We start from the raw sequence: 57,671 nt of genomic DNA on the forward strand, positions 1-57,671 counted from the left end.
GCCGTCGATGCGGACGACCTCGATGCGCGTGGCGGGGTCGAGTCGGGTGTCGCCGTCGCTGCGCGCGGTCCACACGTCGCCGTTCGCGAGCTTGACCTGCCCCGCGACGGCGGGAGAGACCCGCGACAGCACGAGACCCTCGAGCCCGAGGAGCGCTTCCACGTTCGACGGGCGGGCGTCGGCGCCGCGGTGCAGTCGTCGAAGGAGCGGGGGGCGCAGGAAGAGGAGGAGGGCGACGGCGGCGAGGGCGGCTGAGACGACCTGCAGCCACAGCGGTGCGCCGAGTACTCCCGTGCCGAGCCCGACCGCGGAGCCGCCGGCGAGCATGAGGAACGTCAGCTCGCCCGTGAGCATCTCGACGACCAGGAAGACCAGGATCAGCACGAGCCACCCGATCCAGGCCCACGTGTCGATGATGGAGAGAACGTCCATGTCGCACCTCCTGAGCCCGAACGTAGCACCGGGGAACGCCACCCGGGCCGCTTCCCGACGACCGCACAGGCTTCCCCGGCGGAGAAGCTTTCCCCGGCCGACCGGCTTCGCCGACCGAGGGCCTCCGCCGCTCGAGGGGCTACCCTTCCCGAGAGGGCGGCGGGGCGGTCGGTAGGCTGGGGAGTCGACCCACGATCCTCAGGAGTTCTCCCGTGTCCCAGACCCTCCCGTCCGGCTCGCTGAGCGGCAAGACCGCCCTCGTCACCGGTTCGTCGCGCGGCATCGGCGCCGACACCGTCCGTTACTTCGCCGAGGCCGGCGCCGATGTCGTCATCAACTTCCGCAACAAGGCGCCGCGGGCCGAGAAGCTCGCCGCCCAGCTGCGCGAGCTGGGTGTCGAGGCGCTCGTGGTGGGCGCCGACCTGACCGACCCCGAGTCGGTCGCGGCGATGTTCGGCGAGGTCGAGCGCACGTTCGGCGGCCTCGACATCCTCGTGCTCAACGCCTCGGGCGGCATGGAGTCGGGCATGGCCGAGGACTACGCCCTGCTGCTGAACCGCGACGCACAGGTCAACGTGCTCGAGACGGCGCTGCCGCTGCTGAACGACGACGCGCGCGTCGTCTTCGTCACCAGCCACCAGGCGCACTTCATCCGCTCGACCCCGACGATGCCGGAGTACGAGCCGGTGGCCCTCTCCAAGCGCGCGGGAGAAGACGCGCTGCGCGAGAGGATCCCCGCCCTCGAGGAGCGCGGGATCGGCTTCACGGTGGTCTCGGGCGACATGATCGAGGGCACGATCACCGCGACGCTGCTCGAGCGTGCGAACCCCGGCGCCATCGCCGCCCGCCGCGACGACGCCGGCAAGCTCTACAACGTCGCCGAGTTCGCCGCCGAGGTCGCGCGTGCGGCCGTCGACCCGGTGCCCGCCGACAACACCCGCCTCGTCGGAGACACGGGTTCGTTCGGAGGCGAGTGAGCATGCGGCCGACCGACATCGAGTCCCTGATCGGGGTCGGTCGGCCCGCGATCTCCTCGGACGGCGCCTTCGCCGTCTTCGCGACCTCACGCCCCGACCTCGCCGCCGACCGTGCGGTGGGACAACTCTGGCGGGCCGATCTCGCCACGGCCTCGTCACGCCGTCTCACCCGTGGGGTGGAGGATCGGTCGCCGCGTCTCTCACCCGATGACGCCGTCGTCGCCTTCCTCCGCGGCGACGCGAAGGGGCGCCTGCAGATCTTCGTCGTCGGTTCCTCCGGCGGTGAGCCCGTGCAGGTCACCGACCGACCCGGGGGAGTGACCGACCTCGCCTTCTCGCCCGACGGCCAACGTCTCGCGTTCACGGCACGGGCGCCGGAGCCGGGGCGTTACGGCACCGTCGAGGGGCGGGATGCCGGTGCCGAACCCCCGCGGCGCATCACCGGCATCCGGTGGCACGCGAACGGCCTCGGGTATCTCGATCGTCCCGCGCAGGTGTTCGTGGTCGACGTGCCGTCCACCGACGCGGAGCCGTTCTACGAGCCCGCGCCCGCGATCGACGAGCCCGAGACGCGCGTCGTGCCCCACCCTGCGACGCAGCTCACCCGCGGCGGCACGAGCTGGGCCGGCGTGGCCTGGACGCTTGACGGCGCCGAGGTGCTCAGCGTGCCCGACATGATCGAGACCTCGCGGCGCGACCTGCGCGACCGCGTCGTCGCGATCGCCGTCGATGGGGGAGTGCAGCGCGAGGTGCTGGGCATCGCGGAGAACCTGTCGGTGTCGGCGGTCCAGACGGCGCCCGACGGAACGGTCTTCCTCCTCGCGCACGATGTCGGCGGCTCGGGCGTGGACTTCGTCGCGCCGGGCGTGGCGCTGTTCGCCCTCGACGGCGACGCACCACGCGTGCTGACCGACCCCGAGACGATCGACCTCGGCGAGGTGGGGAGCCATCTCTCGTTCGACGGCGACGACGTCCTCGTGCAGGATCGCACCCGCGGGCGGGTGCGCCTGCTGCGCGTGACGCGGACGGGCACCGTGACCGAGGTCCTCGGCGGCGACCTCGAGGTGAACGGCCACGCCGCGGCGGCGGGACGGGTCGTGGCATCCGTCGCCTCTCCCGAGTCGTTCGGCGAACTCGTGATGATGCACGGGCGCGAGATGCGGGCGTTGACGAGGTTCGGGGCCGCGGCGTGCGACCGCGGCGTCGTCGTGCCGATCGATCACGAGGTGACCGGGCGCGACGGCTACCCCGTGCACGGTTGGGTCGCCGTCCCCGAGGGGGAGGGCCCGTTCCCGGTGATCCTGCAGATCCACGGCGGACCCTACGCCGCCTACGGCGTGCACCTCTTCGACGAGACCCAGGTGCTGGTGGATGCCGGCTACGCGGTGGTCTACAGCAACCCGCGGGGGAGCGCCGGATACGGTCGCGCCCACGGGCGAGCGATCCGGCAGCGCATGGGGACGCTCGACTTCTTCGACGTCATGGACTTCTTCGACGCCGTCGTGACAGCCGACCCGCGGCTGGACGCGGGACGCGTCGGCGTCATGGGCGGGTCGTATGGCGGGTATCTCACGGCGTGGATCATCGCGCACGACCACCGCTTCGCGGGCGCGATCGTCGAGCGCGGCTTCCTCGACCCCGCCTCCTTCCCCGGTTCGAGCGACATCGGCTCGTTCTTCGGCCAGGAGTACGTCGGCACCGATCCGACGCAGGTCGCGGCGCAGAGTCCGATGGCTGTGGTCGACCGGGTGCGCACGCCGACGCTCGTGCTCCACTCCGAGCTCGACTTCCGCTGCCCGCTCGAACAGGCCACGCGCTACTACGCGGCGTTGAAGCAGCGGGGGACCGAGGCCGAGATGCTCGTCTTCCCCGGCGAGGATCACGAGCTCACCCGCGCCGGGCGGCCGCAGCACCGCGTCCAGCGGTTCGAGGCCGTGCTCGAGTGGTGGGGCCGGCACCTGCCGGTGACCTGACGGACGGCCCGGACGCGAGGGCATCCGGGCCGTCCGGCGGTCGGGGTCAGACGGCCTTGCCGAACTGGATCGCGCGGACGATCTGGAAGACGCCGAGGATGACGAGCGAGACGCCGATCAGCAGGAACAGCGTGACCGCCCCCAGCAGCGGCGAGAACAGCAGGACGACGCCGGCGACGATGCTGACGATCGCGAAGAAGATCGTCCATGCGCGCGCCTTCGATCCGTGGCCCGCGGTGGTGAGCGAGACGACGCCCTCGATGATCCACAGGATGCCGACGAGCGTGCCGATGAAGACGCCGAACCACGCGGCGGTGGCCGGCAGGTTGGTGAAGGAGAAGATGCCGGCGACGATGAACAGCACGCCCAGCACGATGTAGCCGATGCGCGCCCAGCCGGAGCGCCAGAACAGACCGATACCGATGTTCACCAGTCCGGCGATGATGACGTAGACGGCGATGATCCCGACGGCGACCTGGGCTGTGCGACCGGGCCAGAGCAGGATCAGCAGGCCGATGACGAGCGACAGCGCGCCGCTCACGCCGAGGGCGGTCCGGACGGCTCCGACGGCGGGACTGGTCGTGGACGAGGGCGACATGGCGAGCCTTTCTGAGTGAACGCTGAGAACAGTGCTCACCCTAGACCCGGGCGTGAAACCCGCGCGAACGTCCCGTCGCGGACGGTCACGCGGGGGAGTGGTCGAGCAGGAGCGCGACCGCGAACAGTACGGGCAGGCACCCGACCGTCGAGATGAACACGACGTCGCGCGAGAGGATCTCGCCGACGCCGTAGCGCTGTGCGAAATTGAACACGTTCTGCGCGGTGGGAAGTGCCGCGAGCACCACGACGATGAAGATCTGCTGCTCGGGCAGACCGAACAGCGACGCCACCAGCAGCGCGATCGCGGGCATGGCGATCAGCTTGAGCGCCGAGGCGATGACGACGTCCACGCGGCGCCCGGGCTCCGTCAGCACGCGCTGGCCGTACAGCGACATGCCGTACGACATCAGCAGCACGGGGACGCACGCGCCCGCGATGAGATGGAGGGGGTCGAAGACGATGGGCGGCAGGTCGATGCCCAGCAGCGCGACGAGGACGCCGAGCGCGGAGCCGATGAGCATAGGGTTCTTCGCCGTCTGCGCCAGGATGCGTCCGATGTTCCGGGAGCCCGAGGTCGCGGCATCCAGGATGCCCAGGGCGATGGGCATCAGCACGAGCAGCTGGAACAGGATGACGGGCGCCGAGAACGCGGCGTTGCCGAGCATGTAGAGCGAGATCGGGATGCCGATGTTGTTGCTGTTCACCTGCCCCGCCGACAGCGCGCCGATCACGGTCTCACCGACCGGTCGGCGCAGAATCAGCGCCGAGATGAGCACGGAGACGGCGATGATCGCGGCGGCGGTGATCATCGACACCGGCAGCAGGGCCGAGAACAGCGTGGCCACGTCGGCCGTGGCGAGCACCGTGAACAGCAGGAACGGCGACAGCACGAAGAAGGTCAGGCGGCTGAGGACGTGCCGCGCGTGCGGACCCAGCAGATCGATGCGCGCGATGACATAGCCCACGATCACGGCGAGGCCGACGACGGCGAATCCGGTGAGGATGCCGCTCACGCGTGGATCCCGTGACGGGACGGGGCGGGGGAGAGAGGCATCCTCTCGAGCGTAGCGGGGGCGCGGAGGCGGCCGTGACGCGGGTGCGGGGCGGGAGGGAGCTTCGCACGGAGCGGGGGCGTGTCGGGTCACGGGCAGCGGCGCAAGTCCCGGGGGAGGCCCGGGACGCGGCTCTATCCTCGGCTCCTGACATCCCCGTCGGGGGCCATCGACCGTCTGGAGCTCCGAGTGAACACCTACCCCGCCAACCTCACCGAGATCCTCGAGCGTGAACCGCTGCCGGCATCCGGGATCGACTCGGACGACGTCGCGTACGAGATCGACGGCGTCGCGTATCGCGGGTATCGCGCGCGGCCGGCCGGCGAGGGGCGGTATCCGGGCGTCATGGTCGTGCACGACTGGCTCGGTGTGACCGACTACGTGCGCATGCGGTGCGACATGCTCGCCCGGCTCGGTTACGCCGCGTTCGCCGCCGACGTGTACGGCGCAGACGTGCGACCGACCCCACAGGAAGCTCCGGCGGTCGCCGGGCGCTTCTACCAGGATCGTCCGATGTGGCGGAAGCGCCTCGTCGAGGCCTTCGAGCAGCTTCGCGTCGACCCCTCGGTGGATGCCGACCGCACCGCGGCCATCGGCTACTGCTTCGGCGGTTCCTCGGTGCTCGAGCTCGCTCGCACGGGCGCGGACGTCGACGCGGTCGTCAGCTTCCACGGGGGCCTGCTCACCGGGCCCGAGGGTGAAGCGGAGAGCATCACCGCCGGCATCCTGGTGCTGCACGGCGCGGCGGATCCCGTCGCGCCCGACGACGCCATGATCGCCTTCGAGAACGATCTGCGGACGGCGCCGTCGGTCGACTGGCAGCTCGTGTCGTACGCGAACGCGATGCACGCGTTCACGCTGCCGGATGCCGATGCTCCCGAGCAGGGCGCGCAGTTCCAGGCCACCGCCGAGCGACGCAGCTGGGCGGCGATGAAGGCGTTCCTGTCGGAGATCTTCGGCTGAGGCGGGCTGCTGCGTGGCCGCTGGGCCGCCGGTGACGCAAGCCGATAATGCACATTATGTCAGTTTACGTCGATCGACCGGATCCCCCGCGCCGAGGGAAACCCGTGCGCTGTCTCTCCGTCGGAGTCAGGACCCCGTGCGGATCCACTCCGACGTGACGCCGATCACCCGCGACCCGTCGAGATCGCCCAGCGACAGGCCGGCGAAGCGCACCGCGGCCTCCGACGTCTGCCACCGGAATTTCGGCTCCGACGTGGTGGCCGCCTCGACGACGGCTTTTGCGGCGTCCTCCGCCGATTGCGCGGCCGCGAACGACGCGGCCGTGCGGTCGAGGTAAGCCTGCTGCAGTTCGCTGTACGGGCCGGCCGGGGCGCGGTGCACCGAGTCGGTGAACGACGATGCCACCGCCGCGGGCTCGACGATCGAGACGTCGATGCCGAACGGCGCGACGACCGGGGCGAGGGACTGCATGAGCCCCTCCACGGCGAACTTCGCCCCGCAGTACGCGTCGGCGAACGGCTGGCCGACCGCTCCCCCGACGCTCGTCACGGTCACGATGCGGCCGCGGCCGCGCTCGCGCATTCCCGGCAGCACGAGACGGGTGAGACGGGCGACCGAGAGGTAGTTCGTGTCGAGTTGCGCCTGGAGATCGGCATCCGACAGCTGCTCGAGCGTGCCGACGGCGCCGCGCCCGGCGTTGTTGACGAGGATGTCGACGGGCCCGACGGCCTCGATCAAGGCCTCGGCTGCAGCGGCATCCGTCACCTCCAGGGCGCGGATGTCGAGCTCGACCTCCGCCCGGGCGGCGGCCTCGCGCAAGGCGTCGGCGCGGGAGACGTCGCGCACCGTCGCGATGACCGCGACACCCGCCTTCGCGAGTCCGATGGACGTGTGCAGGCCGATGCCGCTGGAGGTGCCGGTGACGAGCGCAGTAGTCATACGCTCATCCTCCTCCCGTCCGCGCGAGAGGGAAATGCGGTTCTCATCCAGCGAACGCTGACAGGCTGACGCGATGACGATCGATCGGGGGCACGGTCTTCGCCGCGCCATGAGGCGCCGTCCGCGGACGACCGTGGCTCTCGCGGCGACCGGGCTGTTCGTGCTGTGCCTCGCGGTGCTGACGATCGTCATTGCCGTCGGAGCGCGCGGCGACGGGAGGACCGAGGTCGTCGTCGGATCGTGGGATGCCGACGCGATCCTCTCCGTGGCGGGACCGGCATCCGGTCTGCTCCTGCTCGTGGTCCTGTGCGCGATCCGGGCTCCGCGGTGGTGGCTGCTGCTGTTCGTGCCGCTGCGCCTGGCGGTGAGCGTGGTGCTTCTCGGTGCGCTGCTCCTCGCGGCGTTCAAGACAGGCGGAACCGTCGTGCCCCTCGTCGTGGACGGGTGCCGGAGCGGCTATGTGGTCAGCGAACGCCGGCCGTGGGACGAGACCGACGTGCGGGTGCTCCGAGTCGACGGGCTGACGGGAACGCTCGTCGCGAGCGGGACGGCTCGCGACGGCGGGCACCCCTTCGCCGAGGGGGACTACCGAATCGTGAGCGACGGCGAGAACCTGCGCGTGCGGTCGTCCCGCCTCACCGGTCCCACGTTCGTTCTGCCGGTGCTCGCCGATCCGGTATCCGGTTCGTGCGGTCTGCCGGATGGGGAGGGGCCCCTTCTCACGCCCACGGCGGAGCCGGCGGCTCGACAGTCCGAGGAGGGGCCTGCGCCCGCCCCGATTCTCGGCGACAGGCGCGCTGAGGTGGCCCGCATGGTGCAGGTGACCCTGGATGCCGCGACCACACCTGTCAGAGACGCGGACGGGGCGTTCGTCGAGGCCCCGGCGGCATCCGATCTGCCGTGCGACGGCACGACCGGGATCGCCCTCGCCTTCGCGACGGGCGACAACAGCGCCTCGTACGCGTCGATCCTCGCGGCGTGGGACGCCGAGGGCTTCTCCGCCGATCGCGCGATGCAAAACGACCTCCGCGACAACGGCGTCGTGCGGCTCTCCGCGCGCGACAGGTCGACGATCGACGGCCTGCTGCACCTCGCGCTGACGGCGCCGTGCCGTGCCTCGTGACACAGGCGCGGGCACAGCGCGTCACGCGTGAGGCAGTGACGGGGCGGGCGTCCGTGCGTCGCGTGTGACGGGTCAGCGGGCACGGGGTGTCGCAGACGCCGGAGCCGCGGTCAGGTCAGGGGTTCGAGAGTCACCCATCGGCCGCCGAACTTCGGCTCGCGGCCGTCGCCCGACGACGTGCGGGTCAACCGCCGCCGCACCCAGGGCGCGACGTGCTCGCGATAGTAGGCGGAGCCCTTCAGCCGCTCGATCTCGGGGATCTCGCGCAGATGCCACCACTCCCCCGGCGGGGTGAGGCCGACGGACTCGATCACGCGGGCGGCGACGCGGTGGTGGCCGCGAGGATTCATGTGCAGGCGGTCCACCGACCAGAACTCCGCGCCCGCCAGCTCCCGGTCGAACCAGTTGTAGGCCGTGAGCACGTCGGGCCGTGTCTCGAGGCGTTTCTCGACCGCGTGAGAGAGGCGGTCACCGCGCGCTTCGATGAGCTTGCCGAGCGGCAGCCCCGCCGAGGGGTTCGCACCGGAGAGCACGATGAGCTGCACGCCCTCCTCGTCGCAGCGGCGAACGACGTGGTCGAAGAGGTCGACGATGCGCTCGATGCCGGTCCGCGGGCGCAGCATGTCGTTGCCGCCGCCGTTGAACGACAGGTGGGTCGGCTTCAGCGCGAGCGCCGGCTCGAGCTGCTGCGCGACGATCGGCTCGATGAGCTTGCCGCGGATAGCGAGGTTCGCGTACTCGATCGGCTCCCCCGCGGCATCCGCCCACCCTTGGGCTGCAAGATCGGCCCAGCCTCGTACGGTGCCGTCGGGTAGTTCGTCGCCGACTCCCTCGGTGAACGAGTCGCCGATCGCGACGTAGCGCACGGATGCCATGCCCCGAGCCTACGCGCGCGACGCACAGGCGACGCGCAGTCGGTCGCCCGCCATATTCGCCGGTTCGGGGCGCATCCCGACGTTCGGGGCGGATGGTTCGCGCCCCGAACGGTGGAATCCGCCCCGAACCAAGGGAACATGGCCTCCGTGAGCGGCTGCGCCGGGAAAAGCGGGGCTACGCCAGTGCCCGACCCCTCTGCTCGCGCAGGAAGAGGGCGGCCACGACGGCGACGGCGAAGAACGCCGCGAAGACGACGAAGAGCAGGGGCGCTCCGCCGAGCCCGAGCAAAGGCGGCACAGCGAGAGGGGCGAGGATGGATGCGATGCGCCCGACCCCCGCGGCCCACCCCGCGCCCGTCGCACGCAGGGCCGTCGGGTAGGTCTCCGGGGTGGCGGCGTAGAGCGCGCCCCACGCGCCGAGGTTGAAGAACGACAGGGCCATGCCCGCTGCGATCACCGCGACCTCGCCCGACGCCGTGCCGAACAACACCGCCGAGACGGCGGATCCCGCGAGGAACGTGGCGAGTGTCGCACGGCGGCCCCACGTCTCAATCAGCCAGGCCGCGACGGCGTAGCCGGGCAGCTGGGCGAGCGTGATCACCAGGGTGAAACCGAACGAGCGCACGAGGTCGTAGCCCTGCGAGACGAGGATCGTGGGGATCCAGATGAACGCCCCGTAGTACGAGAAGTTCACGCAGAACCACAGCACCCACAGGCTCGCGGTGCGCGCCCGGAGGGCGGGTGCCCACAGTGCGCTCACGCGCGGCCGGGGGGCGGGAGAGGATGCCGCGACCCCTTCCGTCGACGCTTCGAGGGCGATGCGACCGGCGGCGGCCTCCAGGTCGCGCACGATGACGACCGCCTCCGCGTTGCGTCCGCGCGAGGCCAGCCACCTCGGGGACTCGGGCAGCCCCCACCGGACGACGAGCGCGTACACCGCGGGGATCGCGCCGAGGGCGAAGGCCCACCGCCAGCCGTCGGCGGACGACGGCACCACGAGGTAGCCGATCACCGCGGCGGCCGTCCATCCGACCGCCCAGAACGCCTCGAGGAAGACGATGAGACGCCCCCGCATGCGCGCCGGCGCGAACTCGCTGACGTAGGTCGAGGCCACGGGCAGCTCCGCCCCAAGGCCCAATCCGACGACGAAGCGCAGCACGAGCAGCGCCGCCAGCCCTCCCACGAGGGCGCTCGCGCCGGTGGCCACGCCGTACACCAGCAGGGTGAGGGCGAAGACGTGACGGCGGCCGAAACGGTCGGCGAGCAGTCCGCCGACGCTCGCCCCGATCGCCATTCCGGCGAACCCCGCCGACGCGATCCACGACGCCTGCGTCGGGGCCAGCTGCCACTGCACGCTGAGCGCGGCGATGACGAACGAGATGAGCCCGACGTCCATGGCATCCAGGGCCCATCCCAGCCCCGATCCGCCGAGGATCCTGCCGTGCCGCCGGGTGAACGGCAGGGCGTCGAGACGCTCGGACACCCGGACGGTGTCGGTGCTCGTGGTCACCGGGCGACGGGAGCGTCGGCGAGCATGTCGTGCACGAGCGGCCGCACCTGCGTGCCGTACAGCTCGATGCTGCTCAGGAGGTGGTCGTGCGAGATCGACCCGCTGGCCATCTTGAGCTGGAAGCGGCTGTTGCCGAGGGCCCGCACAGTCGCGGCGATCTTGCGGGCGACCGTCTCGGGCGAGCCCACGTACATCGAGCCCTCGGGGCCGACATCGTGCTGGAAGCGCAGGCGGTTGTACTCCGGCCAGCCGCGCTCGCGCCCGATGGTGTTGTTCAGCTCGGCGACGCCCTCGTACGCCTCTTCCCACGCCTGTTCGTCTGTGGCGGCGACGTGCCCGGGCGAGTGCACCGAGATGGGCATCTGCGGCTTGCCGAGCTCGGCGAGCGAGCGGCGGTACAGGTCCGCGTACGGACGGAACCGCGCCGCCGAGCCGCCGATGATTGCGAGGACCAGGCCGTACCCGTAGCGCGCCGTGCGCACGACCGACTCGGGTGAGCCCCCGACTCCCACCCACGCCTTCAGACCGTTCTCGGTCTTCGGGTAGACGTCGGCGTCCTGCAGCGCGGGGCGCGTGCGGCCCGACCACGTGACGGGCCTCTCCTGCAGGAGGAGCGAGAACAGCTCGAGCTTCTCCTCGAAGAGCACTTCGTAGTCGGCGAGGTCGTAGCCGAAGAGCGGGAACGACTCGATGAACGATCCACGCCCGAGGATCACCTCGGCACGCCCGTGCGAGACGGCGTCGAGGGTCGCGAACCGCTCGTAGACGCGCACGGGGTCGTCGCTGGAGAGGACCGTGACGGCCGTGCCGAGGTGGATGTCCCGCGTCCGCGCGGCCGCCGCGGCGAGGACGATCTCGGGGCTGGTGACGGCGAAGTCCTTGCGGTGGTGCTCGCCCACCCCGAAGAACGACACGCCCACCTGGTCGGCCAGTACCGCCTGGTCGACGACGTTGCGGATGGTCTGCGCATCGGACAGCAGCGACCCGTCGGGGCCGCGTGAGATGTCTCCGAAGGTGTCGAGGCCGAGCTCGAGAGGGCGAACGTCCATGAGGTCTCCTTGCATTCGGATGAATGAACTTTACGCGTGCTCGGGGTATTCCCCCGCATCGACGAGGGGCACCGCCGCAGCGGCACCCCCAGGGGAATCAGACGGATGCCAGAGCTGTGCGCAGCGTGTCGAGACCGACGCCGCCGATGTCGAGGGCCCGGGTGTGGAACTGCTTCATCGAGAAGTCCGCCCCGCGGCGCTCCCGCTCCTCCTCGCGCACCTGCTCCCAGATACGCTGGCCGACCTTGTACGACGGTGCCTGCCCCGGCCACCCGAGGTATCGGTTCACCTCGAAGCGCACGAACTCCTCGCTCATGTTGACGTTCTTCAGCATGAAGGCGAGGGCGTAGTCGTGATCCCAGGTGCCGTTGCCGTCGAGGCGCGGCTTCTGCAGGTGCACGCCGATGTCGAGCACCACGCGCGCCGCGCGCATGCGCTGCCCGTCGAGCATGCCGAGACGGTCGGCGGGGTCGTCGAGGTAGCCGAGCTGCTCCATCAGACGCTCGGCGTAGAGGGCCCAGCCCTCCGCGTGCCCGCTGGTGCCGGCCAGCAGGCGGCGCCACGAGTTGAGTTCCGCGCGGTTGTACACGGCCTGAGCGATCTGCAGGTGGTGGCCCGGCACGCCCTCGTGGTAAACGGTCGTGAGTTCGCGCCACGTGTCGAACGTGTCGACGCCCTCCGGCACCGACCACCACATGCGACCCGGTCGGGAGAAGTCGTCGGTCGGACCGGTGTAGTAGATGCCGCCCTCGTTCGTGGGCGCGATCATGCACTCCAGGCGACGGATGGGCTCGGCGATGTCGAAGTGCGTGCGACCCAGCTCCTCGACGGCTTTGTCGCTGGTGCGCTGCATCCACTCCTGCAGGGCCTGCGTTCCGCGGAGCTTGCGCGACTCGTCCTTCTCGAGGAAAGCCACGGCTTCCTCGACGCTCGCGCCGGGCAGGATCTCGTTCGCGATGGCCTCCTGCTCGGCGACCATGCGCGCGAGCTCTTCGACGCCCCACTCGTACGTCTCGTCGAGGTCGATCTCGGCCCCGAGGAAGCGGCGCGAGTGCAGCGCGTACATCTCGCGGCCGACGGCGTCGACGTCGCCCGCCACCGGGGCGAGCTCCCCCGCGAGGAATGTCGCGAGCGCGTCGTAGGCCACGCGTGCGGCGTTGGCGTTGGCGGACAGGTCGCGGGCGAGGGATGCCGGCAGCTGGCCCTCCTCGGGAGCGGCATCACCGACGAACTCGGCGAAGAACCCCGTGTCGGACGTGTAGCGGGCGATCTGCGTCACGACCTCGGTCACCTGACGGCGGGCCGGAACGACGCCCTCGGCGATTCCGCGACGGAGCGTCGCGACATACCCGTCGATCGCAGCCGGGAGCGCCTTCATGCGCTCCGAGATGATCGACCAGTCGTCCACTGTGGCGGTGGGCATGAGGTCGAACGTCGAGCGGATGTCCTGCGCCGGCGAGGCGATGACGTTGAGGTCGCGCAGATGCGTCTTCGCCTCGTGCTGCTCGATCGTCAGGTCGAGCTCGCGACCCAGGTCCATCTTCGTGACCGTGTCGATCGCGTCGACGGGCTCGGCGGTCTCGAGCGCGCTCCGCGTCGCGCGCGCATCGGACACGAGGGCCTCGGCACCCTCGGGGCTGTAGTCGCCGAAGCGGCCGTTGTGCTCGAACCGGCCGATGTAGGTCGCCAGCGTCGGCTCGCGCTCGGCCAGGGTGTCCACCCACGCGTCCGCGATCGTGTCGATCGGCGTGGGGCTGCGGTGTGCGTCAGTCATCCTCCGAGCCTAGGGAAGGCTCAGCGATGGCGCACCCCGCCCCCGCCGGTGGAGGCGTCGGGGAGGAGGGGTGGCCGGGATCAGTGGCCCGCTTCGTCCCAGTCGCCGCCGCGACCGATCTGCACGTCGAGGGGCACCGACAGGTCGGCCGCGTCGGCCATGCGCGCGCGCACGATGCCCTCCACGGCATCCCACTCCCCCGCCGCGACCTCGACGACGAGTTCGTCGTGGATCTGCAGCAGCACGCGAGAACGCAGTCCCGCGGATGCCAACTCGTCGCGGATGCGGAACAGCGCGACTTTCATGATGTCGGCGGCACTGCCCTGGATGGGGGCGTTCAGCGCCGCGCGCTCCGCGTTCTCGCGCAGGACCCGGTTCATGCTGGTCAGATCGGGGAACGGCCGGCGTCGACCGAAGATCGTCTCGGTGTAGCCGTCTTGACGGGCCTGCTCGACCGAGCCCCGCAGGTAGTCGCGCACCGCACCGAAGCGGGCGAAGTACTCGAGCATGAGCTTCTTGGCCTCGGACTGTTCGATGCGCAGCTGCTTCGACAGGCCGAAAGCCGACAGTCCGTAGACGAGGCCGTACGACATCGCCTTCACCTTCGTGCGCATCGCGGGCGTGACGTCCTGCGGATCGACACCGAAGACGCGCGCGCCGACGAACCGGTGCAGGTCTTCGCCGGAGTTGAACGCCTCGATCAGACCGGGGTCGCCGGAGAGGTGCGCCATGATCCGCATCTCGATCTGGGAGTAGTCGGCGGTCAGCAGCGTCTCGTAGCCCTCGCCGACCTCGAACGCGGCGCGGATGCGACGGCTCTCCTCGGTGCGGATCGGGATGTTCTGCAGGTTCGGGTCGGTGCTCGACAGGCGGCCGGTCTGGCTGCCGGTCTGCACGTACGTCGTGTGGATGCGTCCGTCGGCGCCGGTCGCGGTGTCGAGGGCGTCGATGATCTGCTTGAGCTTCGTCGCCTCGCGGTGGCGCAGCAGCAGGTCGAGGAACGGGTGCGGGGCGCTCTCCTGCAGGTCGGCGAGGGCAGCGGCATCCGTCGTGTAGCCGCTCTTCGTCTTGCGCGTCTTGGGCAGCTGAAGCTCGTCGAAGAGCACCTCCTGCAGCTGCTTGGGCGAGCCGAGGTTCACCTCGTGCCCGATCGCCGCGTAGGCGTCGCGCGCGAGGGCGTCGGCGCGCGCACCGAGCTCGGCCGAGAACCCGGACAGCTTCTCGTGCGACACGGCCACCCCGGCCAGCTCCATGTCGGCCAACGCCGTGAGGGTGGGCAGCTCGATGTCGTCGAGCACCGAGGCGACCTTCTCGGGTAGCGTCGCGCGCTGCGCCTCGGCGACGCGGCGGGTGAACCACGACAGCTGGCCGGGAGTCGCGCCCTCCGTCTCGGGGACGAGCTGGGTGGGATCGGCGACCGGCAGCTTCTCGTCGAGCTCGCGCTCCACGAGGTCGGCGAGCGACTTGTCGGGGAAGCTCGGGCGAACGAGCCATCCGGCCAGCAGCACGTCGAATGCCACGCCGCCCACCCTGACTCCCTCGCGGGCGAGGGCTTTGATCTGGGGTTTGGCATCGCAGAACACCTTGGGGGCGTCGGATGCCAGCCACGGCGCCAGCGCGTCGCGGACGGCCGGACTCCATTCGGCCTCGACGGCCGCGTCAGCAGACGCGAGACCGATCGCCGTGGGCACGGAACCGGAGAGGCTGAGGGTGACCCCCACCTCGCCGTGCGCGTCGGTCGCCCACGCCGCGAGGGCCGCGGGGTCGAGGCGCTGCGGCGCGGGAGCGGTCGCGGTCGGGCGGACCTCTTCGACGACGCCGCCCTCGGCGCCCAGCGCGTCGAAGACGCGCGGCAGCAGCGTGCGGAACTCCAAGCGGGCGAAGATGTCGCGGACGGCCTGCGCATCGAGCGGCTGGACGGCGAGGTCGTTCGGGCCGACCGGGAGCTCGACATCGCGCAGCAGGCGGTTCAGCGCGCGGTTGCGCTTGACGGCGTCGAGGTGCTCACGCAGGTTGTTGCCGACGACGCCGGTGATCTTGTCGGCGTTGTCGAGGAGGGCCTCGAGCGACCCCCACTGTGTCAGCCACTTGACGGCGGTCTTCTCGCCCACCTTCGGCACGCCGGGCAGGTTGTCGCTCGTCTCGCCGACGAGGGCGGCGATCTCGGGATACTGAGCCGGCGGCAGCCCGTACTTCTCGATCACCGCGTCGGTGTCGTAGCGCTTGAGCTGCGAGACGCCCTGCACGTTGGGGTAGAGAAGCGTGACGTCGTCGGTCACGAGCTGGATGGTGTCGCGATCACCCGAACAGACCAGAACCGTGAAGCCCTGCTCCTCCCCCTGCGTGGCGAGGGTCGCCAGGATGTCGTCGGCTTCGAAGTCTTCTTTCTTCAAGACCGGAACACCCATCGCGGCCAGGCACTCCTGCAGGAGCGGGATCTGCCCCTTGAACTCGGCCGGCGACTCGCTGCGGTTGGCTTTGTACTCCGTGTATTCGCGCGTGCGGAACGATTGCCGCGACGTGTCGAAGGCGACGGCGAGGTGCGTGGGCTTCTCGGCCTTCACGAGGTTCACGAACATCGACAGGAAGCCGTAGATGCCGTTGGTGTGCTGGCCGTCCTTCGTCGAGAAATTGTCGACCGGCAGCGCGTAGAACGCGCGGTAGGCCAGCGAGTGGCCGTCGACGACGAGGAGAGTAGGCTTTTCGGCATCCGTCACTCTCCCAGCGTAACGAGAACCACGGACACTCCCCCGGCTCGGCCCGATTCGCGGCCGTCCCGCCCGGTACGACGAAGGCGACGATGAGCAGCTCCACGACTCCCGACACCCGCAGTGGCCTCGACTGGGCGCGCGAGCGCGGCATGGGGGCCCTCGCCGCGAAGATGGGCATCGAGTGGGTCGAGTTCTCGGTCGAGCGCAGCGTCGCGACGATGCCCGTCGAGGGCAACACCCAGCCGGTGGGTCTCCTGCACGGCGGCGCCTACGTCGTCCTCGGCGAGTCGCTCGGGTCGATGGCGGCCAATATGTACGCCGGATCCGGCAAGCTCGCGGTCGGCATCGACATCAACGCCACGCACACGCGTTCGGCCACCTCGGGCATCGTCACGGGGGTCTGCACCCCGATCCATCTCGGTCGCTCGCTGACGGTCCACGAGATCGCCGTGAGCGACGAACAGGGCCGGCGCTGCTCGACCATCCGCATCACGAACATGATCAAGGACGCCCCGCAGCCCTGACCCGGATTCGCGCGGGAGGACCCGGAGCCTGTCGAAGGGTCCGGGCCCAACGAGAAATGGATGCCACGCACGTGGCATCCATTCTCGAAAGGCGCTGCGGTCAGCCCTTCTTGGGCGCCAGCTGCTCGATGATCGCCTTGGCGACGTCCTGCATGGTGAGGCGGCGGTCCATGGACGCCTTCTGGATCCAGCGGAAGGCCTCGGGCTCGCTCAGGCCCATCTTCTCGTTCAGCAGACCCTTCGCGCGGTCGACGAGCTTGCGGGTCTCGAAACGCTCGACCATGTCGGCGACCTCGGCCTCGAGCGTGATGATCTGCTCGTACCGGGCCAGGGCGATCTCGATCGCCGGCAGCAGGTCGTTCGGCGTGAAGGGCTTGACCACGTAGGCCAGGGCGCCGGCCTCGCTGGCGCGCTCGACGAGCTCCTTCTGGCTGAACGCCGTCAGCAGCACGACGGGGGCGATGTGGTTCTTGCTCAGCTTCTCGGCGGCGCTGATGCCGTCGAGCTGCGGCATCTTGACGTCCATGATCACGAGATCGGGACGCAGCTCGGTGGCCAGCTGCACGGCGGTCTCGCCGTCACCTGCCTCGCCGACGACATCGAAGCCGTTGTCGCGGAGGATCTCGACGATGTCGAGGCGGATCAGCGACTCGTCTTCCGCGACGACGACGCGACGCGGTGCGGTCGGCGCAGTGGCCGGGGCGGCTTCTTGATCAGTCACGAGACCATCCTAGAACGTGGATTCGCGCACCCACGGGAGACCGCGGATGCGATAGGGCGTACCGGTGGTGGGACTCGAACCCACACGTCTTTCGACAGAGCATTTTGAGTGCCCCGCGTCTGCCATTCCGCCACACCGGCAGGTGTTGCGTTCCCAATGTACCGGGCGGGAACGCAACACGACGCGCGCCGGGGTCTCCGGCGCGCGTCGTGAGGGCTCAGACTTCCTGGTACCCGGGGGCCGCGCCGTGCACGGCGTCGCCCACGCGGTGCACGCGCAGGTCGTTCGTCGAACCGGCGATTCCGGGAGGGGAACCGGAGATGACGACGACCTTGTCGCCGACCTTGGCCAGGTCGTGCGTGAGCAGGTAGTCGTCGACCTGCAGGAACATCTTGTCGGTGTGCGACACGTGCTCCACCAGGGTCGAGCGAACGCCCCAGGTCAGCGCGAGACGACGGCGGATGCCGGGCTCCGGCGTGAACGCGATCATCGGGATGGTCGAGCGCAGGCGCGACATCCGGCGGGCGGAATCGCCCGACTCGGTGAAGACGCACAGGTACTTCGCCTCGACGAAGTCCGCGACCTCGACGGCGGCGAGGGTGATGGCGCCACCCTGCGTGCGGGGCTTGTTGGTCAGAGGCGCGATGCGCTCGAGACCGTGCTCCTCGGTCGACTCCACGATCCGGGCCATCGTCTCGACGACCACCACGGGGTAGGCGCCCACGCTGGTCTCGCCGGACAGCATGACCGCGTCGGCACCGTCGAGCACGGCGTTGGCGACGTCGGACGTCTCGGCGCGCGTGGGGACGGGGTTGGTGATCATCGACTCGAGCATCTGCGTCGCGACGATGACGGGCTTGGCCATGCGGCGGGCGAGCTCGACGGCGCGCTTCTGCACGATCGGCACGGCCTCGAGCGGAAGCTCGACGCCCAGGTCGCCGCGGGCGACCATGATGCCGTCGAACGCGTCGATGATCTCTTCGAGGTTGTCGACTGCCTGCGGCTTCTCGATCTTGGCGATGACGGGCACGTAGCGTCCCTCTTCGGCCATGATCTCGTGCACGCGCTCAATGTCCTTGGCATCCCGCACGAACGAGAGGGCGATGAGGTCGGCACCGGCGTTGAGGCCCCAGCGCAGGTCGGACTCGTCCTTCTCGCTCAGCGCGGGGACGTTCACGGCCACGCCGGGCAGGTTGATGCCCTTGTTGTTCGACACGGGACCGCCGACGATGACCTTGGTGGTCACGACGGTGCCGTCGGTCTCGACGACCTCCACGCGCACCTTGCCGTCGTCGATGAGGAGGAAGTCTCCCGGGCGGACGTCCTGGGGCAGGCCCTTGAAGGTCGTGCCGACGATCTCCTTGGTGCCGAGGATGTCTTCGATCGTGATCTTGAAGATGTCGCCGGGCAGCAGGTCGTGCGGACCGTTCTCGAACTTGCCGAGACGGATCTTCGGGCCCTGGAGGTCGACGAGAGCGGCGACCGGGCGACCGGCGTCCTCTGCGGCCTTGCGCACGTTGGCGAAGTTGGCGTCGTGCACGGAGTAGTCTCCGTGGCTCAGGTTGAGTCGGGCGACGTCCACCCCGGCGTCGATGATGGCGCGAACCATCTCATACGACGACGTGGCGGGCCCGAGTGTTGCGACGATCTTGGCGCGTCTCATCCGTTTTCAAGCTCCGTGAGGATTTTCGGGAAGTGGCCGATCGGCCCTTGCCAGCTTAGGCGGGCAGGAGGCCGATGGCGACATCGGTCGGGCGCACCGGCGCGGGGAGCACCGTTTCGCCCATGAGGAAGGTGTCGACCTCGGCGGCGGCCGCGCGGCCCTCCGCGATGGCCCACACGATGAGCGACTGTCCGCGCCCCGCGTCGCCGGCGACGAACACGCCCGGCGTCGTCGTGGCGTAGGTCGCGTCGCGCTCGACGTTGCCGCGGTTCGTGAACTGCGTGCCGAGCTGGCTCTCCAGGTGCTCCCGCTCCGGGCCGGTGAAGCCCATCGCGATCAGCACGAGGTCGGCGGGGATCTCGCGTTCGGTGCCGCTCTTGGGCACGCGACGGCCGTCGACGTACTCGGTCTCGGCCACGCGCAGCGCGCGCACCTCTCCCGCGGCATTGCCGAGGAACTCCACGGTCGAGGCGAGGAACGTGCGCTCCCCGCCCTCCTCGTGAGCGGATGCCATCTCGAACAGGTTCGGCATCATCGGCCAGGGCTGCTCGGACGGACGCTCGGAGGGCGGCTGCTTGCCGATCGCGAGGTTCGTCACGCTCAGCGCGCCCTGGCGGTGGGCCGTACCGATGCAGTCGGCGCCGGTGTCGCCACCGCCGATGACCACCACGTGCTTGCCGGCGGCGCTGATCTGCTGCGGGATCTGGTCACCCGCGACGGCCTTGTTGCCCTCGATGAGGTATTCCATGGCGTAGTGCACGCCGTCGAGGTCGCGACCCGGGATGGCGAGGTCGCGCGGCACGGTCGAACCGGTGGCCACCACGACGGCGTCGTAGCGCGCGCGCAGGTCGCTCCACGAGATGTCCGTGCCGATCTTGACGCCCGCGCGGAAGCGGGTGCCCTCGGCCTGCATCTGGCGCAGGCGCAGCTCGAGGTGGCGCTTCTCCATCTTGAAATCGGGGATGCCGTAGCGCAGCAGACCGCCGATGCGGTCGTCGCGCTCGAAGACGGCGACGGTGTGCCCGGCGCGGGTCAGCTGCTGCGCGGCCGCGAGACCCGCGGGCCCGGAGCCGACGACCGCCACGGTCTTACCCGTCAGACGCTCCGGCGGCTCGGGCTCGACCCAGCCGTTGCCGAACGCCTCGTCGATGATCGAGACCTCGACCTGCTTGATCGTCACGGCCGGCTGGTTGATGCCGAGCACGCACGAGCTCTCGCAGGGCGCGGGGCACAGGCGCCCCGTGAACTCCGGGAAGTTGTTGGTCGCGTGCAGGCGCTCGATCGCCGCGCGGCCCTCGCCGCGCCACGTGAGGTCGTTCCACTCGGGGATCAGATTTCCGAGCGGGCACCCCTTGTGGCAGAACGGGATACCGCAGTCCATGCAGCGGCCGGCCTGGCGCTTGATGACGGCCGAATCACCCGGCTCGTACACCTCTTTCCAGTCCATGATGCGCACGGGCACCGGTCGACGCTTCGGGAGCTCGCGCTCCGTGGTCTTGAGAAAGCCCTTCGGGTCAGCCACCCGTCACCTCCAGAATGCGCGTCCAGACGACGTCGCCGTCGGGGTCCAGCCCCTCGGCCACCGCCTCCTGGCGGGTCTGCAGCACAGCGGCGTAGTCGCGCGGCAGCACCCGGACGAAGTTGTCCACCTCGGCCTCGAAGTCGTCGAGCAGACGACGGGCCAGCGTGGAATCGGTCTCCGCGACGTGCTTCTCGAGCAGGTCGCGGAGGATCTCGGCATCCCCCGATCCGAGGGCGCCGAGGACGAGCTCACCGGATGCCATGGCCTCGCGGTTCACCTTGTCGCGGTCGAGCTCGTAGACGTAGGCCTGTCCGCCCGACATGCCGGCGCCGAGGTTGCGGCCGGTGGCGCCGAGGATGACGGCGAGTCCGCCGGTCATGTACTCGAGCGCGTGGTCGCCCACACCCTCGACGACCGCCGTGGCTCCGGAGTTGCGCACGAGGAAGCGCTCGCCCACCACACCGTTGAGGAACATCTGTCCCTGCGTGGCGCCGTAGCCGATGACGTTTCCGGCGATGACGTTCTCGCTCGCGGCGAAGGACGACCCGCGCGGCGGGCGCACCACGATCGTTCCGCCAGAGAGCCCCTTGCCCACGTAGTCGTTCGAGTCGCCCTCGAGACGCAGCGTGATGCCGGCGGGCATGAACGCGCCGAACGACTGCCCGGCCGAACCGGTCAGGCGCACGTCGATCGAGTTCTCCGGCAGACCGTGCTCGCCCCGCGCCTTGGTGACGTGGTGGCCCAGCATGGTCCCCACCGCACGGGCGGTGTTGCGGATGGGCAGGTCGATCGTGAGCTGGCCTCCGTGCGCGATGACGTCCTGCGCGCGCTCGATGAGCTGCACGTCGAAGTGGTCGTCGAGCTCGTGGTCCTGGTTGCGGGCGTGACGGCGCGGCTCGTCGTCGGCGAAGCGCGGTCCCTCGAGGATCGGCGCGAGGTTGAGACCGCGCGCCTTCCAGTGCTGGATCGCCTCGTTCGCATCGAGCAGCTCGGACCGGCCGACGATCTCGTCGATCGAGCGGTAGCCGAGGGCGGCGAGGTACTCGCGCACCTCCTGCGCGATGAACTCCATGAAGTTCACGATGTACTCGGCCTTGCCGGTGAAGCGCTGGCGCAGGACCGGGTTCTGCGTCGCGACGCCCACGGGGCAGGTGTCGAGGTGGCACACGCGCATCATGATGCAGCCCGAGACGACCAGGGGTGCGGTCGCGAAGCCGAACTCCTCGGCGCCGAGCAGGGCGCCGATGATGACGTCGCGGCCGGTCTTCATCTGTCCGTCGACCTGCACGACGACGCGGTCGCGCATGCCGTTGAGCATGAGCGTCTGCTGCGTCTCGGCCAGGCCCAGCTCCCACGGGGTGCCCGCGTGCTTGAGCGAGTTCATCGGGCTCGCGCCCGTGCCGCCATCCTGACCCGAGACCAGGATGACATCGCTCAGCGCCTTCGCGACGCCCGCCGCGACCGCGCCGATGCCCGACTGGCTGACGAGCTTCGTGTGGATGCGGGCCGAGGGGTTGGCGCGCTTGAGGTCGAAGATGAGCTGCTTGAGGTCTTCGATCGAGTAGATGTCGTGGTGCGGCGGCGGCGAGATGAGACCCACTCCCGCGGTCGCGTGACGCGTGCGCGCCACCCACGGGTACACCTTCGTCGGCGGCAACTGACCGCCCTCGCCGGGCTTGGCGCCCTGGGCGAGCTTGATCTGGATGTCGTCGGCCTCGGTCAGGTACAGGCTCGTCACACCGAAGCGACCGGATGCCACCTGCTTGATGGCGCTGCGGCGCTCGGGGTCGAGAAGACGGTCGACGTCCTCTCCGCCCTCACCGGTGTTCGACTTGCCGCCGATGCGGTTCATCGCGACCGCGAGGACCTCGTGCGCCTCTTTCGAGATGGAGCCGTAGCTCATGGCGCCGGTGGAGAAGCGCTTGACGATCGCGGAGACGGGCTCGACCTCGTCGATCGGCACGGCGGGCCGCTGACCGGTGCGCAGGCCGAAGAGTCCGCGCAGGGTCTTCAGCTCGTGCGCCTGGTCGTCGATGAGCTGCGTGTACTCGCGGAAGATGTCGTACCGGCGCTCGCGGGTCGCGTGCTGCAGGCGGAACACCGTGTCGGGGTTGAACAGGTGCGGGGCGCCGTCGCGACGCCACTGGTACTCGCCACCGGTCCACAGGCGCTCGTGCGCGCGCGCCGCGGCATCCTGGGGGTAGGCGTACTCGTGACGCGCGGCGTTCTCGGCCGCGATGACGTCGAGGCCGACGCCGCCGAGCTTGGTCTCGGTTCCGGTGAAGTACGCGTCGATGAACTCCCGGGAGAGGCCGACGGCTTCGAACACCTGAGCGCCCGCGTACGACGACACGGTCGAGATGCCCATCTTCGACATGATCTTCAGCACGCCCTTGCCGAGCGCGTAGATCAGGTTCTTCACGGGCTTCTCGGGCGTCACACCGGTGATGAAGCCGGCGCGGACGAGGTATTCGACCGTCTCCATCGCCAGATACGGGTTGACCGCCGAAGCGCCGTAGCCGATGAGGGTGGCGACGTGGTGCACCTCGCGCACGTCACCGGCCTCGACCACGAGGCCCACCTTCATGCGCGTCTCCTTGCGGATGAGGTGGTGGTGCACGGCGGCCAGCATGAGCAGCGACGGGATCGGCGCGAGGTCCTTGTTGCTGTCGCGGTCGCTGAGCACGATGAACTCGGCGCCGTCCTCGATGGCCTGGTCGACCTCGGTGCACATCTGCGTGAGGCGCTTCTGGAGCCCCTTGTGCCCCGCTTCGACGCGGTACAGGCCGCGGATCGTCACCGAGGAGCGCCCGGCCAGGGCGGTGTCGATGTGCTGGATCTTGGCGAGCTCGTCGTTGTCGATGACGGGGAAGTCGAGCGTCACCGTGCGGGTGTGGTCCGGGCCCCAGTCGAGGAGGTTGCGCTCGGGGCCGAGACCCAGCGACAGCGAAGTGACGACCTCCTCGCGGATCGAGTCGAGAGGCGGGTTGGTGACCTGCGCGAACTGCTGCGAGAAGTAGTCGAACAGAAGGCGCGGACGATCGCTCAGCACCGCGACGGGCGCGTCGCTGCCCATCGCACCGAGCGGCTCGGTGCCGCCCTGGCCCATGGGGGTCAGCAGGATGCGCACCTCCTCCTCGGTGTAGCCGAAGGTGCGCTGGCGACGGGTGATCGAGGCGATGGGGTGCACGATGTGCTCGCGCTCGGGAAGCTCGCTGAGCTTGACGCGCCCCTTGTCGACCCACTCGCCCCACGGCTGGAGCGCCGCGAGGTCGGCCTTGATCTCCTCGTCCTCGACGATGCGGCGCTGGGCCGTGTCGACGAGGAACATGCGTCCGGGCTGCAGACGACCGCGGCGCTTGATGCGCTCGGGCGCGAAGTCGAGCACACCGGTCTCGGAGCCGATCACGACGAGGCCGTCGGTGGTCTCGGTCCACCGGCCCGGGCGCAGACCGTTGCGGTCGAGCGTGGCGCCGACGAGCGTGCCGTCGGTGAAGATGAGCGCGGCCGGTCCGTCCCACGGCTCCATCTGCATGGAGTGGTAGTCGTAGAAGGCGCGCAGATCGGGGTCGATCGTGGCCTGCTTCTCGTAGGCCTCGGGCACCATCATCATGATCGCGTGCGGCAGGCTGCGACCGGTGAGGGTCAGCAGCTCCAGCACCTCGTCGAAGGATGCCGAGTCACTGGCGCCCTCGGTGCAGATGGGCAGCAGCGGGCGCACGTCGCCGATCAGCTCGGACTCGAGCTGCGACTGGCGGGCGCGCATCCAGTTGCGGTTGCCCTTGACGGTGTTGATCTCGCCGTTGTGCGCGAGCATGCGCAGCGGCTGCGCGAGCGGCCACGACGGGAAGGTGTTGGTCGAGTAGCGCGAGTGCACCACGGCCAGCTCGGACGCGAATCGCTCGTCCTGCAGGTCGGGGTAGAACGGCTCGAGCTGCAGCGTCGTGACCATGCCCTTGTAGCCCAACGTGCGGCTGGAGAGCGAGACGAAGTACGCCTCGAGCTCGTGGCGCGCGCGCTTGCGGAGCCGGTAGACGCGGCGGTCGAGCGCGATACCCGCCAGGGCGGGCTGGTCGCCGACGGCGGGGCGCGACACGAAGAGCTGCTCGAACGCGGGGCGTGCCTCGTACGCGAGCTTGCCGAGGTTCTCGGGCTCGACGGGCACCTCGCGCCAGCCGAGCACCTCGAGGTTCTCGTGGCGGGCGATCTCTTCGATCCCGGCCTTCATCGCGACGCGCTCGTCGTGCCCGAGGGGCAGGAACACCATGCCGGCGGCGTACTCCCCCACCGGCGGCAGGTCGAAGTCGACCACGGCGCGCAGGAATGCGTCGGGCATCTGCGTCAGGATGCCGGCACCGTCACCGGTGCCCGCGTCGGAGCCGATGGCGCCGCGGTGCTCGAGGTTGCGCAGCGCCGTCAGCGCCAGGTCGATGATGTCGTGACCGGCTTCGCCGCGGAGAGTGGCGACCATGGCGAGGCCACAGGCGTCTTTCTCGAACGACGGGTCGTACATTCCCTGTCGGGCGGGGAATGCTCCTCCGACGGTGTCGGAGCGCAGGCTGGAAGCCATATCAACCGTCCTCACGTTGATGCTTCGAATGGGACGACGTCGGCCCAGAGTGTTAGTTCGTGGCGGGGCTGCTTGTGGCGCTGGTGCCGACGGTGTCGTTCGTCGCGGGCGGCTCGCTCACGTCGACGAAGTCAGAGGGGTCGCCTGAGTCTACAGCCCCCGGAGCCTTCGACTCGCGCCCCGGGACGTACGGTGACGGCTCGAGACCGTGGTGACGGCGCGACTGCACGGCGAAGATGACGATGCCGAGGATGACGCCGAAGATCGCGGCCCAGACGTTCGTGCGCAGGCCCAGGATGATGTCGCTGGGGTCGATGCGGATGGACTCCCACACGATGCGGCCGGCGCTGTACCAGACCAGGTAGATCGCGAACTGCTTGCCCCACTGGAGCGTGAAGCGCTTGCCGACGTACAGGATGACCGCGGCGCCGAGCAGGTTCCAGATGACCTCGTAGGCGAAGGTGGGGTGGAACAGCGTGCCCGCGGGCAGGCCGACGGGGATCGCGGAGTTGCCCGCGGCGATCTCGAGCCCCCACGGCAGGTCTGTGGGCTGGCCGAAGAGCTCCTGGTTGAACCAGTTGCCGAAGCGTCCCATGGCCTGGGCGATGATGAGGCCGGGCGCGAGGGCGTCGGCGAAGGTCCAGAACCGGATGCCGGTCCAGCGGCATCCGAGGATCGCGCCGATGGCGCCGCCGATGAGGGCGCCGTAGATGGCGATGCCCCCCTCCCAGATGGCCCACACGGACCCGGGCTGCGTGATGTTCCACGGGTTGGAGCCGGGGCCGAAGTAGAAGCCCGCATGCGTGGCCACGTGGTAGATGCGCGCCACGATGATGGCGAGCGGCACCGCCAGGAGGCAGATGTCGATGACGACCCACTTCTCGGCGCCGCGACGCGTCAGACGGGCGTTCGTGAGGAACACCGCGACGATGATGCCCGCGACGATGCACAGGGCATAGAAGTGGATGCGGAGCGGACCGAGATCGACGTAGGAAATCGTCGGGCTCGGGATGCTGGCGAGCACGCCGGAGGCGGCGCTCGAGAGGGCGAACGTCATGCAGACGAGTCTAGGCGCGCTGAACGGCGCCCGCGGACAGCTCCCTCGCGAGCGAGGAGAGGCCGTCGACACCGCCGTCGCGCAGCGCCTTGACCAGCGCGGTGCCGACGATCGCGCCGTCGGCGTACTCGACGACACCGGCGACCTGCTCGGCGTTGGAGATGCCGATACCCACGCACGCGTGCTGCGCCCCGAACGCCCGCAGCCGCTCCACGAGACCCCGCGCGGCGGCGTCGAGAGAAGCGCGCTCCCCCGTGATGCCCATCGTCGACACGGTGTACACGAAGCCCGTGGAGGCGTCGACGATCATCTTCAAACGCTCGTCCGACGAGGTGGGAGCGGCGAGGAAGACGCGGTCGAGCCCCGTGCGCTCGCTCGCCGCGATCCAGGCCTCGCCCGCGTCGGGGGTGATGTCGGGCGTGATGAGGCCCGCTCCCCCGGCGGCGACCAGTTCGTCGGCGTATCGGTCGACGCCGTACTGCTCGACGAGGTTCCAGTACGTCATGACGAGGATGGGCACGTCGGTGCGCGCCGTGACCTCGCGGATGATCGTGAAGAGGTCGCGCATGCGGAAGCCGCCTGCCAGCGCCGTCTGCGTCGCCTCCTGGATGACCAGGCCGTCCATGACGGGATCGCTGTAGGGCGGTCCGAGCTCGATGACATCGGCGCCGGCCTGGGCGAGGGCGACGGCCGCCTCGATGCTCGTGGCGACGTCGGGGTAGCCGGCGGGCAGGTAGCCGACGAACGCGCCGCGACCGTCCGCGTGGGCGGCCTCGATCGCCGTGGCGACGCGCGAGGTCATAGCTCGACCCCCGCACCGCTGGCCGCGTCGGGCGCCGGCGCGACGTCGACCGGGGATCCGGGAGCGGATGCCACGGTCTCGGCGGCGCGCGTCTGCGCACGGCCCTCGGCCATCTCCGGCGCGTGCTCCGCGTCGTAGAGGTCGAAGTACCGGGCGGCGGTGTCCATGTCCTTATCGCCGCGGCCGGAGAGGTTGATCGCGATGACGGCATCCGGGCCGAGCTCGCGTCCGATGCGCAGGGCGCCCGCGAGGGCGTGCGCGGACTCGATCGCGGGGATGATGCCCTCGGTGCGCGAGAGCAGGCGCAGGGCCTGCATGGCCTCGTCGTCGGTGGCCGGGATGTACTGGGCACGGCCGATGTCGGCGAGCCACGCGTGCTCGGGGCCGACGCCGGGGTAGTCCAAGCCGGCCGAGATCGAGTGCGATTCGGTGGTCTGACCGTCTTCGTCCTGCAGGACGTAGGTACGCGCGCCGTGGAGGACGCCCGGGCGACCCCGACCGATGGACGCCGCGTGCTTGGGGGTGTCGACGCCGTCGCCCGCCGCTTCGACGCCGTAGAGGGCCACGCCTTCGTCGTCGAGGAAGGCGTCGAACATGCCGATGGCGTTGGATCCGCCGCCGACGCAGGCGAGAACGGCATCCGGAAGGCGACCGAGTCGTTCGAGGAACTCGGCGCGCGTCTCTTCGCCGATGATCTTCTGGAAGTCGCGCACCATCGCCGGGAACGGGTGCGGGCCCGCCGCGGTGCCGAAGATGTAGTTCGTGGTCTCGACCGACGCGACCCAGTCGCGGTAGGCCTCGTTGATCGCGTCCTTGAGGGTGCGCGACCCCGTCGTGACCGGTACGACCTCGGCGCCCAGCAGGCGCATGCGCGCGACGTTGAGCGCCTGACGCTCGGTGTCGACCTCGCCCATGTAGATGACGCAGTCGAGACCGAACAGCGCGGCCGCGGTCGCGGTGGCGACGCCGTGCTGACCGGCTCCGGTCTCGGCGATCACGCGCGTCTTGCCGAGGCGCTTGGTGAGCAGCGCCTGGCCGAGCACGTTGTTGATCTTGTGCGAGCCGGTGTGATTGAGGTCTTCGCGCTTGAGGAAGACGCGCGCGCCCCCCGCGTGCTCGGCGAAGCGCGGCACCTCGGTGAGCACCGAGGGGCGACCCGCGTAGTCGTGCAGCAGCGCGCTCAACTCGGCGTGGAACTCCGGGTCGGCCATGGCCGACTCGTAGACCTCGGTGAGCTCGTCGATCGCGGCGATGAGCGACTCGGGCATGTAGCGCCCGCCGAAGTCGCCGAAGAACGGCCCCTTCTGGTCGCGCAGCTTCTGGACGGGAACGGTGGTCATGACGTCTCCTGGAGGAACGCGCGGAGGGTGGCGACGGGGTCGCCGGTCACGAGGGCCTCGCCGACGAGCACCACGTCGGCGCCGGCGGCGCGGTAGTGGGCGACGTCGGCGGGGGCGAGGACAGCCGATTCGGCGATCTTGATCGCATCGGCCGGGAAGCGATCGGCGAGCGAGCCGAACAGGTCGCGGTCGAGCTCGAACGTCGAGAGGTTGCGGGCGTTGACGCCGATGAGCTTCGCCCCGAGCTGCGAGGCCCGTTCCAGCTCGTCGGCCGAGTGCGTCTCGACGAGGGCGGTCATGCCCAGGTCGGTGACGAGACCGTACAGCTCGCCGAGCGTCTTGTCGTCGAGTGCGGCGACGATGAGCAGCACCAGATCGGCGCCCGACGCGCGAGCCTCGAGCACCTGGTAGGGCGTGGCGATGAAGTCCTTGCGCAGCACGGGGACGCTCACCGCGGCACGGACGGACTCGAGGTCGGCGAGGCTCCCCTTGAACTTGCGGCCCTCCGTGAGCACGGAGATCGCCGAAGCGCCGCCCTCCTCGTACAGGCGCGCCTGTCGCGCGGGATCCGGGATCGACGCGAGGTCGCCGCGCGAGGGGCTCGCGCGCTTGACCTCGGCGATGATCTTCACGCGGTCGGCGGGGGCCAGCATGGCCAGCGCGTCACGGGCCGGGGTCTGCGCGAGGGCATCGCGTTCGACATCGGCGAGCGAGCGCGTCTGGGCGCGCTGCTCGGCATCCTCCACCGCTCCGGCCGTCAGATCGGCCAGCACGGTCAGTGCGCCTTCGGGTTGGACTTCGCGCCGTTCGCGCCGTAACCGGCCTTGGTCATGGCCCAGCCGACGATCGCGCCGACGACGAGCAGACCCACCGACGCCCACACCAGCACCGGCATGTCGAGCCAGAAGAACAGCGTGCCGAGCGTGAAGGCGACCAGCATGATGATCACGGCCGTCCAGGCGGCGGGCGAGTGTCCGTGGCCGGGATCGCCGATGGGGTTGCTCATGGGACTCCTAACAGTCGCGCGCGGGCGCGGGGGAAAGCGTTCGACCAGTCTATCGAAGCGCGGTGGGCCTCTCCCGCCGTCGTCTCGATGTCGCGAGGTCGGTCTCAGGCCGTGGGGTCGTCGCCGCGGGAGAGGTCGTCCCACGAGTCGATCGCGTCGTGGGGTCGACCGGTGGCGGTGCCGGCCTCCTCGGCCGTGCGGTACTTGCGGCTCGCGCCCGAGGCCCATCGGCGCGCGGTGACGAGCGTGAAGACGGCCGCCGCGGCGAGGACGACCTGGGCCACCAGCGTCACGGCGGGCCAGGGGGTGAGTGACAGGCCGCTGACGAGCGAGGCGACGGCATCCGTCCCCGAGATCCCCGTCGCCTCGGTGACCGCTGCGGCCGTCGCCGAGACGGGGGTGGCGAACAGCAGCTGCGCGGTTCCGACGCCCACGAGACCCGCGATCAGGATGCCGAGCACTCCGAACAGGTACCGCAGCACGGGGCCGACGATCGACAGGGCCGCGCCCAGGGCCAGGGCAGCGAGGCTGAGGGGGGTCAGCACGGGGAGGGCGTCCGCGCCGGAGACGGCGATGGTCTGCTGCGCACCGTCGTCGAGGGTGACGTCGATCCACGTCTGCGTCGACGCGATGACGCCAATCGCCCCCGCGGCGAGCATCGCGAGCACCGCCAGGGAGCGGGCGCGTCGCATCAGCGCTCCCCCACGACGGGGTGCAGGTCGTCGGCGTCGAAGCACGTGTGGTCGCCGGTGTGGCACGCGGCGCCGATCTGGTCGACCTCGATGAGCAGTGTGTCGCCGTCGCAGTCCAGGCGCGCGCCCTTCACGATCTGGATGTGCCCGGAGGTGTCGCCCTTGCGCCAGTACTCCTGACGCGAGCGGGACCAGAAGGTGACGCGACCGCTGGTGAGGGTGCGGTTCAGGGCCTCGGCATCCATCCACCCCATCATCAGCACCTCGCGCGTGTCGAACTGCTGGATGACGGCGGGAACCAGACCGTCGGCGTTGTAGGTGACACGGTCGACGCTCATCGGCGCACCTCGATCCCTTCGGCGGCCATGGCGTCTTTGACCTCTCCGACCGTCAGCTGACCGGAGTGGAACACGGATGCCGCCAGCACCGCGTCGGCACCGGCCTGCACGGCAGGGGCGAAGTGTTCGAGCGCGCCCGCACCGCCGGAGGCGATGACCGGGACCGCGGCGACCTGGCGCATGAGCCGCACGAGCTCGAGGTCGAATCCCTGCTCGGTGCCGTCGGCGTCGATCGAGTTCACCAGCAGTTCGCCGGCTCCGCGCTCGACGGCCTCGCGCGCCCACTCGAGCGCGTCGAGGGTCGTCTCGGTGCGGCCGCCGTGGGTGGTCACCACGAAGCCGGACGGGGTGGATGCCGCCCGCTTGACGTCGAGCGAGAGCACGACGACCTGGGCGCCGAAGCGGTCGGCGATCTCGTCGATGAGCTGCGGACGGGCGATCGCGGCGGAGTTGACGCCGATCTTGTCGGCGCCGACGGCGAGGAGTCGTGCGACGTCGTCGCTCGAGCGCACTCCCCCGCCCACGGTGAGCGGGATGAAGACCTGCTCGGCCGTGCGGCGCACGACGTCGTAGGTGGTGGAGCGCTCGTCGACGGTGGCGGTGACGTCGAGGAACGTGACCTCGTCGGCGCCCTGGTCGAAGTAGAGCTTCGCGAGCTCGACAGGGTCGCCCATGTCGCGCAGGTCGAGGAAGTTGACGCCCTTCACGACGCGGCCCGCGGCGACGTCGAGGCAGGGGATGACGCGACGCGCGAGGGTCATCAGAGCCTCGCGGCGAGGATCTCGGTGACGAGGATCGCTCGCGCGCCGATCGCGTAGAGCGCGTCCATGACCTGGTTGACGTCGCGGCGCGGGCTCATCACCCGCACGGCGACCCACTCGGGGTCGCGCAGCGGCGAGATCGTGGGCGATTCCAGACCCGGGGCCACCGCGACCGCCTGCTCGACGAGGGCGGCGGGCAGGTCGTAGTCGATGAGCACGTACTTGCGGGCGGCGAGGACACCGCGCAGGCGTCGCAGCAGCGTCTCGGTGCCGTCGGCCTCCTGCGGACCGGCGATCAGCACGGCGTCGCTCTCGAGCAGGACCGGTCCGAAGATCTCGAGCCCGGCCTGGCGCAGCGTCGTGCCGGTCGAGACGACATCGGCCACGGCATCCGCCACTCCGAGCTGCACGGCCGACTCGACCGCGCCGTCGAGCGGCACGATGTCGACGGCGATGCCGCGCTCGTCGAGGAAGGCGTCGACCAGGCCCGGGTAGGCCGTCGCGACGCGGAGACCCTGGAGGTCCTGCACGTCGGTGAAGCGGCCGGGGCGACCCGCGAAGCGGAAGGTGGAGCCGGCGAAGCCGAGGGACTCAACCTCTCGCGCGCCGGGCATGCGGGCGTCGAGCAGCAGGTCGCGACCGGTGATGCCGACGTCCAGCGCGCCGGAGCCGACGTAGGTCGCGATGTCACGGGGACGCAGGTAGAAGAACTCGACCTCGTTGACGGGGTCGACCGTGTACAGGTCTTTCGAGTCGCGTCGTCCGGTGTATCCGGCCTCCGAGAGCATCTCGGCGGCGGTCTCGGCGAGCGACCCCTTGTTCGGCACGGCGATTCGCAGCATGACGGGGGCTTTCGTGTTGTGTGAGCGTGGGGAGGGCGAGTGCGGCTCAGAGATGTCGGTAGACGTCTTCGAGCGACAGCCCCTTCGCGAGCATGAGGGTCTGCAGGTGGTAGAGCAGCTGCGAGATCTCCTCGGCCGCGGCCTCGTCGGACTCGTACTCGGCGGCCATCCACACCTCGGCGGCCTCTTCCACGATCTTCTTGCCGATCGCGTGCACGCCGGCGTCGAGTTGCGCGACGGTGCCGGAGCCTTCGGGTCGCTCGACGGCCTTGGCGCTGAGTTCCGCGAACAGGTCGTCGAAGGTCTTCACCCCTCCAGGGTATCGGGTCGACGGGGGTGGGGTTGTCGCGGGGCGGCTGGGGGGCGGTGACGAACGCGCGGTCAGTGGCGGTGGCGGGCGGCGGAGGCGCGCAGCGACTGGATCGCGCGGTCGGGGTCGTCGGCGCCGAACACCGCGGAACCCGCGACGAAGGTGTCGGCCCCGGCCTCGGCGGCCTGGGCGATCGTCGCTTCGCCGATGCCCCCGTCGACCTGCAGCCAGACGCTCGACCCGCGTCGTTTCGCCTCGTCGGCCAGGGCACGCAGCTTCGGCATCGTCTCGGGCATGAACGATTGGCCGCCGAACCCCGGCTCGACGGTCATGACGAGGATCTGGTCGAACTCGTTGAGCGAATCGAACAGGTTCTCGACCGGCGTGCCGGGCTTGACGGCGACGCCCGCGCGTGCACCGATCGCGCGCAGCTGGCGGGCGAGGGCGACCGGGGATGCCGCCGCCTCGAGATGGAAGGTGACGGAAGCCGCACCGAGCTCGGCGTACGCGGGAGCCCAGCGGTCGGGGTCGTCGATCATGAGGTGCACGTCCAGCGGCACGGGGCTCGTCTCCTGGATGCGACCGACCATCTGCGGACCGAAGGTGAGGTTCGGCACGAAGTGGTTGTCCATCACGTCGACGTGCACGAAGTCGGCTCCCGCGATGCGCGCGAGCTCGGCCTCCATGTTCACGAAGTCGGCGGCCAGGATGCTCGGGTTGATGCGCGGGGCGTCGGTAGGCACCCGACCATTATGGGCGTGTGACCCTGCGCGTGCCGGTTCCGTCGATGCCCGGCTCCATAAACGGCATTCGTGCTCAGAAACGCGCTGCGGGAGCGTTTCCGGGCACGGATGCCGTTTATGCGTGCGTGGAGGCGGGGCGCGGCGCGGCGCGCGGGCGCGTCAGCGCTTGCGGAGGAGGGCGATCGACATGGCATCCGTGCCGTGGCGGTGCGGCCACAGTTGAGCGCGGAGCGAGCCGTCGGCCTGCTCCGGCAGGTCGATGTCGTCGACCGCCACGGCGCGCACGACGGCGCGGGCGTCGAGCTCCTCCGCCGCGTCGCCGAGCGTCCGCGTCACCTCGGCCAGCACTCCGGAGGTCTCGGCCAGGTGCGGGGAGCACGTGACATACGCCAGCACCCCGCCCGGCTTCAGGGCCTCGAACGCCGCGAGCACGAGCTCGCGCTGCAGCTCGGTGAGATCGGGCACGTCGGCCGGCGTCTTGCGCCAGCGCGCCTCGGGCCGTCGGCGCAGGGCTCCGATCCCGGTGCAGGGGGCGTCGACGAGGATGCGGTCGTACTCCCCCGCCGCGCGGGCCGCGCGCTCGCGCCCGTCCTGCTCGCTCACCTCGACCTCGAGGGGGACGGATGCCACGGCCTGCCGCACGAGTCCCGCTCGCGCCGGCGCGATCTCGTTGGCATCCAGTCGGGCCCCGTGGGCGAGGGCCTCCGCGGCCAGCAGGGCGGTCTTGCCTCCGGGGCCGGCGCACAGGTCGAGCCAGCGCTCCCCCTCGCGCACGGGCAGCGCCCGGCTGAGCGCCAGGGCGGCGAGCTGCGAGCCCTCGTCCTGCACGCGGACACGTCCGCCCGTCTCGCGGATCAGGTGCTCGGGGTCGCCTCCGCGCGTGGTGAACGCCGTCGGCGCGAAGCGCGCGGGGGTGGCGTCGTCGGGGACCTCGGCGAGGCCCGGGAGGGCGATCATCGCCACGCGCGGAGCGACGTTGTCGGCCTCGAGCAGTCCGGGGAGCTCATCCGCGCGTCCCTCGGCGGTCAGAGCGCGACGCAGGGCCCGCACGATCCACACCGGGTGCGAGGTCGTCAGGCCGATGCGCTCGTCGTCGCTGCGCGCTCCCTCGGCGACGCGCTCCATCCAGTGCCCCGGGTTGTCGCGCGACACGCGACGCAGCACGGCGTTGGCGAACCCGGCGGCACCGCGCCCGCCCCCGTTCCGGCGGGCGAGCTCGACCGACTCGTTGACCGCCGCGTGCGAGGCGACGCGCGTCGACAGCAGTTGATGGACGCCGAGGCGGAGCGCATCGAGGACGGCGGGATCGATGCGGTCGACCGTGCGATCGGCGGCGATCGCGATGATCGCGTCGTAGGTGCCGCGACGGCGGAGGGTGCCGTACGTCAGCTCGGTCGCGAGGCCGGCGTCCTTGGCATCCAGACCCTGCCGGGCGATCGCGTGCGGCAGCAGCAGGTTGGCGTAGGCCTCGTCTCCCGAGACGGCTCGCAGCACCTCGAAGGCCGCCGCGCGTGCTCCCTGAACGCTCATGCGCCCAGCACCGGCTGGTCGATGCGCAGGCCTCGGAACCAGTCGCCCGCGTTCATCGCGCCCTTGCCGGCCGGCTGCACCGTCTCGAGACGCAGCGGCGAGGTGCCCGTGCCCACGACGACCTCTTTGCCGGATGCCGTGACCCGGCCGGGCGGAAGGGGCGGTGCGTCCGACGCCGACGCGCGCAGCACCTTGAACCGGGCGCCGTCGAAGGTGGTGTGGGCCCCGGGCTCGGGGGTGACGCCCGCGATCTGGTGCAGGAGCGAGGCTGCGTCGCGGGTGAGGTCGAGGGCGCCGTCGTCGAGGGTGAGCTTCGGGGCGAGGGTGGGCTCGCCCTCCTGCGGGGCCGCGACGGCGGTGCCGTCGGCGATCCCGTCGACGACGCGCGCGAGCAGAGGAGCGCCGATGTCGGCGAGGGCGTCCAGGAGGTCCGCCGAGGTCGCCCCCGACGGGACCTCGTACCGCTCCTCGGCGAAGACGTCGCCGGCGTCGAGGGCGGCGACGAGCTGGAACACGCTGGCTCCCGTGACGGCGTCGCCCGCGATGAGCGCGCGCTGCACGGGGGCGGCTCCACGCCAGCGCGGCAGCAGCGAGAAGTGCAGGTTGATCCAGCCGCGATCGGGGGTCGAGAGCAGCGGCTCGCGTACGAGACCGCCATAGGCGACGATCACGCCGAGGTGCGGCTCGAGCGCGGCGATGCGGGCCGTGGCGTCGGCGTCGAGGCGATCGGCCTTGATGACGGGCAGGCCGAGCTCGTCGGCGGCCTGCGCGACCGGCGACGGCGTCAGGACGCGCTTTCGTCCGAGCGGGGCGTCGCTGCGCGTGACGACCGCGGCGATCTCATGGGGACCGGATGCCAGGGCGCGGAGCGACGGGACGGCGACGGCGGGGGTGCCGGCGAAGACGAGGCGCATGGTTCTCCTCAGACTCTCGGAAGCGGGCGGATGGGTGGGGGCGCGCTCAGAGGTCGGGCTCGGGGATGTCGAGGCGGACTCTGAGCGTACTGCGCGGGCGGGGACCGCGATCTTTGCGCGACTTGCGCGCCCGCAGCGCGTCGGCGATGACTCCCGCGCGCAGCGCCTCCGCGACCGCGCGGCCGTGGGCGTAGTCGAAGCGCACGAGCGCGCGGGCCGTCGCGGTGTCGGGGTCGGTCGAGGTGTCGACCGGCCCCAGGACGGCGAGGGCGTCGAGATCGGGCACCGTCTCGCGGAGGAAGGCGAGGAGCGTGTCGACGCTCCGGGCGTGTCCGTCGACGCTCGCCACGCGGACGGCCGGGGGCATCCGCAGCGGCGCGCGGTCCGCGAGCTCGGCGCGGGCGTAGGCCGGCTGCGTCCAGGTCGCGAGCGCCCGCGCGACGGGCCCGGCGACGCCGACGAGGTGAACGGGCGCGCCGGGCGCGGCGAGGGCCGCGGCGTTCGACCACCAGCGCAGGCAGTGCTCCCCGATGCGCAGCGCCTCGTTCTGCAGCATGCGGTCGCCGTCGAGCAGGATCACGGCGCGGTACCCGCCGCGCGCGAGCGGTTCGGCGCCGCGCGTCGCGATCACCAGGGCCGGGGCGGCATCCACCTCGGCGACCTGGTGCGCGCCGTCGGCGACGATCACCCGTGTGTTCGGGAAGGCCCGGCCGAGCTCATCGGCCGTACGCTCGCTGCCCGAAGAGGCCATGCGCAGTTTGACCGACCCACAGTGACCGCACGACCACGCGTGCGCGCTGCGGCCGCACCACGCGCACACCGGCGTCGCCCCGGGGCGGGCGGCGCGGAGGGGACCCGCGCAGTGCGGGCACCGCGCGGGCCGGCGGCAGTCGGCGCACACGAGCGACGGCGCGTAGCCCGGACGCGCGACCTGCACGAGCACCGGTCCGTGCTGCAGGGCTTCGCGCGCGGCGGCGAAGGCCGAGGACGGGACGCGGGACTGCCGCTGCTCGCCCTCGCGCGTCGCACTCAGCACCACACGGGGGCTGGGGCGTCGTGCCTGGGGCACCTCGCGCACGTAGCCGACGTCGACCAGTCGCTGAACGTCGGAGGTGCGCGTGTGTCCGGCGAACACGAGCGCCGAGTGCTCGATCTCCTGTCGCACGAGGGCGGCGTCGCGCGCGTGCACGCCCGGCGAGAGCGGTTCGGCGAGCAGCGAATCGCCGTCGTCCCACAGCGCGACCAGGCCCGTGTCGTGCGCGGGGGCGTACACCGCCGAGCGACGTCCGACGACGATGCACGGGACGGGGGCGAGGGTGCGCAGATACTGCCCGTAGCGCGCGGGACCCGACTGGTCGGCGTCGTCGCGGACGATCGCCTCCGCCGGCACGAGCTCGGCCAGGGCCGCCAGCAGCTGTGCTTGGTCGCGGTAGTCGGGCACGATCAGCACAGCGCTCCGGCCGCGTGCCAGCGTGCGCGTCGCGGCGGCGGCGAGGAGGTCGGCCCAGGCGCCGCGTGGCAGCTCGGGGTGCGGGTGCGGCGGGGCGTCGACCGCGAGGCGCTCGCCCGCGTCGAGGGCGGCGCCGAGGCCGGGATACGCGCCGAGGACGCTGTCGGCGTGGTCGCGCGCGGCGGGGACGACGTCGGGCGTCGCGGGTGCGGGGGCCGCCGCCCACGCCTTCTCGGCGCGGACCATGCGCTTGGGCACGGCCAGACGCAGGATGTCGCTGACCGAACCCGCCGCGCGATCGGCGACGCGCCGAGCGAGCGTGTACAGGCGTGCCGGCAGCACGGGCGTCGTGGACACGACCGCCTCGACGGAGGAGAGCGGACGTTCGGTGCCGTCGTCGGCGACGACCTCGACGACGAACGCCTCCATCATGCGACCGGCGGACCGCAGGGGCACCTTGACCCGTACCCCCGGTGCCACGTCGGCGACGAGGGGGTGCGGGATGGCGTAGTCGAACAGGCGGTCGAGTTGAGGGACGGGCGATTCGAGCTGCACGCGCGCGACGCGGCGCTCGCTCATGAGCGCGCATCCTCGCCGCGGGCCCGCTCAGCAGCCGGGCGGCCGGCAGCGGCCGCGTCACCGCGCGAGCCTCCCTGGCACGCACCCTCGACGCGGGCGGGGTGCTCTCCCCCACCCACCGTCAGAGTCCGGCGGAGGTGCGCAGCTCGTCGACGCGGTCGGTGCGCTCCCACGTGAAGTCGGAGAGCTCGCGGCCGAAGTGGCCGTAGGTCGCCGTCTGCGCGTAGATCGGACGCAGCAGGTCGAGCTGCTCGACGATCGCGGCAGGTCGCAGGTCGAACACGTCGCGAATGGCCCGCACGATGACGTCGTCGGCTACGTGCGCCGTTCCGAACGACTCGACGTACAGACCGACGGGGTTCGCCTTGCCGATCGCGTAGGCGACCTGCACCTCGAGACGGTCGGCCAGGCCCGCTGCCACCGCGTTCTTGGCGACCCACCGCATGGCGTATGCCGCGGAGCGGTCGACCTTCGACGGGTCCTTTCCGCTGAAGGCGCCACCGCCGTGACGCGAGGCCCCGCCGTAGGTGTCGATGATGATCTTGCGGCCGGTGAGCCCGGCGTCGCCCTTGGGCCCTCCGATGACGAACGGTCCCGCGGGGTTGATGTAGTACTTCACGTCGGGCAGCTCGAGACCCGTCTCGGCCAGCACCGGGTCGATGACCGCCGCCTGCACCTCGGCGCGCAGGTCTTCCTGCGAGATGTCGGGGTGGTGCTGCGTGGAGAGCACGACCGAGTCGACGGTGCGCGGGGTGAAGCCGTCGTAGCCGAGGGTCACCTGCGTCTTGCCGTCGGGGCGGAGGAAGGGCAGCGCGCCGCTCTTGCGGACGGATGCCAGGCGCTCGGCGATGCGGTGGGCGGTCCACGCGGCCATCGGCATGAGCTGGGGCGTCTCGTTCGTGGCGAAGCCGAACATGATGCCCTGGTCACCCGCGCCCTGGAGATCACGGGGGTCGACGGAGCCGCGCTCGCGCTGCTCGAACGCCTTGTTGACGCCCGCGGCGATATCGGACGACTGCGCGCCGATCGACACGCTGACCCCGCACGACTCCCCGTCGAAGCCGGTGTCGCTCGAGGTGTAGCCGATGCGATTGACCACGTCGCGCACGATCGCGGGGATCTCGACGTAGGCGCTCGTCGACACCTCGCCGGCGACGTGCACGAGCCCCGTCGTGACGAGGGTCTCGACGGCCACGCGACCGGTGGGGTCGTCGGTGAGGATGGCGTCGAGGATGCTGTCGGAGATCTGGTCGCAGATCTTGTCGGGGTGTCCTTCGGTGACGGACTCGGACGTGAACAGGCGCAGGTCGGTCAAGACGACTCCGGGGTGGTTGCGAGCGGGGAACGGGCACAAGTATGCCCCGGGCGGCGCCAGGCCGCCCGGGGCATCGTCACATCTGTGAACAGATCACTCGGCGGCGCGAAGGCGCAGCTTGTCCTCGTGGATCTCGTGCAGAGCGATCGTCAGCGGCTTGTCTTCGACGGTGGAGTCGACGAGCGGGCCGACGTTGTCGAAGAGGTTGCCCTCGTGCAGGTCGGAGTAGTAGTCGTTGATCTGACGCGCGCGCTTGGACGCGTAGATGACGAGCTGGTACTTCGAGTCGACCTTGTCGAGCAGAGCGTCGATGGGCGGGTCGATGATGCCCTTGTCACGTCCGGCCATGGGGAACCTCCTGGTTCGGCGGATGGGGTGGATGCGGCGCTGAAGCGCCGAAGCATCCTCTTATTCTAGCCGACGCCCGCGCGGCTCGTGCCGAGGGCGGTCGGGTGGGTCGGGCTCGCGGGTTCGGGGCGGGTCACGCCGTCCGGGGCGGATCTTCCACGCCCGGATGACGGGAATCCGCCGCGAACCCGGTTCAGGCCCCGGTCAGTGCTGAGCGGCGGCGAGGGCGACGACCTGGGCGGCGGCGTGCGCCACCTCGTCGTTCACCACCCGGTAGTCGAACTCGTTCTGCGCGGCGAGCTCGACGCGGGCCGTGCGCAGGCGCCGGGCGCGCTCCTCGGCATCCTCCGTCCCCCTCCCGACCAGGCGCTGGACGAGCTCGTCCCAGCTCGGCGGCAGGAGGAACACCAGGGTCGCCGACGGGTCGGCCGCGCGCACCTGACGCGCGCCCTGCAGATCGATCTCGAGCAGGGCGGTGCCCCCCTCGGCGAGGACGCGCTCGATGGGAGCGCGCGGGGTCCCGTAGCGGTTCTTGTTGTGCACGACGGCCCACTCCAGCAGCTCCCCCGACGCGACCAGGCGGTCGAATTCCGCGTCGTCGACGAAGTAGTAGTGCTCGCCCTCGACCTCACCCGGGCGCGCGGTGCGCGTGGTCGCCGACACCGACAGGTGGATCTCCGGGTAGTTCTCCTTGATGTGCGCGGCAACCGTGCCCTTGCCGACGGCCGTGGGCCCGGCGAGCACGATGAGGCGGCTGCGTCCGTCGCGCGGCCCCGGCTCGGGCCACCGCGTGTCGAGGAAGTCGCGGAGCGCGTCGCGCTGGCGGGTGCCGAGACCGCCGAGCCGCTTCACGGGCGAGATTCCGAGGGAGGCCAGGATGCGGTCGCGCTTGCTCTCGCCGATCGCCGGGATCGCGGTGAGGAACTCGGTGACACGCATCGCCCCGGCCGGCGACAGCGGGTCGGCCAGGCCCCGGCGCAGCAGTTCCTGCGGCGAGATCACGCGGGTGGAGACGTCGCGCTTCAGCGCGGCGCGTTCGCGCCGCGCTTCGACGGCTCGGCGCGAGGCGGCGGCGCGGTCGACCTCGGGCGGACGACGGGTTTCAGCCATGCAGGGACTCCCGGTAGAGCGCGGCGCGCTCGTCGATGCGGGCGGCGAGGCGTTCGGGCCCGACCGCGAGGATGCTTCGGCTCTCGTTGGCGACGACGGCCGAGGCCACGTATCCGAAGAGTCGGCCGAGGTCGGCGGGCGCGGCTCCCTGAGCGCCGAAGCCGGGCGCGAGGATCGGCATGCCCGCGAGGGCCACGTCGCCGAGACCGAAGGCCGCACGGTCGACGGTGGCCCCCACCACGACTCCGACGGGACCGAGGGCGCCGGGGGCGCCGACATTGGCCTCGTTGACGTCGCGGGCGACCCGCGCCGCCACGTGCTCGTGGTCGCCGATGGCGAGGGCGTCGTCGACGATCGCGCTCTGCAGCGCGAGGGCCTCGGGGTTGCTCGTCGCGGTGAGGACGAACGCCCCCTTGCCGTGGCGCACCGCGAGGGACAGCGTGTCGCGCAGCGAGTCGGCACCCATGTAGGGCGTCAGCGTCACGGCATCCGCTTCGAGGGGAGAACCGGGCTCGAGCCACGCGTGGGCGTAGCCCTCCATCGTCGTGCCGATGTCACCGCGCTTGGCGTCGGCGATCACGATGAGCCCCGCGTCGCGGGCGGCGGCCATGACGTCCTCGAGGGCGGCGAAGCCGCGGGAGCCGTAGCGCTCGTAGAACGCCACCTGCGGCTTGACCACGCCGACCCTCCCCCGCGCGGCCTCGACCGTGCGCAGGCCGAACTCCCGCGCGCCCTCGGCCGTGGCATCCAGCCCCCACGCCGACAGGAGGGCGGCGTGGGGGTCGATGCCGACGCACAGGGCGCCGTGCAGGTCGAGGGCGGCGTGAAGGCGCTGACCGAACGTGTCGCTCACAGGCGTCCCGCGCGGTCGGTGGCGTGCTCCTGGAGGCTGCGCACCGCGAAGCCGTCCTTCATGGCGCCGAGAGCGCTCACCGCGGCGCCGAGGACGGCCATCGTGGTGAACAGCGCCTTGTCGGCGGCCACGGCGGCGGCGCGGATCTCGTAGCCGTCGGCGCGCGCGGTGCCGCCGGAGGGCGTGTTGACGATCATGTCGATCTCGCCGGCGTTGATCAGGTCGACCACGTTCTGCTGGCCGGAGCCCTGCGTCTCGGAGTACTTCTCGACGACCTTCACCCGGATGCCGTTGCGCGCGAGGATCTCGGCCGTGCCCTCGGTCGCCATGAGCTGGAAGCCGAGCTCCTGGAGGCGGTGGGCGGGCAGGATGACGGCGCGCTTGTCGGCGTCGGCGACTGAGATGAACACGGTGCCCGAGGTCGGCATGCCGCCGTACGCGGCCTCCTGCGACTTCGCGAACGCGGTCGGGAAGTCGCGGTCGATGCCCATGACCTCGCCCGTCGAACGCATCTCGGGTCCGAGGACCGAGTCGACGGTGTGCCCGTCGGCGGTGCGGAACCGCTTGAACGGCAGCACGGCCTCCTTGACGGCGACCGGCGCATCGAGCGGCACGCGCGAGCCGTCCTGTTCGGGCAGCAGTCCCTCGGCAATGAGCTCGGCGATGGTGTTACCGGCCATGATGCGGCTGGCGGCCTTCGCGAGCGGGATGCCGAGTGCCTTCGAGACGAACGGCACCGTGCGGCTCGCGCGGGGGTTCGCCTCGATGACGTAGAGGACTCCCGCCGAGATCGCGAACTGCACGTTGAGCAGGCCGCGGACGCCGACGCCCTTCGCGATCGCGAGCGTCGCCTCGCGGACGCGGTCGACCTCGGTGCGGCCGAGCGAGACGGGCGGCAGCGTGCAGGAGGAATCGCCGGAGTGGATGCCGGCCTCCTCGAGGTGCTCCATGACGCCGCCGATGTACAGGTCGGTGCCGTCGTACAGCGCGTCGACGTCGAGCTCGATCGCGTCGTCGAGGAAGCGGTCGACCAGGAGCGGCAGGCCGGGTCCGATGATCGCCTGATCGGCCACGCGCACGAAGTAGTCGCGCAGCGCCTCGGTCGAGTAGACGATCTCCATGCCGCGTCCGCCGAGCACGAAGCTCGGGCGCACGAGCACGGGGTAGCCGATCTCCTCGGCCACCTGCACGGCGCCCTCGACGTCGATCGCGGTGCCGTTGCGGGGTGCGACGAGGCCGGCGTCGTCGAGCAGGCGCGAGAACAGCTCGCGCTCCTCGGCGAGGTCGATCGCCTCGGGGCTGGTCCCGAGGATCGTGTAGCCCGCGGCCTCGATGCCCTTCGCGAGGCCCAGAGGTGTCTGTCCGCCGAGCTGACAGACGACGCCGAGGATCGTGCCCGACTGGCTCTCGGCGTGCAGCACCTCGAGCACGTCCTCGAGCGTCAGCGGCTCGAAGTACAGGCGGTCGGACGTGTCGTAGTCGGTCGACACGGTCTCGGGGTTGCAGTTGACCATGACGGTCTCGTACCCGGCGTCCGACAGGGCGAACGAGGCGTGCACGCACGAGTAGTCGAACTCGACGCCCTGGCCGATGCGGTTGGGGCCCGAGCCGATGATGACGACCTTCGTGCGGTCGGAGGGGGTGACCTCGGTCTCGGCGTCGTACGAGGAGTAGTGGTACGGCGTCAGGGCCGGGAACTCCCCCGCGCACGTGTCGACCGTCTTGTAGACCGGGCGCACGTCGAGCGCGTAGCGGGCCTCGCGCACCGCCGTCTCGTCGAGCTCGCGGATCTCGGCGATCTGGGCGTCGCTGAAACCGTGCTCCTTCGCGACGCGGAGGGTGTCGGCATCCAGCTCGTCGGCCTGCGCGATGAACTCCGCGACCTCGTTGATCAGCACCATCTGGTCGATGAACCACGGGTCGATCGCCGTGGCGTCGAACGCCTGCTCGGGCGTCGCGCCCTTGCGCAGCGCCTGCTGCAGCACAACGATGCGGCCGTCGGTCGGGGTCTTCGCGATCTCGAGCAGCTCCTCGACCGAGCGGGACTCCTCGCCCCAGTGGAAGCTGGAGCCGCGCTTCTCGAGCGAGCGCAGCGCCTTCTGCAGGGCCGTGGAGTAGTTGCGGCCGATCGCCATCGCCTCGCCGACCGACTTCATGGTGGTCGTCAGCGTGGTGTCGGCGGCGGGGAACTTCTCGAAGTTGAACCGCGGCACCTTGACCACGACGTAGTCGAGCGTGGGCTCGAAGCTCGCCGGGGTGACCTTGGTGATGTCGTTGGGGATCTCATCGAGCCGGTAGCCGATGGCGAGCTTGGCCGCGATCTTGGCGATCGGGAAGCCCGTCGCCTTCGACGCGAGCGCGCTCGACCGCGACACGCGCGGGTTCATCTCGATGACGATGATGCGGCCGGTCTGGGGGTCGACGGCGAACTGGATGTTGCAGCCACCGGTGTCGACGCCCACCGCGCGGATGATGTCGATGCCGATGTCGCGCAGGCGCTGGTACTCGCGGTCGGTCAGGGTGAGCGCGGGAGCCACCGTGATCGAGTCGCCCGTGTGCACGCCGACCGGGTCGACGTTCTCGATCGAGCAGACGACCACCGTGTTGTCGGCGGTGTCGCGCATGAGCTCGAGCTCGTACTCCTTCCACCCGAGGATCGACTCCTCGAGCAGCACCTCGTTGGTGGGCGAGTCGTGCAGGCCCGCACCGCCGATGCGGCGGAGGTCAGCCTCGTCGTACGCGAAGCCGGAGCCGAGGCCGCCCATGGTGAAGGACGGACGCACGACCAGCGGGTAGCCGAGCTTCTCGGCTCCGGCCAGCAGCTCGTCCATCGAGTGGCAGATGACGGATGCCGCGACGTCGGCGCCCGCCTCGAGCACGAGCTCCTTGAAGATCTGGCGGTCCTCACCGCGGTTGATCGCGTCGAAGTCGGCGCCGATGAGCTCGACGTCGTACTTCTCGAGGATGCCGCGCTTGTGCAGCTGGATCGCCGCGTTCAGGGCCGTCTGTCCGCCGAGGGTGGGGAGCACGGCATCCGGCTTCTCCTTGGCGATGATCGACTCGATCACCTCGGGGGTGATGGGCTCGATGTACGTCGCGTCGGCGAAGTCGGGGTCGGTCATGATCGTCGCCGGGTTGGAGTTGACGAGGATGACGCGCACGCCTTCTTCGCGCAGCACGCGGCACGCCTGGGTGCCGGAGTAGTCGAACTCGCAGGCCTGACCGATGACGATCGGGCCGGAGCCGATGACGAGGACGGAGGTGATGTCGTCGCGCTTAGGCATTGGTCTTGGTCTCCTGGGTCGCGATCACCATGTCGCGGAAGCGGTCGAACAGGTAGTTGGCGTCGTGCGGACCCGAGGCGGCCTCGGGGTGGTACTGCACGCTGAACGCGGGGATGTCGAGGGCGCGCAGACCCTCGACGACGTTGTCGTTGAGGCCGATGTGGCTCACTTCGACCCGGCCGAAGCCGTTCGGGCTGTCGATGACGGCGTCGAGCGGCGCGTCGACGGCGAAGCCGTGGTTCTGCGACGTGATCTCGACGCGGCCGGTGGTCTTGTCGAGCACGGGCTGGTTGATGCCGCGGTGTCCGAACGGCAGCTTGTAGGTGCCGAAACCGAGGGCGCGGCCCAGAAGCTGGTTGCCGAAGCAGATGCCGAAGAAGGGCAGGCCGTCGCTGAGCACCTCGCGCAGGAGCTCCACGTGCTGGTCGGATGCCGCGGGGTCGCCGGGGCCGTTCGAGTAGAACGCCGCGACCGGCTCGATCGCGCGGATCTCGTCGATCGTGGCGGACTGGGGGAACACGTGCACGTCGAAGCCGCGCGCGGCGAGGTTGTCGATGGTCGACTTCTTCACGCCCAGATCGAGCACCGCCAGGTTGCCGATGCGCTTCGCGGTCGCGGGGGTCACCTCGACCTCGGTGACCGAGACCTCGGCCGAGAGGTTGCGGCCCGCCATGCCCGGAGCCTCGCACACGCGACGCAGCTGCTCCTCGGCATCCAGGCTCGCGGCCTCGCCGGAGAAGACGCCGCCGCGCATGCTGCCCGAGGAGCGGATCCGGCGGGTGACGGCGCGGGTGTCGATGCCCGAGATGCCCACGATGCCGTCTTCGACGAGCGCCTCGTCGAGCGAGCGGTTCGCGCGCCAGTTCGACACCATGCGCGAGGGGTCGCGCACGACGTAGCCGGCGACCCAGATGCGCCGCGACTCGGGGTCTTCGTCGTTCACGCCGGTGTTGCCGATGTGGGGGGCCGTCTGCAGCACGATCTGGCCCGCGTACGAGGGGTCGGTGATCGTTTCCTGGTACCCGGTCATGCCGGTGGCGAAGACGACCTCGCCGAGGGTCTCGCCGCGTGCGCCGTAAGCGCGGCCGGTGTAGCGGGTGCCGTCTTCGAGCACGAGGACGGCCGGTTCCCGCGCGGAGAGCGCGGAAGGGATCAGGGAGGTCATGCGTCGCTTCCTGTCGAGGTGAGGGGGCGGATGGCGTCGGCCAGTGATTTGGCCGAGGCGTCCTGAGGACGGAGGTAGGTGTCGACGATCGTGTCGTCGTCGATGCGCCAGCTGACGCGCGTGAGGCCGCCTGCCTCGACCACGCGGTCGATGGCGACGGTGGCCTGGGCGGCGTCCACCAGGCGGTCACGGGTGAGCGCGATGCGGGGCTGGCCCGGGAGGTCGAGGGCGACGCCGGCCGAGGTGACCGTGACGTCGACGCGGGAGCGGAAGCCGAGGCCCTTGACAGCGAGACGCTCGAGCGGCTCGTCATGACGGGTCGTGGCGACGTAGAGCCCCGGGAACACCGCCGTCTCGACGGCGTCCGCGGGCAGCTCCCCCACCGGGGCGGAGTAGCGCGCATCGCGCCGCGTTCGTCGCCACCACGCCCACGCGAGAACCGCGAGGAGCGCGACGGCGACGCCGATCATGACGAGCAGGGCACCCTCTTTGCTCACGCGAGCACTCCCGGGGTGTCGAGAACGGAACCGTCGACGACCGTGGGGATGCCGGAGCGCACGGTCCAGCGCACCTCTCCCGGGAGCTCTCGGCCGAGGTACGGGGAGTTCTTGCTCCGGCCACGCAGGTCGTCGAGCACGAACGTGCGCGAGGGGCGCGGGTCGTACAGGGTGAACGAGGCCGGCCGGCCCTCCGCGACGGAGGTGCCGTGCCCGTCGAGGCGGCCGATCCGCGCGGGGGTCTTCGACATCACCCGCGCCACGTCGGCCCAGCTGAGCAACCCGGTGTCGACCATCGCCTGCTGCACGACGCGCAGGGCGCTCTCGAGGCCCACCATGCCGTTCGACGCGGCGGCCCACTCGCAGGCCTTCGCCTCGGTCGGGTGCGGAGCGTGATCGGTCGCCACGATGTCGATCGTGCCGTCGGCGAGGCCCTCGCGCACGGCCATGACGTCTTCCTCGCGGCGCAGCGGCGGGTTGACCTTGAACCGCGCGTCGTAGTCGCGCACGAGCTCATCGGTCAGCAGGAGGTGGTGCGGGGTGACCTCGGCGGTCACGTTCACGCCGCGCTTCTTGGCCCAGCGGATGATGTCGACCGAGCCCGCCGTGCTCAGGTGGCACACGTGCAGGCGAGAGCCCACGTGCTCGGCCAGCAGCACGTCGCGCGCGATGATCGACTCCTCGGCGACCGCGGGCCAGCCGGTGAGGCCCAGCTCGGCCGAGACGGCGCCCTCGTTCATCTGCGCGCCTTCGGTGAGGCGCGGGTCCTGCGCGTGCTGCGCGACGACGCCGTCGAAGGCCTTCACGTACTCGAGGGCTCGGCGCATGATCAGCGGGTCGAAGACGCAGAACCCGTCGTCGCTGAAGACGCGGACACGCGCGCGGGAGTCGGCCATCGCGCCGAGCTCGGCGAGGCGCTCGCCCTTCTGCCCCACCGTCACGGCGCCGATCGGCTGCACGTGGACGTAGCCGGCGGCCTCGCCGAGGGCGAGCTCCTGCTCGACCACGCCGGCGGTGTCGGCGACCGGCGAGGTGTTCGGCATCGCGAAGACGGTGGTGAACCCGCCCGCCGCCGCGGCGCGCGAGCCCGTGAGGATCGTCTCGGACGCCTCGTAGCCGGGCTCGCGCAGGTGCACGTGCAGGTCGACGAGACCCGGGAGGGCGATGAGACCGTCGGCGTCGACGACCGTGGCGCCCGCGTGCGAGAGGCCGGAGCCGGTCTCGGCGATGACGCCGTCCTTCACGAGGAGGTCGGTGGCATCCTGACCCTCGACGCGTGCGCCGCGCACCAGAAGGGTCTGGGGGGTGGCGTGGCTCATCGGAGGTCCTCTCTCTCGCTGTCGGGCCGCTCGCCCGCCAGCAGCAGGTACAGCACGGCCATCCGCACGGAGACACCGTTCGTGACCTGCTCGAGCACCGTCGAGCGCGGGGAATCGGCGGCTTCGGCGGAGATCTCCAGGCCCCGGTTCATCGGACCGGGGTGTAGAACGATGCTACCGCCCGGGAGGGCCTGCAGACGCCGCGCGTCGAGACCGTACCGGCGGGAATACTCCCGTTCAGTCGGGAAATACGCAGCCGACATGCGCTCGAGCTGGATGCGGAGCATCATGAGCGCGTCGGGTCCGGCCGCGATCGCGTGGTCGAGGTCGTAGTCCACCTCGACGGGCCAGCCGCTGACGTCCTGGGGCACGAGCGTCGGCGGGGCGACCAGCGTGACGTGCGCGCCGAGGGTGTGCAGCAGCCATACGTTCGAGCGGGCGACGCGCGAGTGCAGCACGTCGCCGACGATCGTGACCCGGATGCCGTCGAGGTCGCGGCCGCGGCTGTCGTCGCCGTGCAGGCGCTTGCGGATGGTGAACGCGTCCAGCAGTGCCTGAGTGGGATGCTCGTGCGTGCCGTCGCCCGCGTTGACCACGCCCGCGCTGATCCAGCCGCTGGTGGCGAGCGTGCGGGGTGCGCCGGAGGCTCCGTGGCGGATGACGACGGCATCCGCCCCCATCGCCTGCAGCGTCTGCGCGGTGTCCTGCAGCGATTCGCCCTTGCTGACGCTGGAGCCCTTCGCCGAGAAGTTGATGACGTCGGCGGAAAGACGCTTGGCCGCGGCCTCGAACGAGATGCGGGTGCGCGTGGAGTCCTCGAAGAAGAGGTTGACGACCGTCTTGCCGCGCAGCGTCGGGAGCTTCTTGATCTCGCGGCGCTGGGTGTCGGCCATGTCCTCGGCGACGTCGAGGATCTCGAGCGCGTCGGCGCGGGAGAGGTGCTGGGTGTCGAGGAGGTGCCTCATGACTCGATCGTCACCTCCTCGACGCCGTCGATCTCGGCGAGACGCACGTTGACCCGCTCGTCGCGGGCGCTGGGGAGGTTCTTGCCCACGAAGTCGGGGCGGATCGGCAGCTCGCGGTGGCCGCGGTCGATCAGCGTCGCCAGGCGCACCGCGGCGGGGCGTCCGATGTCCTGCAGGGCGTCGAGGGCGGCGCGGATGCTCCGCCCCGAGAACAGCACGTCGTCGATGAGCACGACGGTCTTGCCGTCGATGCCGCCGGCGGGGATCTCGGTCTTGCGCGGGGCCCGCGTGGGGTTGCGGTGCAGATCGTCGCGGTACATCGTCACGTCGAGGGATCCGACCGGGATGGCCGCTCCCCCGAACTCGCTGACGAGGGGGCCGATCCGGTTCGCGAGCGTGACGCCGCGGGTCGGGATGCCGAGGAGGACGAGTCCTTCCGGTCCTTTGTTGGACTCCAGGATCTCGTGCGAGATGCGCGTCAAAGCGCGGGCGATATCGGCATCGTGCATGACGGTGCGCGTATTCATCCGCCGCTCCCTTCTCCGCCTCACGGGACGGGGTTAAAGGTTGCTGTGGTTCTCCGACCAGCTTAGCGGGTGGGCGGGGTGGTTTCCGTGGTCGCACGGGACGGTGTCACCGCGCGGTGCCACCGATCGCGGCGAGAACGCGGGACGGTGACGAGTCGGCGCGTCGGTTCGTGCGTGTTCGTCGGGATGATATGGTCTCGCGCGGTGTCGTCGGACCGGGATCCCGACAGGCGTCAGCCCGCGGCGACCTCGGCGGCGACGCGCTCTCCGCTCGGAGTCGTGCGCACGCGCGACGAGCGGATGGGATGCCCCGTCGTCGTCAGGCAGCGACCCGTCTCGAGGTCCCACTTCCAGTCGTGCAGCGAGCACGTCAGCACGCCGTCCTCGATCTTGCCGGTCTTCGTCAGGTCGGCGCGCAGGTGCGGGCAGCGACGCTGCACGGTCCAGTCGCCGATCTCGGCATCCTCGGTCTGGTCCGACTGCTCGGCGTACCAGTTCTCGACGTACTCGATGCGGTCGCGAGAGAGGCACTTGAGGAACGTCGTGAGGAACTCGTTGAACTTGCCCGAGCGACCGACCTCGAACTGCATCGACAGGAAGATCGAGTTCGACCAGTCGATCTCGTGGTCGCGGATGTTCGTCGAGACGAGGTCGGCGGGGATGGTGTACCAGTAGATGCACTCCTCCCCCGCGTACTCGCGCAGCTTCGCCTTGGGGAAGTCCACGACCATGTCGAGCTCACCGATGCGGAAGCGCACCATGCCGCCCACGCCGTTGCGGATCGTGCGGGCGCGACGCAGCAGCGGCTCCCACCACTCCTTGAGGGCGGCGAGCATCTCGGCGGGCGGGATGATGTCCGCGCGGGTCGCCTCTTCGGCCCGCACCTCGGCCTGGCGGCTGTCGCGCTGCTCGGCGAGGTAGTCCCACTTGTCGCCGAAGACGCGCTCGATCTCGGCATCCGTGTACAGCGTCTGCGTCACCGTGACGTCGGAGCCCTGCACCTCGACCTCGGTGCCGGGAAGGAACAGATAGCCCTTCTGGTCGGGGCGCTGCTCCTTCATGTGCGCGAGGAACTCGCGCTGGTCGGTGAAGATCGAGTCGTTCTCGAGGCCCGTGCCGTTGTAACGGAACAGCTCTTCACGCAGGAACATGGGCGGGCCCGCCATCGGGAACACGTGCTCGGCGTCGACCTTGTCGATGTAGTACATCGCGCGCTTGTTCTGCGCGTCGCGCTTGAGCTGGGCGAAGTTCTGCTTGGCATCCTGGGGAAGGTCGTAGACCATCGGCCACCAGATCGCGCCCGAGACCTGGGTGAAGTACGCGTCGGGCTTGCCGAAGTCGAACAGCTTCTCGAGATCCAGCGGGTGGGAGTCGTTCTGATTGAGGACCGAGGCGGTGCCGTCGTCGAGCGAGAGCGACGAGTCGCCGATCGGACCGTCGGAGGGGGCGCGCAGCGGCGTCACCATGAGCTTCAGGTCGCCGAACTGCAAAGGCACGCCCGCTTCGGTGCGGACGAGGTTCGTGTAGCCGAGGCCGAGGAGGTCCTGCTCGAGGTCGTCGGTCGGGTACTCGGGCAGGAGCACCTTGATGTCCTTCGGCACGTAGCGCTCGAGCAGAGCCGGATCGAAGTGATCGCGGTGACGGTGCGAGATGTAGAGGAAGTCCGCCTTGCCGAAGCGTTCCCAGTCGAGGGCACGGTTGTCGGGGAACGGGAACCACGAGCCGAAGAAGCTCGGACCGAGGACGGGGTCGCAGATGATGCTGCCGCCGCGCGTCTCGATGAACATTCCCGCGTGGCCGAGGCCGGTGATTCTCATGTCGCTCCTGTGTCGTGGACGGAACCTGACGAGTCTACGCGGGGGTTGCTGCGAGGCCGCGGGGTGCCGCGGCGGTTCGAGAGACGAACGGATGCCACGGCCCTCCCTCGCGGATCGCTCGCGGGTCAGCGGGCTGTGAGCGCCGTCTGGAGGAAGCGGATGTTCTCGCCGAGGACGCCCGAGGCGAGAAGTCCCGATCCCAGTGGCCCGGAGGGATCCTCCCCGAGCCGGGGAAGCAGCGACAATGCGTTTCGCGTGTCGACGTCGAGACGGGCGACCTGCCACGCGAGTTCGGCGGCCCCGCCGCGACCGGGATCGGCGAGCTCGGCGGCCTTCGCCGCGAAGGCCGCGGCGCCGAGGGCATGGGCACCCATGTGCGCAACGCCCGCCGCCTGCCCCGCCGCCCACGCGGCGGCCTTTCCCACCGCGGTGGTCGCCGACTGGGAGGCGCGTCCGGCCACGAAACGCCGGCGGATCTCCCCCGCGGCGTCCAGCTCGCCTCGCGAGAAGGCTCGCGCTCGCCGGATGCCGTCGCGCGCCCGGTCATCGAGCGGGGCCTCCGCCTCGAACAGGGGGAGAACCCGCTCGGCGCAGTCGGCCGCCCACGCCGCCACCCTTCGTCGGTCGTTCTCGCTGAGCGATTGCGGGGAGAGCACGCGAGTACCCTCTCACACACCGCGGATCGGTGCCGCGCGATGGTACCCCGCGCCCGACGACCCCTTCGCACGCCCCGGAGTCACGGTCCCAACAACCCCCGGATGTCAGCCGCGTCCAACGACGCGGCGAACGCCTCGCCGTCATCGATGACCGTGTCGAAGAGGGCCGCCTTGAGGCGCTGGAGCGCGAGCACTCTCTCTTCGATCAGCATGCGCAGCAGCGTCAACGACCCAAACACGATGAATCGCTGACGATCGAGATCGTTGACCAGCCCGAGTTCGTCACCGGCGAGCTGTGGTGAGTCGCGACGGGTCCTAACGCCATCCCGCGTTCGTCAGTCGACGATGTCGTCGACCGGGGGCAGATCGGCGTACGCGTGAGCGACAAACGGATCGGCCGGATAGACCTCGTTCCGGCCCGCGATCAGTCGGCGCAAGGAGAATTCACCGATCGAGGCGACAGCGACGTGCACGTCTGCGGCGCGATCGACGCAGCAGGTGATCGTCACGCCCTCAACGGCGGTGGCCACGGCTGGGAACGGTCGACCGTCGACGACCACGGTCGCGGCGTTCCACCGTGTGTCGTCCTCGGCGAGCCTCAGCACCTCGTCGACGGGGGTCGCCGGTGCGAAGACGCGAAAGGCCGAGAGCAGCAATGCTCCCGTGGCACGGGCTTCCGCTACCTCGTTCCACCGGGATGAGGCCACCAGCGCGGAGTCGCGCTCGGTCTTCGCCGCGAGTGTCACATCTGTGGCGGGCGCGGTCACGGGGCCGTTCCAGCCGCTCAGCCACCGCCGTGGCGGCGCTCCTCCGGCTCTGAACACCGCTTCGTACAGAGGAAAGGCGGGCGGATGGTAGCCGGGCTCAAGCGCCTCGGTGTGCGTCATGACGTCGTCCGCCTCTTCCCTCCCCGTCGAGTAGCGACGGGGCTCCGACACTATCCGGCTCGCGTCACGGTCCCAACAACCCCCGGACGTCAGCCGCGTCCAACGACGCGGCGAACGCCTCGCCGTCATCGATGACCGCGTCGAAGAGGGCCGCCTTGCGGCGCTGGAGCGCGAGGACCTTCTCTTCGATCGTGCCCGAGGCGATGAGCCGGTAGACGAAGACGCTCTTGTTCTGCCCGATGCGGTGCGCACGGTCGATCGCCTGGGCCTCGGCCGCGGGATTCCACCAGGGGTCGAGGACGAAGACGTAGTCCGCCTCGGTCAGCGTCAGTCCGAATCCCCCGGCCTTGAGGCTGATGAGGAAGACGGGCGCCTCCCCCGCGCGGAAGCCCGCGACCACGTCTCCGCGCCGAGCGGTGCCGCCGTCGAGATGGGCGTATGCGAGGCCGGCGGCATCCAGTCTCTCCGCCGCCATGTCGAGGAAAGAGGTGAATTGGCTGAACACCAGTGCACGGTGCCCCTCGGCCGCGACCTCCACGAGGCGCTCCAGCAGCACGTCGAGCTTGGCGGAGCCCAGGTGCGCGTCGCGATCGTCCACGAGCCCCGGTGCCAGCGCCAGCATGCGCAGCAGCGTGAGCGAGCGGAACACGATGAACCGCTGTCGGTCGAGATCGTCGAGCAGTCCGAGGACTTTCTGCCGCTCCCTCTGCAGCACACGGTCGTAGACCGCCCGATGCGCGGGGTCGAGCGGCACCGCGATCTCCTGCTCCTGTTTCGGGGGCAGATCGGAGGCCACCACGTCTTTCGTGCGCCGGAGGAGGAAAGGGCGGACCCGACGGCGCAGACGTTCGAGGGTCTTCTCTCGGTGCGCGCCCGCGGCCGCGGCCGACAGATCGGTGGGGGCGTCCGACGGCAGCTGCTCGATCGCGCGGGTGTAGTCCTCCCGGAACTGCCGGATCGAGGGGAACAGCCCGGGCGCCGTCAGCGCGAGCAGCGCCCACAGGTCGTCGAGACCGTTCTCGATGGGTGTTCCGGTGGCCGCGAACACGGCGTCGGTGCGGAGCGCCGCGATCGCGCGGTGGATGCGCGTGGCCGGGTTCTTCACGAACTGGGCCTCGTCGAGCACCACGCCCGACCAGTGCGGTGCGGCGAACTCCTCGGCATCCGTTCGGACGACGCCGTAGGACGCGACGACGACGTCGACGTCCGCCGCGATCTCGGCGATGGCCCGGTCGCGGCGCACCGCGGTCGCCTCGATGACGGCGACCCGCAGGCCCGGGGCGAATCGTGCGGCCTCATCGCGCCAGGTCGGCAGCACCGAGGTCGGGGCGACGACGAGCCACGGTCGTGCGTCGCCGCGCGCGCGGCTGTGCGCGATGAGCGCGAGCAGCTGCAGGGTCTTTCCGAGGCCCATGTCGTCGGCGAGGATGCCGCCGAGTCGGTGCGCGTGCAGCAGCGCGAGCCACGACAGGCCCTCGCGCTGGTAGGGACGCAGTTCGGCGCGGAACCCGGTCGGGGTCGGGACCTCGGGCACCTCGCTCACGTCGCGCAGCGCCCGCGCGAGCTCTCGCCACTCGACCGCCGCCTCGGACTGATCGGCGAGGTCCTCGAACTCCGCCCACAGTGCGAGGTGCGTGCGGGGCAGGCGCGGTCCCGTCTCCCACTCGTCGAGCGTCGCGGCCTCCTCGAGCAGCTCGCGCAGACGCTGCAAAGCCGGGTGCGCGAGCGAGAACCAGGCACCGTCCGACAGCTTGATGCGCGTCCGGCCCCGCGAAAGGGCGCTGAAGAGCACGCCGAACGGGATCAGGCGGCCCTCGATCGTCACGACGATGCCGAGATCGAGCCAGTCCCGGTCGAGCGACTCGACGGCCGTGATGCGCAGGGACGGATCGCCGCGCAGCTCGCGGAACGTGGGTTGCGTGCCGCGCGTGCGCACCCGCACCTCGTCGAGCACGTCGACGGCGGGAAGAACCCGCGCGCCGAAGACCGCGGCATCCGCATCCCGCAGGGTCGCCCTCGCGAGGGCGGGCAGATCGGATGCCGCCATCCACGCCGTCTCGAACCGTTCGCCGATCTGCGCCTCGGCGCGCGGATCGCGCTCGGCGTGGTCGCCCCGATCGTCGTACGCGGCCCGGAACCCGCCCGGGTAGACCCAGTCGAGCCGGTACTCGACGGCGTCGTCGTCGAGATAGGAGACGTCGACCGTCAGCGTCGGTCGCGCCGGCGGCGGCGGGGGGACGCCCGCGCCGACGGACAGCGGGGCGCGTCGCGCCAGTCGCGGGTACACCTCCGCCACGAACTCCGTCGCCTCGGTCGCGGGCACCTCGACGGCGGCTCCGCCGAGCAGGGCGGGCAGCGGCACCGGAAGGTCGACGGCCGCGAGCACGATCGGCACCGGGTCGCGATCGATCTCGAAGGCGAAGAGCCCCGCGGTGCCGATGGCGCGCGCGTGGGTCGCGTCGACGGGACGCGTGTCGATCTCGAGGTCGGCCGACAACCGCAGTGCTCCCCCGCCGACCGCGTCGAGCGCGACCCGGGCGGTCGCCGTGCGCGCGAGGCGCACGCTCTGCTGCGGATGCATCGGGACGATCCGGATGCCGAGCCCCTCGGCCGCGAGAAGGTGCGGCCAGAGCAACGGCGAGTCGACGGTGTCGAGGGCGACCGTGTCGCCGGACGGGGCGAACGGTCCCGTCGTCCGCAGAGCCTGCGCGAGGGCGTGCAGCTCGGCGAACCAGCGCACCTGCATGGGGTCGAAACGGCCGGAGGATCGGCGAACGGTGTCCCAGGTGGCATCCGCCTTGATCCACGCCTCGCGTGCGCCTTGGACGAGCGGACGGGCGACGAGCTGCAGGTCGTCCTGGCGCTGGGCGAGCAGGCGCGGCGTCACCGGCACGACGGCACGGGCCTCCCACCGGGACGGGTCGTACGCCTCGCGCTGGCGCAGCTCGATGCCGAGGGCGAGCGGCTCGAACGCGGCCGTCTCGCTCCCGGGAAGCAGCTCGCGCCAGGAGGTCACGGGAGCATCCTGCCGCGAACCTCCGACAGGGGGCGGCGGACCGGCCGCGCGAGACCGTTCCGTTCGCGCCGAGAAACGCCCTCGAGCTCGAGGAACGCGGCGACATCGCGTTTTTCGGTGGCGACAGCGTTTATCGATGCCGCGGCGGCTTCTCCGCACCGCGCGCCGCCGGACGCCCCGCCGCCCTGCATGGCGCCGGAGGCCGCAGCGACCCCGCCGCCCTGCATGGCGCCGGACGCCGCAGCGACCCCGCCGCACCGCGCACCGCGATCCTCTGCGCGCAGACGCCGTGACATCCGGTCCCACAGCACGCCCCGGCACTCCACCCGGAAACGCCACGACGCGGTCACCGGCGGGCAGCCGGGACCGCGTCGCATCGCGTCAGCCGCGCTCAGGACGAACGGGCGATGCGCGCGAGAACGCCGTGCACAAACGAACCGGAGTCGTCGGTGGAGAACTCCTTCGCCAGCTCGACTGCCTCGTCGATCGCGACGGCGGTGGGCACCTCGTCGTTGTAGAGGATCTCCCACGTGCCGATCCGCAGCAGCGCCCGGTCGACGGCCGGCATGCGCTGCAGCGACCAGTCCTTGGCGAACGTGGTGATCTGCTCGTCGATCGCATCGCGGTTGTCGATCACGCCGTCGACGATGTCGCGGGCGTACAGCCACGAGGCCTGACGGTCGGGCTCGGAGGCCGCGCGCTTGGCCTCGGTGGCCAGCATCACGGGCAGCTCCTCGCCGCGCACGTCGGCCTGGAACAGGATGTCGAGGGCGCGCTTGCGCGCCTTGGTACGAGCACTCATTCTGTCGGGATCGAGACGTCAGCTGATGCGGCCGAGGTACTCGCCCGTGCGAGTGTCGACCTTGATCTTGGTGCCGGTCTCGAGGAACAGCGGAACCTGCATCTCGTAACCGGTCTCGACGGTGGCGGGCTTGGTGCCGGCCGACGAGCGGTCGCCCTGCAGACCGGGCTCGGTGTACGTCACCTCGAGGATGACCGACGGCGGCAGCTCGATGTAGAGCGGGTTGCCGTTGTTCAGCGCGATCTGCACCTGCTGGTTCTCGAGCAGGAAGTTCGCCGCGTCGCCGACGGTCGCCGCTCCCACGGTGATCTGGTCGTAGTCGGCGACGTCCATGAAGACGAAGCCTTCGCCGTCGTTGTAGAGGTAGGTGAAGTCGCGACGGTCGACGTTCTCGAGGTCGATCTTGGCGCCGGCGTTGAACGTGCGGTCGACGACCTTGCCGCTCATGACGTTCTTGAGCTTGGTGCGCACGAAGGCGCCGCCCTTGCCGGGCTTGACGTGCTGGAACTCCACGACGCTCCAGAGCTGACCGTCGATGTTCAGGACGACGCCGTTCTTGATGTCTGCGGTGGATGCCATGAGTGCCGATATTCCGTTTCGTGAGTCGAAGTGGGCGAGAGCCCGACGTCAGAGTCTACGTGATGAGCGGGCTCAGCCGTCGGCGCGGCCCGAGATGACCTCCACGAGCAGGTCGACGGCTCGCGCGTATCCGGGTACGCCCTCGCCGATCACGTGCACCGCGGCGACGTCCTCGATGTACGAGAAGTGCCGGAACGCCTCGCGCTCCTTGATGTTCGAGATGTGCACCTCGGCGACGGGGAGATCGACGGATGCCAGGGCGTCGCGCAGCGCGACGGAGGTGTGTGTGTACCCCCCGGCATTGATGACGATGCCCGCGCAGTCGAGCCGGGCGGCGTGGATCGCGTCGATGAGGACGCCCTCGTGGTTGCTCTGGATCGCGCGGACCTCGAGGCCGTGCCGGCCAGCGGCCTCGGCCGTCACGCGTTCGACGTCGGCGAGGGTGTCGCGGCCGTAGATCTTGGGCTGACGGGTGCCGAGGAGGTTCAGGTTGGGGCCGTTGACGAGGAGCAGTCGGCGGGGCGTGGTCATGTCCCGCACGCTATCAGCGGCCTCCCGTTGCGCTCGTCCGACGGGAGCGTCGGCCGGCCGGCCCGGGGCGTGTCACAGTGTGCGAAGCGACCGGCTCATCGCGAGCTCGTCGCCGATGGGGCTCGTGAAGGTCTCGCCCGTCGGCACGAAGCCGGCGCGGCGGTAGACGGCCTGGGCCCGGGCGTTGTCGACGTGCACGTCGAGCGAGAGCGTCTCGAATCCCTGATCGGCGCTCCAACGCGCCGCGGCGTCGAGCAGGGCGTCGATCGCGCCGGATCCGCGATGTGCGGGATCGACGTAGACCCCCACGACGTCGGCGCGTCCCGTGGTGAGTCGTCGCCCGGTGTGGTCGACGTCGCCCGCGCGCCGGACGAGCACCGTGCACGTGCCGATCCACGTGTCGGCGCTCTCGGCCACGAACATCGCGGCGGAGTCGCCGTCGGCGCCGCCCGCCGCTCGCTCGTCCCAGAACGCCTGGTCCCGCTCGAGCTCCTGGTCGTAGGTCGTGAGGAACGCGATGGATGCCGCCGGGTCGCCGACCGCGCGCAGCCGCAGCTCACGGACGCGTCCGCCCTCCCCCGCGCGCACGCGGCGCACGGAGGTGGTCACGCACCGACCTCCTGGTAGGCCGCGAACAGCAGCGACTCGTCGGGTGCCT

52 protein-coding genes and 1 tRNA gene (2 of these 53 cut by a window edge) are annotated in these 57,671 nt (G+C 70.7%); 5 read left to right on the plus strand and 48 right to left on the minus strand.

The annotated features are described in order from the left end of the window. Window positions 1-432, minus strand: partial view of an NfeD family protein gene (locus tag AB0N80_RS13630; RefSeq protein ID WP_363578995.1) — the 5' portion only. It extends 60 nt beyond the left edge of the window; only the first 432 of its 492 coding nucleotides appear in the window; it begins with the start codon at window positions 430-432; the stop codon falls past the left edge of the window. Window positions 433-644: 212 nt separating this feature from the next. Between AB0N80_RS13630 and AB0N80_RS13635 the strand changes: the two genes are divergently transcribed. After that, the gene (locus tag AB0N80_RS13635) at window positions 645-1,409 is read left to right on the plus strand and encodes an SDR family oxidoreductase (protein WP_363578996.1); all 765 of its coding nucleotides are present in this window, start codon (window positions 645-647) and stop codon (window positions 1,407-1,409) included. Window positions 1,410-1,411: 2 nt separating this feature from the next. After that, window positions 1,412-3,382 carry a S9 family peptidase gene (locus AB0N80_RS13640; protein ID WP_363578997.1) on the plus strand — a complete coding sequence of 657 codons (1,971 nt, stop codon included), beginning with the start codon at window positions 1,412-1,414 and terminating at the stop codon, window positions 3,380-3,382. A 46-nt stretch (window positions 3,383-3,428) separates the two neighbouring features. Here AB0N80_RS13640 and AB0N80_RS13645 read toward each other — a convergent pair whose 3' ends face one another. Further along, the gene (locus AB0N80_RS13645; RefSeq protein ID WP_363578998.1) at window positions 3,429-3,980 is read right to left on the minus strand and encodes a DUF308 domain-containing protein; all 552 of its coding nucleotides are present in this window, start codon (window positions 3,978-3,980) and stop codon (window positions 3,429-3,431) included. An 85-nt stretch (window positions 3,981-4,065) separates the two neighbouring features. Beyond that, window positions 4,066-4,995 carry an AEC family transporter gene (locus AB0N80_RS13650; protein WP_363578999.1) on the minus strand — a complete coding sequence of 310 codons (930 nt, stop codon included), beginning with the start codon at window positions 4,993-4,995 and terminating at the stop codon, window positions 4,066-4,068. Between the two features lie 228 nt (window positions 4,996-5,223). On the opposite strand from AB0N80_RS13650, the gene AB0N80_RS13655 reads away from it, so the two are divergent. Beyond that, window positions 5,224-5,997 carry a dienelactone hydrolase family protein gene (locus AB0N80_RS13655; protein WP_363579000.1) on the plus strand — a complete coding sequence of 258 codons (774 nt, stop codon included), beginning with the start codon at window positions 5,224-5,226 and terminating at the stop codon, window positions 5,995-5,997. Between the two features lie 126 nt (window positions 5,998-6,123). On the opposite strand, the gene AB0N80_RS13660 is transcribed toward AB0N80_RS13655, so the two are convergent. Continuing rightward, window positions 6,124-6,936 (minus strand): SDR family NAD(P)-dependent oxidoreductase, encoded by an 813-nt coding sequence (locus tag AB0N80_RS13660; RefSeq protein ID WP_363579001.1) that lies wholly within the window; start codon window positions 6,934-6,936, stop codon window positions 6,124-6,126. 73 nt (window positions 6,937-7,009) lie between these two features. Here AB0N80_RS13660 and AB0N80_RS13665 point away from each other — a divergent pair, with 73 nt between their 5' ends. Continuing rightward, window positions 7,010-8,059 carry a hypothetical protein gene (locus AB0N80_RS13665; RefSeq protein WP_363579002.1) on the plus strand — a complete coding sequence of 350 codons (1,050 nt, stop codon included), beginning with the start codon at window positions 7,010-7,012 and terminating at the stop codon, window positions 8,057-8,059. A 110-nt stretch (window positions 8,060-8,169) separates the two neighbouring features. On the opposite strand, the gene AB0N80_RS13670 is transcribed toward AB0N80_RS13665, so the two are convergent. The 5 genes from AB0N80_RS13670 to polA all read right to left on the minus strand — a co-directional run bounded on the left by AB0N80_RS13670 (window position 8,170) and on the right by polA (window position 15,984). After that, window positions 8,170-8,934 (minus strand): SGNH/GDSL hydrolase family protein, encoded by a 765-nt coding sequence (locus tag AB0N80_RS13670; RefSeq protein ID WP_363579003.1) that lies wholly within the window; start codon window positions 8,932-8,934, stop codon window positions 8,170-8,172. 175 nt (window positions 8,935-9,109) lie between these two features. Further along, entirely contained in the window at window positions 9,110-10,444 is a 1,335-nt protein-coding gene (locus AB0N80_RS13675) for an MFS transporter (protein WP_363579004.1), read from the minus strand. Beyond that, window positions 10,441-11,493, minus strand: a complete 1,053-nt coding sequence (locus tag AB0N80_RS13680; RefSeq protein ID WP_363391449.1) for an LLM class flavin-dependent oxidoreductase — start codon at window positions 11,491-11,493, stop codon at window positions 10,441-10,443. Before AB0N80_RS13680 ends, AB0N80_RS13675 begins: the two co-directional genes overlap by 4 nt. A 97-nt stretch (window positions 11,494-11,590) precedes the next feature. Then, window positions 11,591-13,267: a DUF885 domain-containing protein gene (locus tag AB0N80_RS13685; RefSeq protein WP_363579005.1), complete on the minus strand. Its 1,677-nt coding sequence runs from the start codon at window positions 13,265-13,267 to the stop codon at window positions 11,591-11,593. Window positions 13,268-13,347: 80 nt separating this feature from the next. Beyond that, the gene (polA, locus tag AB0N80_RS13690) at window positions 13,348-15,984 is read right to left on the minus strand and encodes a DNA polymerase I (protein ID WP_363579006.1); all 2,637 of its coding nucleotides are present in this window, start codon (window positions 15,982-15,984) and stop codon (window positions 13,348-13,350) included. Window positions 15,985-16,067: 83 nt separating this feature from the next. On the opposite strand from polA, the gene AB0N80_RS13695 reads away from it, so the two are divergent. Next, window positions 16,068-16,502: a hotdog fold thioesterase gene (locus tag AB0N80_RS13695; protein WP_363579007.1), complete on the plus strand. Its 435-nt coding sequence runs from the start codon at window positions 16,068-16,070 to the stop codon at window positions 16,500-16,502. 100 nt (window positions 16,503-16,602) lie between these two features. Here AB0N80_RS13695 and AB0N80_RS13700 read toward each other — a convergent pair whose 3' ends face one another. From AB0N80_RS13700 to aroB, 39 genes are all read right to left on the minus strand, one after another. Continuing rightward, on the minus strand, window positions 16,603-17,223 hold the full coding sequence (locus AB0N80_RS13700) for a response regulator (RefSeq protein WP_076675473.1): 621 nt from the start codon (window positions 17,221-17,223) through the stop codon (window positions 16,603-16,605). Between the two features lie 59 nt (window positions 17,224-17,282). Next, window positions 17,283-17,363, minus strand: a tRNA-Leu gene (locus AB0N80_RS13705). Between the two features lie 77 nt (window positions 17,364-17,440). Beyond that, a complete protein-coding gene (gene pyk, locus AB0N80_RS13710; protein WP_315995782.1) occupies window positions 17,441-18,886 on the minus strand; it encodes a pyruvate kinase in 1,446 nt (481 codons plus the stop codon). Window positions 18,887-18,941: 55 nt separating this feature from the next. Next, a complete protein-coding gene (locus AB0N80_RS13715; RefSeq protein WP_363579008.1) occupies window positions 18,942-20,408 on the minus strand; it encodes a glutamate synthase subunit beta in 1,467 nt (488 codons plus the stop codon). Next, window positions 20,401-24,978, minus strand: a complete 4,578-nt coding sequence (gltB, locus tag AB0N80_RS13720) for a glutamate synthase large subunit (RefSeq protein ID WP_363579009.1) — start codon at window positions 24,976-24,978, stop codon at window positions 20,401-20,403. Before gltB ends, AB0N80_RS13715 begins: the two co-directional genes overlap by 8 nt. Window positions 24,979-25,030: 52 nt before the next feature. Next, window positions 25,031-26,035: a prolipoprotein diacylglyceryl transferase gene (gene lgt, locus AB0N80_RS13725; RefSeq protein ID WP_363579010.1), complete on the minus strand. Its 1,005-nt coding sequence runs from the start codon at window positions 26,033-26,035 to the stop codon at window positions 25,031-25,033. A gap of 10 nt (window positions 26,036-26,045) precedes the next feature. Next, on the minus strand, window positions 26,046-26,837 hold the full coding sequence (gene trpA / locus AB0N80_RS13730) for a tryptophan synthase subunit alpha (RefSeq protein WP_363579011.1): 792 nt from the start codon (window positions 26,835-26,837) through the stop codon (window positions 26,046-26,048). After that, window positions 26,834-28,177: a tryptophan synthase subunit beta gene (gene trpB, locus AB0N80_RS13735; RefSeq protein ID WP_315995777.1), complete on the minus strand. Its 1,344-nt coding sequence runs from the start codon at window positions 28,175-28,177 to the stop codon at window positions 26,834-26,836. The genes trpA and trpB overlap by 4 nt, the downstream gene beginning before the upstream one ends. Next, window positions 28,174-28,950, minus strand: a complete 777-nt coding sequence (gene trpC / locus AB0N80_RS13740) for an indole-3-glycerol phosphate synthase TrpC (protein ID WP_363579012.1) — start codon at window positions 28,948-28,950, stop codon at window positions 28,174-28,176. Before trpC ends, trpB begins: the two co-directional genes overlap by 4 nt. Window positions 28,951-28,952: 2 nt before the next feature. After that, a complete protein-coding gene (locus tag AB0N80_RS13745) occupies window positions 28,953-29,183 on the minus strand; it encodes a DUF6704 family protein (protein ID WP_116239751.1) in 231 nt (76 codons plus the stop codon). A gap of 104 nt (window positions 29,184-29,287) precedes the next feature. Then, window positions 29,288-29,875 (minus strand): Trp biosynthesis-associated membrane protein, encoded by a 588-nt coding sequence (locus AB0N80_RS13750; RefSeq protein ID WP_315995775.1) that lies wholly within the window; start codon window positions 29,873-29,875, stop codon window positions 29,288-29,290. After that, entirely contained in the window at window positions 29,875-30,213 is a 339-nt protein-coding gene (gene hisI / locus AB0N80_RS13755; RefSeq protein WP_363391474.1) for a phosphoribosyl-AMP cyclohydrolase, read from the minus strand. The genes AB0N80_RS13750 and hisI overlap by 1 nt, the downstream gene beginning before the upstream one ends. Then, window positions 30,210-30,974: an imidazole glycerol phosphate synthase subunit HisF gene (gene hisF, locus AB0N80_RS13760; protein ID WP_363579013.1), complete on the minus strand. Its 765-nt coding sequence runs from the start codon at window positions 30,972-30,974 to the stop codon at window positions 30,210-30,212. The genes hisI and hisF overlap by 4 nt, the downstream gene beginning before the upstream one ends. After that, the gene (gene hisG, locus AB0N80_RS13765) at window positions 30,974-31,816 is read right to left on the minus strand and encodes an ATP phosphoribosyltransferase (RefSeq protein WP_076675493.1); all 843 of its coding nucleotides are present in this window, start codon (window positions 31,814-31,816) and stop codon (window positions 30,974-30,976) included. Before hisG ends, hisF begins: the two co-directional genes overlap by 1 nt. A gap of 46 nt (window positions 31,817-31,862) precedes the next feature. Then, window positions 31,863-32,126 (minus strand): phosphoribosyl-ATP diphosphatase, encoded by a 264-nt coding sequence (locus AB0N80_RS13770; RefSeq protein WP_094732978.1) that lies wholly within the window; start codon window positions 32,124-32,126, stop codon window positions 31,863-31,865. 71 nt (window positions 32,127-32,197) lie between these two features. Further along, entirely contained in the window at window positions 32,198-32,869 is a 672-nt protein-coding gene (rpe, locus tag AB0N80_RS13775) for a ribulose-phosphate 3-epimerase (RefSeq protein WP_315995772.1), read from the minus strand. 159 nt (window positions 32,870-33,028) lie between these two features. Continuing rightward, on the minus strand, window positions 33,029-34,399 hold the full coding sequence (locus AB0N80_RS13780; protein ID WP_363579014.1) for a transcription antitermination factor NusB: 1,371 nt from the start codon (window positions 34,397-34,399) through the stop codon (window positions 33,029-33,031). After that, window positions 34,396-35,313, minus strand: coding sequence for a methionyl-tRNA formyltransferase (fmt, locus tag AB0N80_RS13785; RefSeq protein ID WP_363579015.1), 918 nt, complete (start codon window positions 35,311-35,313; stop codon window positions 34,396-34,398). The genes AB0N80_RS13780 and fmt overlap by 4 nt, the downstream gene beginning before the upstream one ends. 46 nt (window positions 35,314-35,359) lie before the next feature. Beyond that, window positions 35,360-37,342: a primosomal protein N' gene (locus AB0N80_RS13790; RefSeq protein WP_363579016.1), complete on the minus strand. Its 1,983-nt coding sequence runs from the start codon at window positions 37,340-37,342 to the stop codon at window positions 35,360-35,362. A gap of 121 nt (window positions 37,343-37,463) precedes the next feature. Next, window positions 37,464-38,657, minus strand: a complete 1,194-nt coding sequence (gene metK / locus AB0N80_RS13795) for a methionine adenosyltransferase (RefSeq protein WP_315995768.1) — start codon at window positions 38,655-38,657, stop codon at window positions 37,464-37,466. A 93-nt stretch (window positions 38,658-38,750) separates the two neighbouring features. Beyond that, window positions 38,751-39,005, minus strand: coding sequence for a DNA-directed RNA polymerase subunit omega (rpoZ, locus tag AB0N80_RS13800; RefSeq protein ID WP_055837405.1), 255 nt, complete (start codon window positions 39,003-39,005; stop codon window positions 38,751-38,753). Window positions 39,006-39,209: 204 nt separating this feature from the next. Next, on the minus strand, window positions 39,210-40,115 hold the full coding sequence (gene gmk, locus AB0N80_RS13805; protein ID WP_315995767.1) for a guanylate kinase: 906 nt from the start codon (window positions 40,113-40,115) through the stop codon (window positions 39,210-39,212). After that, on the minus strand, window positions 40,108-40,968 hold the full coding sequence (pyrF, locus tag AB0N80_RS13810; protein WP_315995766.1) for an orotidine-5'-phosphate decarboxylase: 861 nt from the start codon (window positions 40,966-40,968) through the stop codon (window positions 40,108-40,110). The genes gmk and pyrF overlap by 8 nt, the downstream gene beginning before the upstream one ends. Further along, window positions 40,965-44,252, minus strand: coding sequence for a carbamoyl-phosphate synthase large subunit (carB, locus tag AB0N80_RS13815; RefSeq protein ID WP_315995765.1), 3,288 nt, complete (start codon window positions 44,250-44,252; stop codon window positions 40,965-40,967). The genes pyrF and carB overlap by 4 nt, the downstream gene beginning before the upstream one ends. Further along, a complete protein-coding gene (carA, locus tag AB0N80_RS13820) occupies window positions 44,245-45,417 on the minus strand; it encodes a glutamine-hydrolyzing carbamoyl-phosphate synthase small subunit (RefSeq protein ID WP_363579017.1) in 1,173 nt (390 codons plus the stop codon). The genes carB and carA overlap by 8 nt, the downstream gene beginning before the upstream one ends. Then, window positions 45,414-45,914, minus strand: coding sequence for a hypothetical protein (locus AB0N80_RS13825; protein ID WP_363391499.1), 501 nt, complete (start codon window positions 45,912-45,914; stop codon window positions 45,414-45,416). The genes carA and AB0N80_RS13825 overlap by 4 nt, the downstream gene beginning before the upstream one ends. Next, the gene (locus tag AB0N80_RS13830) at window positions 45,911-47,233 is read right to left on the minus strand and encodes a dihydroorotase (RefSeq protein ID WP_363579018.1); all 1,323 of its coding nucleotides are present in this window, start codon (window positions 47,231-47,233) and stop codon (window positions 45,911-45,913) included. Before AB0N80_RS13830 ends, AB0N80_RS13825 begins: the two co-directional genes overlap by 4 nt. Then, the gene (locus AB0N80_RS13835) at window positions 47,230-48,198 is read right to left on the minus strand and encodes an aspartate carbamoyltransferase catalytic subunit (RefSeq protein WP_315995761.1); all 969 of its coding nucleotides are present in this window, start codon (window positions 48,196-48,198) and stop codon (window positions 47,230-47,232) included. Before AB0N80_RS13835 ends, AB0N80_RS13830 begins: the two co-directional genes overlap by 4 nt. Beyond that, window positions 48,195-48,725, minus strand: a complete 531-nt coding sequence (gene pyrR / locus AB0N80_RS13840) for a bifunctional pyr operon transcriptional regulator/uracil phosphoribosyltransferase PyrR (RefSeq protein WP_315995760.1) — start codon at window positions 48,723-48,725, stop codon at window positions 48,195-48,197. Before pyrR ends, AB0N80_RS13835 begins: the two co-directional genes overlap by 4 nt. A 233-nt stretch (window positions 48,726-48,958) precedes the next feature. Further along, complete coding sequence (locus AB0N80_RS13845) at window positions 48,959-50,542, minus strand: MBL fold metallo-hydrolase (protein ID WP_363579019.1); 1,584 nt, start codon at window positions 50,540-50,542, stop codon at window positions 48,959-48,961. 125 nt (window positions 50,543-50,667) lie between these two features. Continuing rightward, entirely contained in the window at window positions 50,668-51,198 is a 531-nt protein-coding gene (locus AB0N80_RS13850) for a putative immunity protein (protein ID WP_315995758.1), read from the minus strand. An 80-nt stretch (window positions 51,199-51,278) separates the two neighbouring features. Continuing rightward, window positions 51,279-51,410, minus strand: a complete 132-nt coding sequence (locus tag AB0N80_RS13855; RefSeq protein ID WP_363579020.1) for a hypothetical protein — start codon at window positions 51,408-51,410, stop codon at window positions 51,279-51,281. A gap of 123 nt (window positions 51,411-51,533) precedes the next feature. Then, the gene (locus tag AB0N80_RS13860; protein ID WP_363579021.1) at window positions 51,534-52,085 is read right to left on the minus strand and encodes a hypothetical protein; all 552 of its coding nucleotides are present in this window, start codon (window positions 52,083-52,085) and stop codon (window positions 51,534-51,536) included. 64 nt (window positions 52,086-52,149) lie between these two features. Further along, window positions 52,150-55,101, minus strand: a complete 2,952-nt coding sequence (locus tag AB0N80_RS13865) for a DEAD/DEAH box helicase (RefSeq protein ID WP_363579022.1) — start codon at window positions 55,099-55,101, stop codon at window positions 52,150-52,152. Window positions 55,102-55,492: 391 nt separating this feature from the next. Next, on the minus strand, window positions 55,493-55,903 hold the full coding sequence (gene nusB / locus AB0N80_RS13870) for a transcription antitermination factor NusB (RefSeq protein ID WP_298872920.1): 411 nt from the start codon (window positions 55,901-55,903) through the stop codon (window positions 55,493-55,495). 18 nt (window positions 55,904-55,921) lie between these two features. Next, window positions 55,922-56,482, minus strand: coding sequence for an elongation factor P (gene efp / locus AB0N80_RS13875; RefSeq protein WP_315995754.1), 561 nt, complete (start codon window positions 56,480-56,482; stop codon window positions 55,922-55,924). Between the two features lie 72 nt (window positions 56,483-56,554). Then, window positions 56,555-57,013, minus strand: a complete 459-nt coding sequence (locus AB0N80_RS13880) for a type II 3-dehydroquinate dehydratase (protein ID WP_363579023.1) — start codon at window positions 57,011-57,013, stop codon at window positions 56,555-56,557. A gap of 72 nt (window positions 57,014-57,085) precedes the next feature. Continuing rightward, window positions 57,086-57,622, minus strand: a complete 537-nt coding sequence (locus AB0N80_RS13885) for a GNAT family N-acetyltransferase (protein ID WP_315995752.1) — start codon at window positions 57,620-57,622, stop codon at window positions 57,086-57,088. After that, window positions 57,619-57,671 carry the 3' portion of a 3-dehydroquinate synthase gene (aroB, locus tag AB0N80_RS13890; protein ID WP_315995751.1) on the minus strand. The gene runs 1,024 nt beyond the window's last position, so 53 of the gene's 1,077 nt are visible here — the last part of the coding sequence; its start codon lies off the right edge, out of view; the stop codon is at window positions 57,619-57,621. Before aroB ends, AB0N80_RS13885 begins: the two co-directional genes overlap by 4 nt.

Origin of the sequence: Microbacterium sp. NPDC089188 (genome assembly GCF_040685155.1) — a bacterium.
Classification (GTDB): domain Bacteria; phylum Actinomycetota; class Actinomycetes; order Actinomycetales; family Microbacteriaceae; genus Microbacterium; species Microbacterium galbum.

Bases quoted from the DNA above. Each gene is read 5' to 3' on its own strand.
- AB0N80_RS13640 (WP_363578997.1), top strand. From the start codon at position 1,412: ATGCGGCCGACCGACATCGAGTCCCTGATCGGGGTCGGTCGGCCCGCG.
- AB0N80_RS13645 (WP_363578998.1), bottom strand. From the start codon at position 3,980: ATGTCGCCCTCGTCCACGACCAGTCCCGCCGTCGGAGCCGTCCGGACC.
- AB0N80_RS13660 (WP_363579001.1), bottom strand. From the start codon at position 6,936: ATGACTACTGCGCTCGTCACCGGCACCTCCAGCGGCATCGGCCTGCAC.
- AB0N80_RS13665 (WP_363579002.1), top strand. From the start codon at position 7,010: ATGACGATCGATCGGGGGCACGGTCTTCGCCGCGCCATGAGGCGCCGT.
- AB0N80_RS13670 (WP_363579003.1), bottom strand. From the start codon at position 8,934: ATGGCATCCGTGCGCTACGTCGCGATCGGCGACTCGTTCACCGAGGGA.
- AB0N80_RS13680 (WP_363391449.1), bottom strand. From the start codon at position 11,493: ATGGACGTTCGCCCTCTCGAGCTCGGCCTCGACACCTTCGGAGACATC.
- AB0N80_RS13685 (WP_363579005.1), bottom strand. From the start codon at position 13,267: ATGACTGACGCACACCGCAGCCCCACGCCGATCGACACGATCGCGGAC.
- AB0N80_RS13695 (WP_363579007.1), top strand. From the start codon at position 16,068: ATGAGCAGCTCCACGACTCCCGACACCCGCAGTGGCCTCGACTGGGCG.
- pyk (WP_315995782.1), bottom strand. From the start codon at position 18,886: ATGAGACGCGCCAAGATCGTCGCAACACTCGGGCCCGCCACGTCGTCG.
- gltB (WP_363579009.1), bottom strand. From the start codon at position 24,978: ATGGCTTCCAGCCTGCGCTCCGACACCGTCGGAGGAGCATTCCCCGCC.
- lgt (WP_363579010.1), bottom strand. From the start codon at position 26,035: ATGACGTTCGCCCTCTCGAGCGCCGCCTCCGGCGTGCTCGCCAGCATC.
- trpA (WP_363579011.1), bottom strand. From the start codon at position 26,837: ATGACCTCGCGCGTCGCCACGGCGATCGAGGCCGCCCACGCGGACGGT.
- trpB (WP_315995777.1), bottom strand. From the start codon at position 28,177: ATGACCACCGTTCCCGTCCAGAAGCTGCGCGACCAGAAGGGGCCGTTC.
- AB0N80_RS13745 (WP_116239751.1), bottom strand. From the start codon at position 29,183: ATGAGCAACCCCATCGGCGATCCCGGCCACGGACACTCGCCCGCCGCC.
- AB0N80_RS13750 (WP_315995775.1), bottom strand. From the start codon at position 29,875: ATGCGACGCGCCCGCTCCCTGGCGGTGCTCGCGATGCTCGCCGCGGGG.
- hisI (WP_363391474.1), bottom strand. From the start codon at position 30,213: ATGAGCGTCGACCGTGTCACCTACAACGCCGACGGTCTGGTTCCCGCC.
- hisF (WP_363579013.1), bottom strand. From the start codon at position 30,974: ATGACCCTCGCGCGTCGCGTCATCCCCTGCCTCGACGTCGCCGCGGGC.
- hisG (WP_076675493.1), bottom strand. From the start codon at position 31,816: ATGCTGCGAATCGCCGTGCCGAACAAGGGGTCGCTCGCCGAGACCGCC.
- AB0N80_RS13780 (WP_363579014.1), bottom strand. From the start codon at position 34,399: ATGAGCGTTCAGGGAGCACGCGCGGCGGCCTTCGAGGTGCTGCGAGCC.
- fmt (WP_363579015.1), bottom strand. From the start codon at position 35,313: ATGCGCCTCGTCTTCGCCGGCACCCCCGCCGTCGCCGTCCCGTCGCTC.
- AB0N80_RS13790 (WP_363579016.1), bottom strand. From the start codon at position 37,342: ATGAGCGAGCGCCGCGTCGCGCGCGTGCAGCTCGAATCGCCCGTCCCT.
- rpoZ (WP_055837405.1), bottom strand. From the start codon at position 39,005: ATGGCCGGACGTGACAAGGGCATCATCGACCCGCCCATCGACGCTCTG.
- gmk (WP_315995767.1), bottom strand. From the start codon at position 40,115: ATGGCTGAAACCCGTCGTCCGCCCGAGGTCGACCGCGCCGCCGCCTCG.
- carB (WP_315995765.1), bottom strand. From the start codon at position 44,252: ATGCCTAAGCGCGACGACATCACCTCCGTCCTCGTCATCGGCTCCGGC.
- carA (WP_363579017.1), bottom strand. From the start codon at position 45,417: ATGACCTCCCTGATCCCTTCCGCGCTCTCCGCGCGGGAACCGGCCGTC.
- AB0N80_RS13830 (WP_363579018.1), bottom strand. From the start codon at position 47,233: ATGAGCCACGCCACCCCCCAGACCCTTCTGGTGCGCGGCGCACGCGTC.
- AB0N80_RS13835 (WP_315995761.1), bottom strand. From the start codon at position 48,198: ATGAGGCACCTCCTCGACACCCAGCACCTCTCCCGCGCCGACGCGCTC.
- pyrR (WP_315995760.1), bottom strand. From the start codon at position 48,725: ATGAATACGCGCACCGTCATGCACGATGCCGATATCGCCCGCGCTTTG.
- AB0N80_RS13845 (WP_363579019.1), bottom strand. From the start codon at position 50,542: ATGAGAATCACCGGCCTCGGCCACGCGGGAATGTTCATCGAGACGCGC.
- AB0N80_RS13855 (WP_363579020.1), bottom strand. From the start codon at position 51,410: ATGCTGATCGAAGAGAGAGTGCTCGCGCTCCAGCGCCTCAAGGCGGCC.
- AB0N80_RS13860 (WP_363579021.1), bottom strand. From the start codon at position 52,085: ATGACGCACACCGAGGCGCTTGAGCCCGGCTACCATCCGCCCGCCTTT.
- nusB (WP_298872920.1), bottom strand. From the start codon at position 55,903: ATGAGTGCTCGTACCAAGGCGCGCAAGCGCGCCCTCGACATCCTGTTC.
- efp (WP_315995754.1), bottom strand. From the start codon at position 56,482: ATGGCATCCACCGCAGACATCAAGAACGGCGTCGTCCTGAACATCGAC.
- AB0N80_RS13880 (WP_363579023.1), bottom strand. From the start codon at position 57,013: ATGACCACGCCCCGCCGACTGCTCCTCGTCAACGGCCCCAACCTGAAC.